The organism is Rhizobium album (assembly GCF_003122325.1).
In the GTDB taxonomy this organism is placed as follows: domain Bacteria; phylum Pseudomonadota; class Alphaproteobacteria; order Rhizobiales; family Rhizobiaceae; genus Metarhizobium; species Metarhizobium album.
Window position 1 is genome coordinate 1 of record NZ_QFBC01000020.1, and the last position, 52,652, is coordinate 52,652.

General features: G+C 59.2%; 69 protein-coding genes, 1 tRNA gene and 1 pseudogene (1 of these 71 running past the window's edge). 55 read left to right on the top strand and 16 right to left on the bottom strand.

Going from position 1 to position 52,652, the window contains the following annotated elements; translation table 11 throughout:
* On the top strand, positions 1-799 hold a 799-nt coding region (locus tag DEM27_RS28530; RefSeq protein WP_165823661.1), incomplete at its 5' end, for an IS5 family transposase.
* Here DEM27_RS28530 and DEM27_RS28535 read toward each other — a convergent pair.
* Positions 772-1,142 (bottom strand): annotated as a pseudogene (locus DEM27_RS28535) (transposase); the annotation flags it as partial. The gene DEM27_RS28530 and the pseudogene DEM27_RS28535 sit on opposite strands and share 28 nt — an antisense overlap.
* Before the next feature lie 805 nt (positions 1,143-1,947).
* Here DEM27_RS28535 and DEM27_RS28545 point away from each other — a divergent pair.
* From DEM27_RS28545 to DEM27_RS28555, 3 genes are all read left to right on the top strand, one after another.
* Positions 1,948-2,157 (top strand): hypothetical protein, encoded by a 210-nt coding sequence (locus DEM27_RS28545; RefSeq protein WP_109461657.1) that lies wholly within the window; start codon positions 1,948-1,950, stop codon positions 2,155-2,157.
* Positions 2,154-2,540: a hypothetical protein gene (locus DEM27_RS28550; protein WP_109461658.1), complete on the top strand. Its 387-nt coding sequence runs from the start codon at positions 2,154-2,156 to the stop codon at positions 2,538-2,540. The genes DEM27_RS28545 and DEM27_RS28550 overlap by 4 nt, the downstream gene beginning before the upstream one ends.
* Before the next feature lie 852 nt (positions 2,541-3,392).
* Positions 3,393-4,670, top strand: a complete 1,278-nt coding sequence (locus DEM27_RS28555; protein ID WP_109461659.1) for a tyrosine-type recombinase/integrase — start codon at positions 3,393-3,395, stop codon at positions 4,668-4,670.
* Here DEM27_RS28555 and DEM27_RS28560 read toward each other — a convergent pair.
* Positions 4,645-5,199 (bottom strand): hypothetical protein, encoded by a 555-nt coding sequence (locus tag DEM27_RS28560; RefSeq protein ID WP_109461660.1) that lies wholly within the window; start codon positions 5,197-5,199, stop codon positions 4,645-4,647. The genes DEM27_RS28555 and DEM27_RS28560 overlap by 26 nt on opposite strands.
* A 212-nt stretch (positions 5,200-5,411) precedes the next feature.
* Here DEM27_RS28560 and DEM27_RS28565 point away from each other — a divergent pair, with 212 nt between their 5' ends.
* From DEM27_RS28565 to DEM27_RS28695, 28 genes are all read left to right on the top strand, one after another.
* Positions 5,412-5,603, top strand: a complete 192-nt coding sequence (locus DEM27_RS28565; RefSeq protein ID WP_109461661.1) for a helix-turn-helix transcriptional regulator — start codon at positions 5,412-5,414, stop codon at positions 5,601-5,603.
* A complete protein-coding gene (locus DEM27_RS28570) occupies positions 5,600-6,160 on the top strand; it encodes a hypothetical protein (protein WP_205908977.1) in 561 nt (186 codons plus the stop codon). Before DEM27_RS28565 ends, DEM27_RS28570 begins: the two co-directional genes overlap by 4 nt.
* Positions 6,150-6,482 carry a DUF6074 family protein gene (locus tag DEM27_RS28575; protein ID WP_109461662.1) on the top strand — a complete coding sequence of 111 codons (333 nt, stop codon included), beginning with the start codon at positions 6,150-6,152 and terminating at the stop codon, positions 6,480-6,482. The genes DEM27_RS28570 and DEM27_RS28575 overlap by 11 nt, the downstream gene beginning before the upstream one ends.
* Positions 6,483-6,518: 36 nt before the next feature.
* On the top strand, positions 6,519-7,433 hold the full coding sequence (locus DEM27_RS28580; protein WP_109461663.1) for a ParB N-terminal domain-containing protein: 915 nt from the start codon (positions 6,519-6,521) through the stop codon (positions 7,431-7,433).
* A gap of 25 nt (positions 7,434-7,458) precedes the next feature.
* On the top strand, positions 7,459-7,785 hold the full coding sequence (locus DEM27_RS28585; RefSeq protein ID WP_109461664.1) for a hypothetical protein: 327 nt from the start codon (positions 7,459-7,461) through the stop codon (positions 7,783-7,785).
* 118 nt (positions 7,786-7,903) lie between these two features.
* Complete coding sequence (locus tag DEM27_RS28590; RefSeq protein ID WP_109461665.1) at positions 7,904-9,133, top strand: hypothetical protein; 1,230 nt, start codon at positions 7,904-7,906, stop codon at positions 9,131-9,133.
* Between the two features lie 94 nt (positions 9,134-9,227).
* On the top strand, positions 9,228-9,434 hold the full coding sequence (locus DEM27_RS28595; RefSeq protein ID WP_109461666.1) for a helix-turn-helix transcriptional regulator: 207 nt from the start codon (positions 9,228-9,230) through the stop codon (positions 9,432-9,434).
* Between the two features lie 12 nt (positions 9,435-9,446).
* Positions 9,447-9,659, top strand: coding sequence for a hypothetical protein (locus tag DEM27_RS33705; RefSeq protein ID WP_128755584.1), 213 nt, complete (start codon positions 9,447-9,449; stop codon positions 9,657-9,659).
* Entirely contained in the window at positions 9,656-10,366 is a 711-nt protein-coding gene (locus DEM27_RS28600; protein WP_109461667.1) for a hypothetical protein, read from the top strand. Before DEM27_RS33705 ends, DEM27_RS28600 begins: the two co-directional genes overlap by 4 nt.
* Positions 10,363-10,662: a winged helix domain-containing protein gene (locus DEM27_RS28605; protein WP_109461668.1), complete on the top strand. Its 300-nt coding sequence runs from the start codon at positions 10,363-10,365 to the stop codon at positions 10,660-10,662. Before DEM27_RS28600 ends, DEM27_RS28605 begins: the two co-directional genes overlap by 4 nt.
* Positions 10,659-12,074, top strand: coding sequence for a replicative DNA helicase (locus DEM27_RS28610; protein WP_109461669.1), 1,416 nt, complete (start codon positions 10,659-10,661; stop codon positions 12,072-12,074). The genes DEM27_RS28605 and DEM27_RS28610 overlap by 4 nt, the downstream gene beginning before the upstream one ends.
* 1 nt (position 12,075) lies before the next feature.
* Entirely contained in the window at positions 12,076-12,963 is an 888-nt protein-coding gene (locus tag DEM27_RS28615; protein WP_109461670.1) for a hypothetical protein, read from the top strand.
* Positions 12,960-13,139, top strand: a complete 180-nt coding sequence (locus DEM27_RS28620) for a hypothetical protein (RefSeq protein WP_109461790.1) — start codon at positions 12,960-12,962, stop codon at positions 13,137-13,139. Before DEM27_RS28615 ends, DEM27_RS28620 begins: the two co-directional genes overlap by 4 nt.
* Positions 13,136-13,450, top strand: coding sequence for a hypothetical protein (locus tag DEM27_RS28625; protein WP_109461671.1), 315 nt, complete (start codon positions 13,136-13,138; stop codon positions 13,448-13,450). Before DEM27_RS28620 ends, DEM27_RS28625 begins: the two co-directional genes overlap by 4 nt.
* The gene (locus tag DEM27_RS28630; RefSeq protein WP_128755585.1) at positions 13,447-13,728 is read left to right on the top strand and encodes a hypothetical protein; all 282 of its coding nucleotides are present in this window, start codon (positions 13,447-13,449) and stop codon (positions 13,726-13,728) included. Before DEM27_RS28625 ends, DEM27_RS28630 begins: the two co-directional genes overlap by 4 nt.
* Positions 13,725-14,723 carry a transposase gene (locus DEM27_RS34795; RefSeq protein ID WP_245446196.1) on the top strand — a complete coding sequence of 333 codons (999 nt, stop codon included), beginning with the start codon at positions 13,725-13,727 and terminating at the stop codon, positions 14,721-14,723. Before DEM27_RS28630 ends, DEM27_RS34795 begins: the two co-directional genes overlap by 4 nt.
* Position 14,724: 1 nt before the next feature.
* Entirely contained in the window at positions 14,725-15,138 is a 414-nt protein-coding gene (locus DEM27_RS28640) for a hypothetical protein (RefSeq protein WP_109461673.1), read from the top strand.
* Positions 15,138-15,428: a hypothetical protein gene (locus DEM27_RS28645; RefSeq protein ID WP_109461674.1), complete on the top strand. Its 291-nt coding sequence runs from the start codon at positions 15,138-15,140 to the stop codon at positions 15,426-15,428. The genes DEM27_RS28640 and DEM27_RS28645 overlap by 1 nt, the downstream gene beginning before the upstream one ends.
* A 192-nt stretch (positions 15,429-15,620) precedes the next feature.
* Positions 15,621-15,866, top strand: coding sequence for a hypothetical protein (locus DEM27_RS28650; protein ID WP_109461675.1), 246 nt, complete (start codon positions 15,621-15,623; stop codon positions 15,864-15,866).
* A 10-nt stretch (positions 15,867-15,876) separates the two neighbouring features.
* The gene (locus DEM27_RS28655; protein ID WP_109461676.1) at positions 15,877-17,184 is read left to right on the top strand and encodes a hypothetical protein; all 1,308 of its coding nucleotides are present in this window, start codon (positions 15,877-15,879) and stop codon (positions 17,182-17,184) included.
* A gap of 1 nt (position 17,185) precedes the next feature.
* Positions 17,186-19,060: a hypothetical protein gene (locus DEM27_RS28660; RefSeq protein WP_109461677.1), complete on the top strand. Its 1,875-nt coding sequence runs from the start codon at positions 17,186-17,188 to the stop codon at positions 19,058-19,060.
* Between the two features lie 10 nt (positions 19,061-19,070).
* Positions 19,071-19,346 (top strand): hypothetical protein, encoded by a 276-nt coding sequence (locus tag DEM27_RS33710; RefSeq protein WP_128755586.1) that lies wholly within the window; start codon positions 19,071-19,073, stop codon positions 19,344-19,346.
* A gap of 95 nt (positions 19,347-19,441) precedes the next feature.
* Positions 19,442-21,709 (top strand): peptidoglycan DD-metalloendopeptidase family protein, encoded by a 2,268-nt coding sequence (locus DEM27_RS28670; protein WP_165823663.1) that lies wholly within the window; start codon positions 19,442-19,444, stop codon positions 21,707-21,709.
* Complete coding sequence (locus tag DEM27_RS28675; RefSeq protein ID WP_245446198.1) at positions 21,706-22,056, top strand: hypothetical protein; 351 nt, start codon at positions 21,706-21,708, stop codon at positions 22,054-22,056. Before DEM27_RS28670 ends, DEM27_RS28675 begins: the two co-directional genes overlap by 4 nt.
* 4 nt (positions 22,057-22,060) lie before the next feature.
* Positions 22,061-22,381 (top strand): DUF5681 domain-containing protein, encoded by a 321-nt coding sequence (locus DEM27_RS28680; RefSeq protein ID WP_109461680.1) that lies wholly within the window; start codon positions 22,061-22,063, stop codon positions 22,379-22,381.
* A 32-nt stretch (positions 22,382-22,413) separates the two neighbouring features.
* A complete protein-coding gene (locus tag DEM27_RS28685) occupies positions 22,414-22,872 on the top strand; it encodes a DNA-packaging protein (RefSeq protein ID WP_109461681.1) in 459 nt (152 codons plus the stop codon).
* A 180-nt stretch (positions 22,873-23,052) separates the two neighbouring features.
* Positions 23,053-23,325 carry a hypothetical protein gene (locus DEM27_RS33715; RefSeq protein ID WP_128755587.1) on the top strand — a complete coding sequence of 91 codons (273 nt, stop codon included), beginning with the start codon at positions 23,053-23,055 and terminating at the stop codon, positions 23,323-23,325.
* A 159-nt stretch (positions 23,326-23,484) separates the two neighbouring features.
* On the top strand, positions 23,485-23,727 hold the full coding sequence (locus DEM27_RS28695; protein ID WP_128755588.1) for a hypothetical protein: 243 nt from the start codon (positions 23,485-23,487) through the stop codon (positions 23,725-23,727).
* A gap of 46 nt (positions 23,728-23,773) precedes the next feature.
* Here DEM27_RS28695 and DEM27_RS28700 read toward each other — a convergent pair whose 3' ends face one another.
* The 4 genes from DEM27_RS28700 to DEM27_RS28710 form a co-directional block, all read right to left on the bottom strand.
* Complete coding sequence (locus tag DEM27_RS28700) at positions 23,774-24,013, bottom strand: hypothetical protein (protein ID WP_109461684.1); 240 nt, start codon at positions 24,011-24,013, stop codon at positions 23,774-23,776.
* A 58-nt stretch (positions 24,014-24,071) separates the two neighbouring features.
* Complete coding sequence (locus tag DEM27_RS33720) at positions 24,072-24,422, bottom strand: hypothetical protein (protein ID WP_128755589.1); 351 nt, start codon at positions 24,420-24,422, stop codon at positions 24,072-24,074.
* Positions 24,385-24,681: a hypothetical protein gene (locus DEM27_RS28705; protein ID WP_420028863.1), complete on the bottom strand. Its 297-nt coding sequence runs from the start codon at positions 24,679-24,681 to the stop codon at positions 24,385-24,387. Before DEM27_RS28705 ends, DEM27_RS33720 begins: the two co-directional genes overlap by 38 nt.
* A gap of 1,059 nt (positions 24,682-25,740) precedes the next feature.
* Complete coding sequence (locus tag DEM27_RS28710) at positions 25,741-25,923, bottom strand: hypothetical protein (protein ID WP_109461685.1); 183 nt, start codon at positions 25,921-25,923, stop codon at positions 25,741-25,743.
* 60 nt (positions 25,924-25,983) lie between these two features.
* On the opposite strand from DEM27_RS28710, the gene ligD reads away from it, so the two are divergent.
* The 3 genes from ligD (at position 25,984) to DEM27_RS28725 (ending at position 28,439) form a co-directional block, all read left to right on the top strand.
* Positions 25,984-27,024 carry a non-homologous end-joining DNA ligase gene (gene ligD, locus DEM27_RS28715; protein WP_109461686.1) on the top strand — a complete coding sequence of 347 codons (1,041 nt, stop codon included), beginning with the start codon at positions 25,984-25,986 and terminating at the stop codon, positions 27,022-27,024.
* A 26-nt stretch (positions 27,025-27,050) separates the two neighbouring features.
* Positions 27,051-27,281, top strand: coding sequence for an adaptor complexes medium subunit family protein (locus tag DEM27_RS28720; RefSeq protein WP_109461687.1), 231 nt, complete (start codon positions 27,051-27,053; stop codon positions 27,279-27,281).
* Between the two features lie 117 nt (positions 27,282-27,398).
* Positions 27,399-28,439, top strand: coding sequence for a COG3904 family protein (locus DEM27_RS28725; protein WP_109461688.1), 1,041 nt, complete (start codon positions 27,399-27,401; stop codon positions 28,437-28,439).
* A gap of 37 nt (positions 28,440-28,476) precedes the next feature.
* Here the strand turns inward: DEM27_RS28725 and DEM27_RS28730 are convergent, their stop codons facing one another.
* Both DEM27_RS28730 and DEM27_RS28735 read right to left on the bottom strand, forming a co-directional pair.
* A complete protein-coding gene (locus DEM27_RS28730; protein WP_109461689.1) occupies positions 28,477-29,151 on the bottom strand; it encodes a hypothetical protein in 675 nt (224 codons plus the stop codon).
* Positions 29,152-29,171: 20 nt separating this feature from the next.
* Positions 29,172-29,417 (bottom strand): helix-turn-helix domain-containing protein, encoded by a 246-nt coding sequence (locus DEM27_RS28735; protein ID WP_109461690.1) that lies wholly within the window; start codon positions 29,415-29,417, stop codon positions 29,172-29,174.
* A 103-nt stretch (positions 29,418-29,520) separates the two neighbouring features.
* Here DEM27_RS28735 and DEM27_RS28740 point away from each other — a divergent pair, with 103 nt between their 5' ends.
* The 9 genes from DEM27_RS28740 to DEM27_RS28780 are packed head-to-tail and all read left to right on the top strand — an operon-like array spanning position 29,521 to position 33,215.
* On the top strand, positions 29,521-29,880 hold the full coding sequence (locus DEM27_RS28740) for a hypothetical protein (RefSeq protein WP_109461691.1): 360 nt from the start codon (positions 29,521-29,523) through the stop codon (positions 29,878-29,880).
* A gap of 54 nt (positions 29,881-29,934) precedes the next feature.
* Complete coding sequence (locus DEM27_RS28745; RefSeq protein ID WP_109461692.1) at positions 29,935-30,336, top strand: hypothetical protein; 402 nt, start codon at positions 29,935-29,937, stop codon at positions 30,334-30,336.
* A gap of 41 nt (positions 30,337-30,377) precedes the next feature.
* Positions 30,378-30,944 carry a hypothetical protein gene (locus DEM27_RS28750; RefSeq protein ID WP_109461693.1) on the top strand — a complete coding sequence of 189 codons (567 nt, stop codon included), beginning with the start codon at positions 30,378-30,380 and terminating at the stop codon, positions 30,942-30,944.
* Positions 30,941-31,714 (top strand): hypothetical protein, encoded by a 774-nt coding sequence (locus tag DEM27_RS28755; protein ID WP_109461694.1) that lies wholly within the window; start codon positions 30,941-30,943, stop codon positions 31,712-31,714. Before DEM27_RS28750 ends, DEM27_RS28755 begins: the two co-directional genes overlap by 4 nt.
* A complete protein-coding gene (locus DEM27_RS28760; RefSeq protein WP_109461695.1) occupies positions 31,711-32,034 on the top strand; it encodes a hypothetical protein in 324 nt (107 codons plus the stop codon). The genes DEM27_RS28755 and DEM27_RS28760 overlap by 4 nt, the downstream gene beginning before the upstream one ends.
* A complete protein-coding gene (locus DEM27_RS28765; RefSeq protein ID WP_109461696.1) occupies positions 32,031-32,267 on the top strand; it encodes a hypothetical protein in 237 nt (78 codons plus the stop codon). The genes DEM27_RS28760 and DEM27_RS28765 overlap by 4 nt, the downstream gene beginning before the upstream one ends.
* Entirely contained in the window at positions 32,264-32,587 is a 324-nt protein-coding gene (locus DEM27_RS28770; RefSeq protein ID WP_128755590.1) for a hypothetical protein, read from the top strand. Before DEM27_RS28765 ends, DEM27_RS28770 begins: the two co-directional genes overlap by 4 nt.
* A gap of 5 nt (positions 32,588-32,592) precedes the next feature.
* Positions 32,593-32,832 carry a hypothetical protein gene (locus DEM27_RS28775; RefSeq protein ID WP_109461698.1) on the top strand — a complete coding sequence of 80 codons (240 nt, stop codon included), beginning with the start codon at positions 32,593-32,595 and terminating at the stop codon, positions 32,830-32,832.
* Complete coding sequence (locus DEM27_RS28780) at positions 32,829-33,215, top strand: hypothetical protein (protein ID WP_109461699.1); 387 nt, start codon at positions 32,829-32,831, stop codon at positions 33,213-33,215. The genes DEM27_RS28775 and DEM27_RS28780 overlap by 4 nt, the downstream gene beginning before the upstream one ends.
* Positions 33,216-33,816: 601 nt before the next feature.
* On the opposite strand, the gene DEM27_RS28790 is transcribed toward DEM27_RS28780, so the two are convergent.
* Positions 33,817-34,038, bottom strand: coding sequence for a hypothetical protein (locus DEM27_RS28790; RefSeq protein WP_128755591.1), 222 nt, complete (start codon positions 34,036-34,038; stop codon positions 33,817-33,819).
* Between the two features lie 875 nt (positions 34,039-34,913).
* Here DEM27_RS28790 and DEM27_RS28795 point away from each other — a divergent pair.
* Positions 34,914-35,153, top strand: coding sequence for a DUF6894 family protein (locus tag DEM27_RS28795; protein ID WP_109461702.1), 240 nt, complete (start codon positions 34,914-34,916; stop codon positions 35,151-35,153).
* 8 nt (positions 35,154-35,161) lie between these two features.
* Here the strand turns inward: DEM27_RS28795 and DEM27_RS28800 are convergent, their stop codons facing one another.
* The gene (locus tag DEM27_RS28800) at positions 35,162-35,881 is read right to left on the bottom strand and encodes a Crp/Fnr family transcriptional regulator (protein WP_109461703.1); all 720 of its coding nucleotides are present in this window, start codon (positions 35,879-35,881) and stop codon (positions 35,162-35,164) included.
* 209 nt (positions 35,882-36,090) lie between these two features.
* Between DEM27_RS28800 and DEM27_RS28805 the strand changes: the two genes are divergently transcribed.
* Positions 36,091-36,312, top strand: a complete 222-nt coding sequence (locus DEM27_RS28805) for a hypothetical protein (RefSeq protein WP_109461704.1) — start codon at positions 36,091-36,093, stop codon at positions 36,310-36,312.
* A 242-nt stretch (positions 36,313-36,554) separates the two neighbouring features.
* Here the strand turns inward: DEM27_RS28805 and DEM27_RS28810 are convergent.
* Positions 36,555-36,630: transfer RNA gene (locus DEM27_RS28810), tRNA-Thr, on the bottom strand.
* Between the two features lie 167 nt (positions 36,631-36,797).
* Here DEM27_RS28810 and DEM27_RS28815 point away from each other — a divergent pair.
* Both DEM27_RS28815 and DEM27_RS28820 read left to right on the top strand, forming a co-directional pair.
* Positions 36,798-37,571, top strand: coding sequence for an NAD kinase (locus DEM27_RS28815; protein WP_109461794.1), 774 nt, complete (start codon positions 36,798-36,800; stop codon positions 37,569-37,571).
* Complete coding sequence (locus tag DEM27_RS28820; RefSeq protein ID WP_245446200.1) at positions 37,568-38,077, top strand: hypothetical protein; 510 nt, start codon at positions 37,568-37,570, stop codon at positions 38,075-38,077. The genes DEM27_RS28815 and DEM27_RS28820 overlap by 4 nt, the downstream gene beginning before the upstream one ends.
* 91 nt (positions 38,078-38,168) lie before the next feature.
* On the opposite strand, the gene DEM27_RS28825 is transcribed toward DEM27_RS28820, so the two are convergent.
* The 4 genes from DEM27_RS28825 to DEM27_RS28840 form a co-directional block, all read right to left on the bottom strand.
* Positions 38,169-38,681, bottom strand: coding sequence for an Ig-like domain-containing protein (locus tag DEM27_RS28825; RefSeq protein WP_109461705.1), 513 nt, complete (start codon positions 38,679-38,681; stop codon positions 38,169-38,171).
* A 146-nt stretch (positions 38,682-38,827) separates the two neighbouring features.
* A protein-coding gene (gene prfB, locus DEM27_RS28830) for a peptide chain release factor 2 (RefSeq protein WP_109461706.1) occupies positions 38,828-39,959 on the bottom strand; the annotation gives its coding sequence in 2 pieces (ribosomal slippage) (positions 38,828-39,889 and positions 39,891-39,959; 1,131 coding nt in all).
* 105 nt (positions 39,960-40,064) lie between these two features.
* Complete coding sequence (locus DEM27_RS28835) at positions 40,065-42,524, bottom strand: penicillin-binding protein 1A (RefSeq protein WP_109461707.1); 2,460 nt, start codon at positions 42,522-42,524, stop codon at positions 40,065-40,067.
* A 263-nt stretch (positions 42,525-42,787) separates the two neighbouring features.
* Entirely contained in the window at positions 42,788-44,032 is a 1,245-nt protein-coding gene (locus tag DEM27_RS28840) for an N-acetylmuramoyl-L-alanine amidase (protein WP_109461796.1), read from the bottom strand.
* 652 nt (positions 44,033-44,684) lie between these two features.
* Here DEM27_RS28840 and DEM27_RS28845 point away from each other — a divergent pair.
* The 7 genes from DEM27_RS28845 to DEM27_RS28875 all read left to right on the top strand — a co-directional run bounded on the left by DEM27_RS28845 (position 44,685) and on the right by DEM27_RS28875 (position 52,606).
* On the top strand, positions 44,685-47,630 hold the full coding sequence (locus tag DEM27_RS28845; RefSeq protein WP_109461708.1) for an Rne/Rng family ribonuclease: 2,946 nt from the start codon (positions 44,685-44,687) through the stop codon (positions 47,628-47,630).
* A gap of 158 nt (positions 47,631-47,788) precedes the next feature.
* Positions 47,789-48,037: a hypothetical protein gene (locus DEM27_RS28850; RefSeq protein WP_109461709.1), complete on the top strand. Its 249-nt coding sequence runs from the start codon at positions 47,789-47,791 to the stop codon at positions 48,035-48,037.
* Positions 48,038-48,348: 311 nt separating this feature from the next.
* Positions 48,349-49,116, top strand: coding sequence for a DsbA family protein (locus DEM27_RS28855; RefSeq protein ID WP_109461710.1), 768 nt, complete (start codon positions 48,349-48,351; stop codon positions 49,114-49,116).
* 213 nt (positions 49,117-49,329) lie between these two features.
* Complete coding sequence (accB, locus tag DEM27_RS28860) at positions 49,330-49,800, top strand: acetyl-CoA carboxylase biotin carboxyl carrier protein (RefSeq protein WP_109461711.1); 471 nt, start codon at positions 49,330-49,332, stop codon at positions 49,798-49,800.
* A gap of 11 nt (positions 49,801-49,811) precedes the next feature.
* A complete protein-coding gene (gene accC / locus DEM27_RS28865) occupies positions 49,812-51,155 on the top strand; it encodes an acetyl-CoA carboxylase biotin carboxylase subunit (protein WP_109461712.1) in 1,344 nt (447 codons plus the stop codon).
* A gap of 5 nt (positions 51,156-51,160) precedes the next feature.
* Positions 51,161-51,775 (top strand): leucyl/phenylalanyl-tRNA--protein transferase, encoded by a 615-nt coding sequence (gene aat, locus DEM27_RS28870; RefSeq protein ID WP_109461713.1) that lies wholly within the window; start codon positions 51,161-51,163, stop codon positions 51,773-51,775.
* Between the two features lie 75 nt (positions 51,776-51,850).
* Positions 51,851-52,606, top strand: a complete 756-nt coding sequence (locus DEM27_RS28875; RefSeq protein WP_109461714.1) for a DUF930 domain-containing protein — start codon at positions 51,851-51,853, stop codon at positions 52,604-52,606.
* An 18-nt stretch (positions 52,607-52,624) separates the two neighbouring features.
* Here the strand turns inward: DEM27_RS28875 and DEM27_RS28880 are convergent, their stop codons facing one another.
* A protein-coding gene (locus DEM27_RS28880) for a DUF2155 domain-containing protein (RefSeq protein ID WP_109461715.1) crosses the window boundary here: on the bottom strand, positions 52,625-52,652 show its final stretch. 413 nt of this gene lie beyond the right edge of the window; the window shows 28 of its 441 coding nt (coding positions 414-441); the start codon falls outside the window, past its right edge; it ends in the stop codon at positions 52,625-52,627.

Sequence of the window (52,652 nt, forward strand, 5' to 3'; positions counted from 1 at the left end):
GGTCGATCAAGCGCTGGTGGTTATTTCATGCGCGGCCAGGGGCGAGCCGGCATGGCCGCCGCTCGCCCTTTTGAAGGCGATGCTGTTGTCGATCTGGTATGACTTGTCGGACGTGAAGCTGGCTGAGGCTCTGGACGATCGGGCTTCGTTTCGTCGGTTCTGCGGCTTTTCCCGTTCGGAACCGACACCAGAGCGCACCACCTTCGTTCGGTTTCGCCGCAGCCTTGTCGCCTACGGTCTGGACAAGACATTGTTCGAAGCGATCACCAGCCAGCTCAAGGCAAGGGCAATTCGGGTGAAGACCGGCACGCTTGTCGATGCGACGATCATTGCTTCGGCCAGTGAGGACGATGGCGAGGGTCATTGGGTCAAGCACAAGGGCCGTCCGGCGGTCCATGGTTTCAAGGCGCATGTCGGCGCCGACGCCGATACGGCTCTTGTCGAAGAGATCGCCGTTACGCCAGCCAACATCAACGACGGAAAGGCCGGTCCTGACGCATTGCCGGACAATCCCGGCGATGTTTACGCCGATAGTGCCTATCGCGGTGATCATTTTGGCAAGGCGGTCATCGCGAAGGGTGGCACGCCGCGCGTTATCGCCACAGGCATGTGGGGACGCGACGAAGCCGAAATCCGAGCACGTCTCAATGCCTGGAACCAGCCGATCCAGCGTATCCGCGGTCGGATCGAGAAGATCTTCGGGACCTGGAAACGAAGCTACGGTCTGCGCCGGATGCGATGGTGGGGACTTGCAAAGGCAGGCGTGCAAATTCGCCTGAAGCCGAGAAGCTTCGCCTGACGTGCGACCGACAGTTTGTGTGCACGGTCGATCATTTCTTTCCGCCCAGCAATCCCGCCTTGCCGAGCGCTCCGGCTAAAAAATCGTTCTCCAGTGTCAGTTCGCCGATCTTGGCGTGCAGCGTTTTGACATCGACGGTCGGACCCGCCGGCTCCGTCTTCGCTTCATCGCCGAAAACGCCTGTCGCCCCCTCAAGGAGCTGGTCTTTCCACTGTTTGATCTGGTTGGCATGCACGTCAAACTGCTGGGATAATTCCACCAACGTCTGCTCGCCTCGGATGGCGGCCAGCGCCACCTTTGCCTTGAAAGCCGGGCTATGGTTCCGGCGCGGTCGTTTCGTCATGGTATCTCCTGTTCCGGCATCTAAGCCGAAGGCAGGCAGAATTTCCACTTATCTTAGCTGTCCAGATTTCCCGAGCCAGCTCTCTTTTACGGCCAGGAGCCTTCGGCGGTCGACAACGTATTCGGCTTCATCATATCGGTCGGAGAATAAGGCCAGGGCGCATATGATGGCCTTAGGCGGAGCGTAGGCTTCTAGGAGCACGCTGCCGCCTCGGTACCGATCCTTGCGGCTTTCCGCAAAGGCCGTTGCTACATCGAGCCTGGATGACCACGACATGCCATAGGTTCGTCGGCACCGATTCGGCCAACTGCAGCCACGGTAGAGCTTGAGGCCCGGCCCGGTATAGACTGGCAGCAGCACGCGGAGGCCATCAATTAATGACAAGTCGTCGGAGTTGCTGCGGAGGCTCTCGCCGTCGTTTTCCCATATCCCCAAGAAGGCGTTTCGCATCTCATCGGAAGCGGACAAGCCAGCAATGGCACGAAAAGCTCTTGCGAACAGCATACGGGCTTCGATGGCCTCAAACGCGTCTGAGAGAGCCAGCAAATCGCCAGCGACTACGGCGGCTTTGAAAGCGGCGATAGCTAATCTTTCCGACTTTGCTTCCTCCCTTATGGTAGCGAGGAATTGCCGCTTCCGCGATGGAGACAGAGGCCAACACGGCCCATACCTGCGCGCTGCAGCTTCTTGCCGAACAGGCGAGCGCTCGCATCACCGACGCGCTGGCCCTAGTCGACGACCTGCAGGACATGCAGGAGCTCAGGCATTGCGCAAGTGGTGCAGGCGCTACGGGATTGCGCAGGCGATGACGGACGAGCTTTCCGAAGCAATCGACCACAGCCATACGGCTCTCAGTCTCCTGCTGACAGCCGAAGCGGCTTGCGAGGTCTTCAAGCTGGCTGCGGCCATTGGCGGCACGATCCGCCAGGCCCGCAAACTCATCGAATCCAATCACGAGGCCCTGGAACTCATGCAGATCCGCAGTGAGCGCCACAGCAGAGGAACATCGAAATGACCGGACGCCTCATCTTCATGGGCGAAATTAATAAGCCCGTTGCCAACTCCATCCACCACGCCGACGCGCTGTCCTTCATGCGCAGGCTCCAGCCGATCGGCAGCGGCATCGACTATTGGGCCGTTGCCGACAGTGGCAAGTACCGCCTCGACTATCAGATGGGCCAGCGGCTCGGGAACGAATATCTGGAATTCGTCGGCAACTATCCGACCTTCGGCAACGCCAACCTTCTCGGATGGATCGTCGAGGGCATAGCGCGCACGGCAGACCATAACGGCAAGATCGACGCATCCGCGCTCGGCTTCCTCCGCGTCGTCAACGATTACGCGATGGCCGCCGCCGCCATCCTTGCCATGCCGAGTGCTCACGACGCAGCCGGATAGCGCGTGCCCGCCAACCGAAGGTGTCTTCACCACGAAGACCCGCCCGCACCATCCAAGGGCAGCCAGAGGCGCCAGATGAAGGCCGGAGACCGTTAATGCGATCCGCCTTCGCTCCGGTTAAGAAAATCATTCAAATTGTCTGAGCGCCTTCGTCGGGCGGAAGTTTCCCGCACGCCATCGTTCACTCTTTGAGTCAGAACGAAGGCTTATTGTTCACAAAATCACGAAACTGCAGCCTTACATCCGACGAAAGTAGCAAAGGTAGCAAACAAGTAGCATTAGAAACCGGAGCTAAAGTTTTGAATTTTAACGATAGTAGCAAAGTAGCAGAAGTAGCAGGGCCGTTTAGGCAGGGAGCCACAAAATTGATGATGGCCGGACGCCTCGATACGCCCGGCACGCGGAGTGAAAATTGGGCAGCTTCTCTCCCGCCCGGCATGAGCCGCGCCATTCTCAAGCATGCGCTGATTTGCTCCGCCCGGCAAGCTGCCAGATGTCACACGAACTGACTCGGGGTGTGATGTGCGGCGAGAAATTGCGAAAACTGCTGTGCCTAGCAGATCACAATAGGTGGATTCACGGGTGGATAAAGACAATTAGCCAAAACTAATACGTCAATAAAAACAATTCGGTGAGAAAGAAAGATGGTGCCCCCGGCAGGATTCGAACCCGCGACCCCCTGATTACAAATCAGGTGCTCTACGATAACGTAGGCGAACACTGCATTCCTGTGTATTCCTCTCTAAACCCCTGATTTCTCGATGACAAGTCAAAAATGTTATGCGATGTTATGCCCTGTGAATAACATTGGCTAACACGCCATTCCGTTACCCGATTGTTACCCGAGGAAGCATGGCCCAGGTACTGACCCTGAAATTCATCGAAAACGTCAAACCGGGAGACAGCCGGCAAGAAATCCCCGATGCTGGAATGCCGGGCCTCTATCTCGTCGTGCAGCCGTCCGGCGCTATGAGTTGGTCCGTCCGCTACCGGTTCGACGGCAGGCCACGAAAGTTCACCATCGGCTCTCACCCCGCCTTCAAGCTCGCGGATGCCCGCAAGGCTGCCAGCGCGGTTTTGCGCAGCGTGTCCGAAGGCCGAGACCCGATCGATGAAAAGAAGGCCGCGGCGAGTGCCCGCACGCGTGACATGGATCGGATCGAAAACCTGTTCGACGATTTCCATAAGCGCTATGTGCTGGAGAAGAACCGGCCGTCGACCGCAACCGAGAAAAAGCGGACCATCGACGTGGATATTGTGCCTAAGTGGAAGGGCCGCATGATTGGCTCCATCACCAGGCGGGATGTCCTGACCTTGATAGACGAGGCGGCGGAGCGGGCACCGATTCAAGCGAACCGCGTCCACGCTCTCCTGAGCAAATTCTTCAACTGGTGCATCGAGCGCGACATCATCACGGCATCGCCGATGGTAAAGCTCAAGCCGCCGTCTCAAGAACACCACCGCGACCGGATCTTGACCAAAGACGAGGTGCGGCTTGTCTGGCTCGCCTCGGAAAAGATCGGCTGGCCGTTCGGCACGATGGTGAAGTTGCTATTGCTCACCGGGCAGCGTCGAACGGAAGTCGCTGGCGCCGAACGCAGTGAGTTTGATCTCAAAGAGAATGAGGCCTCCTGGACAATCCCGAAAGACAGATCGAAGAACGGCAAGGCGCACTTCGTTCCCCTGCCCCAAAGCGCCGCCGAAATCGTCCGATCAGTGCCGCAGCTCGAAAAGAAGTCGGCCTTCCTGCTCACAACGACCGGCGAGAGTGCCATCAGCGGATTTTCGAGAGCCAAGGCCAATCTCGACGCAGAGATGATCAAGATTGCCCGCAAAGAAATCGAAGAGGCCGGCGGCGATCCGGATGAATTCAAGCTCACGCCATGGCGCCTGCACGATTTACGCCGAACTGCAGCCAGTGGGATGGCATCGCTCGGCATTGCGGTCCATGTCGTGGAAGCGGTGTTGAACCACCGAAGCGGCTCCATCAAAGGCGTGGCCGCGGTTTACAACAAATACGAATATGCGGATGAAAAGCGACGGGCCTTGTCCGCTTGGGGGCACCTCGTTGCCGAGATTGTCGGCATTGAGAAGCCCGACAATGTCATTCCGATGAAGTCTGCGGTTTAAGCTTTTCCAGCGCTTGCTTAAGAGCGGAATCCTTATGCGGCCAATCAGGCGGAAGTAGCTTGGCGTGCCTGATGGCATCTTGCATCGCCTTCCCGGCCGCGAAGAAGTCCTTGCTCTTCATGTCCTCGTGGAACTGCACGAATTCGTCAATGCGCGGCCAGATGATATCTATGTAGTGGTTGAGGCAGGTTTCCCGCTTCGGTGACGAATAGAAGAAGGGCCAATGCTCAACCGCGAACGCCAGGCGCCGGGATTCCTCAAAAGTAGGAAACATCTCTGGGAACTCGGCGATCCGCAGAGCGCGGACTCCCTCTGAGACATCCCAGAAGAAAGACCAGTTTACCGCGGACTTGCCATGCGGAAGTTGTTCGGCATTGGCCGCCGCCATGATGGCTCGCTCCACTGCTGTGGTCAGAGGCTGTCCCCTGTGGCGCGCCATTAATTCAAGTGCGAACCGCGTCCTCGCATCAAGCCGAACTGCCAGCGTCTCACTCTTGGTTTGCTTCTTGTCTTTTGCCATCGCGACCATCGCTTTCAGCCCCTCCTATCACAGCCGCCTTTTTCGACAAGCCGAATGAAAGGGAAATCGCTGTGGATAACGGATTTCGTAAAATTAGGTATTCCCCGGATTCACAATATGTATTAACTTTCCGATACAGAAAATAACATTGAGCATACGTACATTCCAGAAACATTTCGGAACCGGTCGGCGCCGCTGCAGTGGCTGCCAAGGAGAGTTGAATGAGTGAACCCGTTGTTTGGTTGAACACCAACAGCATCTGCCAGCGATACGACATTACGAAAATGACCGTCTGGCGCTGGGAGCGTGACGAGAAGCTCAAGTTCCCGCAGCCAATGGTCGTCAATGGCCGCAAGCTCTACCGGCAGGAAGACATCGAAGCCTGGGAACGCTCGCGGATGGGTGGTCGATGACCAGCAAACGCAAACGCAAAGGCAGAGCCAAGTTCATCATGATCGATGGCTACGTAAAGCGCAGCGCCGCATGGAAAGCGTTGTCGCCAATCGAGCGCAGCGCCTACCTTGAGGTCAAGTGGCGGTACGACGGCATGAACAATGGTCGCATCGGCCTCGGCTGCCGCGAACTCGCCGATGAAATTAACATGGGCCGCACCACAGCTTCAAAAGCCCTGGATGAGCTTCAAGCGAAAGGCTTCATCGTCAAAGCCAAGCCGAGTGCCTTTCACATCAAGAACCGAGCCGTCACTGAGTGGCGCCTTACCGAATATCGATGTGATGTAACCGGCGACCTGCCCTCAAAAGATTTCACAAGGTGGGCCGACGAGAAAAAACAACAGTCCGCTCCAGCGGACACACAGTCCGTTCCAGCGGACACCTACCCCCTCCGAACTGAGGAAAATCGCTCTGGCAGTCCGTTCCAGCGGACTGTGAAGCTGGTTTTGGCGGATCAACAGTCCGCTCCAGTGGACACATATAGATATACCATGGAAGGTGACGTTGATGCAGCATGACGACCTGCCGCTCTTCGCTTACGTGCCACCTGTCAAAATCATTCCGTTTCCCGCACTAAAGCGGGTCGGCCAAGCGAAAAAGATAGCTGAGCAGCTTGCCAAGGCTCGGACGCAGCGTGAAGCGGATCACATCCTTTCCCGATCTGTGCAAGCCTATAGCCGCCAGATGAGCAGCGCCCGTGTTGCCGAGCCAGATATCGCTCGCGAGACGCTCGACTTTCTAACGCTGATCCATGCGCAGTGCCTAAAGCTTAGAGCGAGATGGCGCCCTAGTCTTCCGCGCCAATCCGATGGCACCGACAACCCGCGAGGGGCAGCCTAAAAGCAAGCAATAGCCGTTTTCAGACTGGAGTTCGCCATGACGAGCACGACAAATCACAAAAGCCGCCGCACCGCCTTCATTGACGTTGACGACATCGAAGCCGTTGATCGCTTGCGTTCGGTCCTTCCCGCTGACGTTGACCGCTTGGCCGCCTCAATGGCTGAAATCGGCTTGAGAACGCCCATCTCGGTTCGATACTACGAGGAGCGACCGGAAGCACTGCCTTATAGTGAGGTTTCAAATGCTCTGTTGCTGGTGACCGGCGCGCACCGCGTGGCTGCGGCTAGAAAACTCGGTTGGGAGAAAATCGAGGCCTTTGTTTTCTTCGAAGGTGATGCCGATGACATTCGCCTCTGGGAGATCGATGAAAACCTCTGCCGGAATGACCTTAGCGCCACCGACCGCGCCCGGCATACAGCTGCCCGCAAGGAAATCTTTGAGCGCAGGAACGGGCCGTCCAAGGCCATCGGCGCACGGGCTGCGAATGCAGCGATGGGCAATGCCCATGACGCAAACGACAACTTGGCGCTTGCGTTCACGGCGGAAACTGCAGCGGCGACGGGCCAGAGCCAGCGCACAGTGCAGCGTGACGCTGAACGCGGGCAGAAGGTCATTCCCGAGGTTCTGAACCTTGTTGCCGGTTCCAAGCTCGACAATGGCGCCTATCTCGACAAGCTCAAGCGGTTGCCGCCGAACGAACAGATGACCGCGGCGAAGCGCGACCTGGCTGTGATCCGCCAGCGCGGCATGGAAGCGGACCAACAGGCGCGACAAAACAAAATCGATGCCGACGTGAAAGCCAGAGCGGCAAAGGAAATCGCCGAAATCATCGTCGAGTATGTGCCGGCAGAATGGTGGGATGCCGTCAAATCGAACCTGTACGCCACCAGCACGAAAAGCGTTGCGGACGCGCTCACAAATCTGACCGGGGCATCGAACCGCGCCGCCTGACCTTCCAGCAACAGGAGAAGCCTACATGTACATGACCGATATCGAGAACGACATCGCCAATCGTGACAGCCGCGGGATGGAAGACGCCTTCCGCGCTCTCGTTGGATGGCCGAAGGAAGACGACATCCATGGCGCCACCGCTGAAAGCCTCAGCAACGCGCTGGAGGCGATTTGTGCGGCCCTTGTCGGCGACGACAGCATTATGCCCGGCGATACCGTCGACATCATCGCGGCGACAATCGGGGAACCGATCGGCGGCACCTACGCGGACGGCGCCGACGCCGTTTCCAACAACCTCGACATCTTCAAAGCTCGTTTCGACGGTGCCGACGACCTCGATGACGCTGCATAACCGATAGCGCGGCCCGACCGCGCATCTCAGACCCGCAGGGATAGGACGGCCATCCGACAAGCCGGCGCGCACCACCGGTTTCCCTGCGGCCCCTGCGGTGCTGGTGCAAGGTGCGCTCATGCAGAAAGCCCACAATCAAGTATATGACCCTGTCCGCGACGAAGAATGGTGGACGCTTGCAATGGCAGTCGCATGGATCGCCGACCGAAACGCTAAAAGCGTCGTCCGCCACTCCCCCCGTTCGCCCGATCAAAAGGCGGCTCTTCTTTGGGTAATGTTCATCGAGGAAATGGGCGGGGACAGAGTTTATTGGACGGCGGCCGTTGACCTGCTCAAAGCCATTCAGAGTCGGCTGGTCGAAACAGATACCCACATGGTGGATGCGGCACATCTCGCCCTCCGAGAGAGGCCTGGTCCCATCCCTGACGAGCACTTGGGTTATCTTATCCTTCAGGGCGATGACAATATAGATGGGATAATTCTCTCGACGCTCGATGGCACTAAATTCCAACACACCAGAGTTCGCGCGCGGCATATTTTGAGAGAATGGCCGGCGCCCATTCTGGAGCCCGGAGACGAGATTTATCAGATCATCGAACAACGCGGCGGCACGTATAGCCTCTTTGATGCGGCGGTGCTGGTCGGCTCTTTGGGGCAGTCATTTACCAGCCGGCAAATTGCCAATTTGCTTATTGACGAAAAAGGGATGGAAGAGTTATCGCAGATCCTCGCATATGACGGGATTATAGCAACCGGTCGTAAGGGCGGCCTGCGAGGCGATATCCCATCCTCGCCCTGGGAAGCAGCGAAATACGGCTCCCACCACACAGAGGCAGATACACATCGTATCGAGTTTCTGGATTTCACCTCAAAGTCTGGCTTGGGCGGAACGCTCACGCTTCACAGCAATTTGCGCTCAAAAGAGCCCGATTGGGTTGACATCCGTGTGCCAGCAGAAGCGCTGCGAGCGCATGTTGCTAGTATGCTCTCTAAGTCCGACACTACTCCTCCAGCGTTAGCGCCGATCGAAGGCGCCGCCTCTAGGGCACCAACAAGCGATCCGGGGAAAGCACCGGCGAGGCGAGGTCGGGCACCAAAATTCGCTTGGGCTGCTTTTGAAGCGGAAGTTCATCAAAAACTGCGCCGAGACGGCATTCCTGACGCGACGGCGGGGAGACCTCAGAAGAAGCTAGTAGATGAAATGACCCAATGGTGCTGGGACACCTGGGGCGAGTCCAACTCGCCCGAAGAAACGTCCATCAAAGACAAAATTCGCAACTGCATTGCCGAATTTGCCAGTGGGTCGGAAAAGTCGGAAAAGTCGGAAAATCCAAGCGAAGGTCACTAATTCAATTTCCGACTTAACCGTCTGACAAATCGAAATAATTCCGGCACGTTCCGTTCACTCTCTGGGTTTTCCGGGGAGGTAATAGGAGCGAAGTATGAACACCTTGTTCAGTCGGAAACTGAAGCCTGCGGAGGTATCCAACCTCACCGGCATTCCTGAGTCGACTCTCGCAAAGATGCGCATGACGCCGGACGCCGGCCCTCCGTTCCTGAAGCTCGGCAAGACGGTTCTCTACGACACTACCGACGTAGAGGCTTGGCTCGCGAGCAAACGCCGCCGCTCGACTTCCGAAGCAGCATAATAGGAACGGAAAATGACTGAAAAGCGAAACCCGGCGGGCCATGGGCTCCGCCAGGTTCTGAATATCAAAGCTCTTGCCGGAGTTGATGCTCAGAACCCTAACGAAACCATCCTCGAAAATCAATCTGAAACGCTGGCGGCTCGTCACCTGGTGCGCCGCTTCGGCATCGGCTTCCATCATGCCCGAGTCATCTGCGAGCTTTCTGGCCTAGGAGGTGCGGCATGAAGCCTCTTTGCCAGATCCCCTCGCCCTACGGTTTGCTGATCGATGTCTTCCACGACCCCGAACGCAGCACGGATCCTGATCTTTGCTATTTCCACAATCTCGAAGACTGCATGACGCTGGCAGGCGTTCACGGCGATATCAATCGCAAGCGTTGCGCCGAGGAGTTCCGCCGCCAGTCGGCAGCCGGCTCCATCACCTTCGAATTGTTCCTCAAGCATGGGGGCCGCAAGGCCTCTTACGCTGACCTCACGAAGCCGGCCACGTCGATCTACAAGACCATGCCGCGGACGGCGGGCATGGAAGTACCGATCGAAAATTGGGTGACGCTCGTCATGGACGCGCCGGACTGGTACCACCGCAGCGCGGCCCTGCTTGGCCCCGTCTCTTCGTGCATCGAGGAGGCAAAGACCTGGGACACCCCCGAGCCGCTGCAAGGACCGGTCGTCGTCATCGGGGTGATGCATTTGCTCACCGCGGCGCTGGAGCATCTGCACGAAAAGGAAATCGACTGCCTGGAGGCGGCGGCTTTCTATTCCCTTTCCCTTCACGACGAATGGTCTTCCGCCGGTCTCAACTGGCTGGAGCCGATCCGCTCGACATGGCTTGCCGACTGGCTGACGGCCCGTCCGCAGTTCGTCGAGTTCGCCCGCCTCTGCCGCATCGTTAACCCCGACCTTCCCGCTTGGATCGCAGGAGACCGCACATGACCAATCGCCTTATCATCACCGCTCGCATTCTTCCGGACGGCCAGCCGTTTAAGGTTATCGGCCGTGACGCCTGGGCGCTGCGCAATCTCGTCAAGGCCGGCGAAACCGGCTGCACGCCAATTGATCATCCCGGCCCGCGCTGGTCGGCCTATGTGTGGAAGCTCCGGACGAAGTACGGCCTCGTTATCGAGACCATCGAAGAAAAGCACGAAGGCCAGTTCTCCGGCAGCCATGCCCGCTACGTCATCCACTCCGAGGTTGCCATCCTCGCCGAAAGCGACCGGATGGCAGCATGAGCGGCTTCGTACCAGAACTTGAACAGGAAGTGTTGGGGGCCATCCTAATGGGTGGCAACCCGCACATCGTTCCGGGTGCGCTGCGCCCGGAATCCTTCGTTGAGCCGCTTCATCAGGAAATCTTCGCAAACATCGAAAAAGCTTACGAGAACTACAGCACGGCAAATCTCTCTGTCGTGTTGAGCATGACCGACACGAGCCGCCGCGAGGCAATCGAAAAGGCTCTCGGCATTCCTCTTTCCGAGTATCTGGCGCGCTTGGCGTCGGATGCTCCGGTTCGGGGTCTCGGTGGCATCCGCAAATCCATCGAGGCGATGAACCTGCAGGCCGCCCGACTCCAAATCGGTGCCGAGGCTTCCCGCATCGCCGCGGCCGCCGACGATCCGGCCACCAACCCGCAAGACCTGATCCGTACCTTCAACGCCACGGCCGACAGCGTCACGGCTGGCATTCGTGCCAATCGGAAGACCAAGACGCAATTCTCCTTCGATGAGGCCAGCAATGCTGCACTGGAAGCCGCACAGGCAGCCCGCAACAGCGGCGCCGGCCTTGTCGGCATCTCGACAGGCCTTGCCGATCTGGACCGAGCTACGGGCGGCTTCCGGCCTTCGGAATTGACCATCCTGGGCGGGCGGCCGGCAATGGGGAAATCCGCTGTCGGGCTTGGCTTCGCACTCCGCGCCGCGCTTGCTGATGAGGATGCGCTCTATATCAGCCTGGAGATGGCGGCACCGTCGCTGGCAATGCGAGCGTTGACGGATCTCGCCTATGACGAAGGCCATCGGATTGCATACAGCGACATCCTCAACAATCGCACCACCGACCGCGATTTCGAAACGGTCTGGGATGTCAAGACGCGGCATTCGAAGCTGCCGCTCTACATCGAGGATGCCGCCGGCCTCACGCTCGGCGATATCCGCAGGAAGCTCGAAAACGTCAATGACCGCATCGGCCGCGAGGGCCGTTCGGTCAAAATCCTCCTGGTCGACTATCTGCAGCTGATCGCGGCGACCGGCCGCTACGCCGGCAACCGCACGCTGGAAATCAGCGAAATCTCTGCGGGCCTCCGGGGTATCTCCCGCGAGTTCGGCATTCCCGTTGTCGCCCTGTCTCAGCTTTCGCGCCAGGTCGAGAGCCGGGAGGACAAGCGCCCCCTGCTGTCGGATCTGCGCGAATCCGGATCGATCGAACAGGACGCCGACGTCGTGCTCTTCGCATACCGCGAGGAATATTACGCCGGTCGGACGGAGGCCAAAAACCCCGACGACGAAATCAAGCGGCAAGAGAAGCTGGATGCCTGCCGCAACAAGCTTGAACTCAACATCGCAAAGCAGCGTAACGGCGCCACCCGGACAGTTCATCTGTTCGTCGATATCGCATGCAGCGCGATCCGCAATGCAGCGAGGTCATGACATGTCGCGTATTCGAACCATCAAGCCCGAATTCTTTAAGCACGAAGGGCTGTTCGACGCAGAGCAGGAAACAGGCCTGCCGATCCGTTTGGCGTTCGCCGGCCTGTGGACGCAATGCGACCGTGAAGGCCGGTTTGCCTGGCGCCCGCGGCAGCTGAAAGTCGACATCTTCCCCTATGACGAAGTGGACTTTTCACGCGTGCTCGACGCGTTGGCCACGCGTGGATTCATCGTAAAGTACGCGTGCCAGGGACGGGAATTCGGGTACATCCCGTCATGGCACCGACATCAGGTCGTAAACAACCGCGAAAAAGCCAGCGAATTGCCCGATCCGACTGAAATCGTTGAGGTATCTGACGCGTCAGCCACGCGTGGGGCACGCGTCGAGCACGCGTCCCATAAGGAAGGGAAAGGAAAGGAAGGAGAATATACCCCCGAAGCGAGTTCGGGGCCTTCACCCAAGAAGCCCAAGACCCTGACCTATTCCCAAGCCTTTGAAGATTTCTGGAAGGCATATCCTCGACATCCGAACATGAGCAAATCCGACGCCTTCAAGGAATGGGGGAAACTCGCCGACGACGACCACGCCAAATGCATGGCCGCCATTCCCGGCTATATCGCCCACCTCAAGGAAAACACCTGGCTGCAGGCAAAACATGCAGACGGTTTCTTGAAGCACCGGAAGTTCGACGGCTTCTGTGATGCGGGGAACGGAAACGTTGACCCCGAGGAGCAATGGCAGAAGCGGCTTTCCTATGCCCGTCAGAACGGCAGGTGGTCTTCGAAGGATTGGGGGCCGGCGCCGCACCTTCCCGGCTGTGCAGTGCCTGCCAGCCTTCTGGAGCCTAGCGACGGCAGCGGCTGGGCGGAATGGGTGCGGGCAGCATGACAATTGAAACCTCACCGCTCGACGCCGTGCGGATCGCCGCAGACTGGATCGCACAGCAGCCGTCCGGCGTCCGCATCCCCGACATCCGCGACCGCTTCGGCCTTTCCGCGCTAGAAGCCTGCCAGGCGATCAAGCTGGCGCGCAACGTTGAACCGAAGGAGGCGACATCACCATGACCGACATGGCCGACATGATCGACTTCGAAAAGATGTCTGACGCCCAGTACGCGGACTGGCTGGAGCGGCAGGCGAAAGAGTTGGGGCAGACGTTCGTCGACCAAATCGCCCTCCTTGCCGGCGCCATCCCGGCCGGAGAGGCCCGCGCCGCCGGGATTGCATCGTTCACCAAGGAATTTACCGCCGATCTGCTTGGACAAGGGTTCCCGCCACAAATCGTACACCCCTTGGCCGCCTTGATCGCCACTGCGGCGAAAGACCGCTTCGCCGAAATGTCCATCTCTTTGCACTCGGGAGCGCAAGACGCATGAGCCAGCAACAGCAAACCCTCAAGACATCATGGGATGAAGACGTGATGCTGCCCGCTTTCCTGTCCTGCCTGCATTGGGCTCTTGGCGAATCCTCGATTGTCGATCGGTACCGCATCGAAACCGGCGATGCCTTCACCCCGGCCGCCAACGGGCTGGAACGGATGATCGACTGCGCCACCGGCAACGACCTCGCCTTCCTCCAGCGCTTTTCCGATTGGCTCGAAATCAACATTTTCGGCCGGCCGGAAGACGTCTACAGCGATGGAGACGCAGCATGAACGTCCATGCGCCTAATTTGGACATTGAGAAATTCCGCAAGGTAGCGGCACTGATGACGGCCGGCGCCACCGAGGGCGAGCGCTCGGCAGCCAAAGCCAGGGCGGGAAGCATGGCGGCGAAGGCTGACATGACGCTCACACAGGCAATGTCCAAACTGGACACGCCTAAAACGACGGCAGCAAACCCGTTCACAGACATTTTCAACGATCCGTTCTTCAAGGAGCAACGCACCGAGCGTCGGCGTAAGAATGCCATCAAGCGGGAACGACTGTTGAAGGAATATGGATCGATTGCCGCCGTGTTCGATCCGACGCCTTGGGAAGTCGCTCTTCGGAAGGCAATCGAGCCTTTTTCGATCATTATGTCCTATGCATGCATCTCAAAGGTCCAGCGCCATTACACCGCATTCATGGACGGCGAGCAGTGCGGCGATTTCTTGAAGGGCACGCCCCGCGCTTGTGCCGCGATTGCAGCGGCTTATCCGATGCCCCGGACCATCGGCGAAGCCATGGCAGAGGTGAAGGTCTGGAATAAGCTTCGCTGGGACCGCGGCGTCTTCCACGATGACATCTACGGCTACAACGAAGAGCCGGAAGTCCACGTCAGGACGAAGATGGTTGAGGATTTTCTTGCCACGGCGCCTGTCCAAAATTGGCAGGACTTGGAAGACCGCTTCGCCTGGAAGAAATACGAGTTTGAAAGCGAGTATTTAGACCCCGTTGTCCGGAACGACCCTTTCATGGATCGCATCGAGGATGACTTTCGGATTCTTCGCGATAGGGCGACTACTCCGACGCAATCGGAGGAGCGCTTGCAGCCTGCTCAAAATGGACAGCGTCGCACGAATGCCGACAAGGCGACAATGGTCCGCGAAATCCTCACCGCAGAACCGAGCCTTTCCGATCGCGAGATTTCCCGCCGGGCTGGCGTCAGTCCGCAGACGGTTTCCAACTGGCGTGCTCGCCTGAAAAATGATCACCAGAAAGGAGCATGAAATGACAACTGTTCTGGAACAGCTTGAGACCGCGGTCGAAATCCAAGTCAACTCTGGGCGCTACGCCAAGCCGGAAGACTGGCCGGTCGAACTCGGGCCGTACATCCCTCCCGATCAGGCCAAGGCCAATTTGATGAAGGCTGGGCAGCGCGCTATCGACGTCGGGCGCCAGGCTGCGGAAGAAGCGGTTTTGCAGCCGGCATTGCTCCGTAATCGCAACGGTCGCGAAGCGGTATATCGGGCAATCGGGAACGCAGTCGATACCGAGCTTCAGATCGGAAGTTATGCCGAAGACGAATTACTCCCTGCCTTGCTCGATGTGCGAGACACCTTTGCTCATATTTCAGAGCATGCTTTTGAAGAACGCCTTGAGCAGCTTTTCATCGCTGGCGCCGGGCAGATGGGCCGCTGCTGATGGAAGACAAGCCTACCCTTCCCGCCCCCGTTCTCATGCATCGCGCCGAGGTGATCAACATCAAGGTTGCGGTGCATCGTTCTGGCCGCAGCGAAAGGACTATCCGCGACTGGTGCCGCATCTATGGCATCGGCCGCCAGAGCGCTCAAAATGCCCCGCTGGAGATTTCGGCGCCCGCCCTCGAAATGGTACTGCATGGCGAATACGATATCCTCGAATTGCTGAGACGGGGCCAGCGCGACCACGCAAGCGTTCGCCGGTATTTCGATCACTTGGGCTTGCCAAAGTAATGCCGTCCTCTCGACCACCCCTCAAATTTGAGGGGTATGCTTGAAAATCCAAGTTTTGCCACTTCATCTTTTAGTTGCGCAAATTTCTACTTCTAATAGGTAAATCTGCAACACACTGCCGGACGCTTCCAATCCCCAAGCCCTTCTCGATGTGAAACAATCGCTCCCAGGATTTCAACAGGAGCGTTTCACATGCTTGACACCGAAGCAAAGAAGGCAAGCCAGCGCGAAGGCCGGTATCCGGTCATGCTGGTGGGTGCCACGGTCATGGAGAGCTTTCGTGACCAGCTATTCGATGCCAGCAACCGCGCCGGCATGACGCCCAACGAATTTGTTCTCCAGGCCGCCGCCGAAAAGCTCGCCGCTTCCGGACGCAAGTTCTCGGGCATCTTTCACCGCGGCGACATAGTCGAATATCTTCCCCGTAAGAGCGCCTAAGGAGAAAACCATGGCCGGAATTTTAAGCTCCATCCTCGGCGCCCTCGGCAACAACACGGTGGGCCAGAGCGCTTTGCCGGTTAACGGGCCTATGACTGATATGTCCCAAGGCGGCGGCCTGCTGTCCGGCGTTGACGGCTCCGGCTCTGCCATGGGCGGCGGCGCGATGGGCGCCGGCAACACTTCTGGCGGTCTCTTTGGCACAGGCTTTCTCGATCTCAACGACCCCGACACCATGATGGGCTTGCAGTTGATCGCCAACGGCAGCAAGCCGCCGGGCGAAATGTTCTCGGGAATCCCGCAAATCGCCGCCTACGGTCAGCGTATGCAGCAGGACCGGCAGGAGCGTGCCGCAGCAGAGCGCGACAGGCGGGACAAGCTGGCGCAAGGCAGCCGAACCGATGAATGGATTCGCCAGCACCGTCCGGACCTTGCCCAATTCATTGGAGTCGTTCCGACCACGGAACTTATCAAAGAAGCGTGGAAGCCGAAGCAGAAGAAACTTCAAGTGGTCGACGGCAAACCTTTCTGGGTCGACGAGGTTGCAGGAACGTTTGAAGCGGCGGAAGGCTTTGAGCCGCAGCGCAAGCCGCTCTCGACAATCGGCCAGTTGCAGGAAGACTACAGAACGGGCGCCATTGACGACATCGGCTTCCGCGTCGGCATGCAAGGCCAGTTGCCCAAGGGCATGAGTTTGCAGTGGGATGAGAACGGCGCACCCTCCATCGTTGGCAATGTCAGCGAGACGCCCGCTTTCAGCGTGCCTTCTGGTTTTCAGTTGGCCGATCCCTCCAATCCTGATGCGGGAGTTAAACCTATCCCCGGTGGCCCGGCAGAGGCCATCCCCGCCGAATTGGCGGCACGCATCGGGATGACTGATACCTTCTTGAAGGCGTATCCTGATCTTCGAGACGAAATTGCTGCCGGCAACGTCACAGGCTGGATTGACCGCGCATCGGTCAATGATTCGAGCAGCCAGCAGGCCCAAACATATCGGAAGATCCAGAGCGGCGTGGACGCGCTCACCCGCATGCTGACCGGCGCTGGCATGAACCTGGCCGAGGCTTCGGCATATGCAGAGAGGTACCTGCCGAGCTATAGCGACGACGCCAATTCGGCCGCCCAAAAGCTCGACCAGCTCGCGCAGGAACTTGAAGCCGCCCGCGCTGCCGTTGTCCGAGGCCGTGGCAATCTTCCCTCACCGTCCGTCACATCCACAGCGCTCAACAAAGCACGCAAGGCAATTGCCGGCGGCGCCGACCGCGAGAAGGTCATCCAGCGCCTTGTTGAAAACGGCATCGATCCGGAAGGGCTCTAAGATGGCTGACATCAGCTTTGACGATTTGATCCCGGCGAAGGGAAACGGCGCGCAGGCGGGTGCGGTTGTGCAGCAAAGCAGCGGGGATATTGATTTTGACGATTTGATCCCAGCAGGCGCGGCCAAGCAACAGGACCAGAATTTGAGCGTCTATGACCCTTCTACGCTCGCCGCGCTGTACGGTGGGTCTGTCATGACGGCACTGACGGGCGGCAACATCGGCGGCGAGACAGCACGCCGCTGGATCGGACAAGGCGTTCCCGCACTGGCAGAAGGAATATGGGACAGCACAAAGGCGGCCGTTACCGCCCCAGGCCGAGCCTACAGCGGCGAACTGCAGGTAATGGACCCGGCCGGCAATGTCAGCCAGGAAGCCATTGGCGAGGCCGCCAATCTGGCAGGCTTTGTCTCTCCTGCATCGGTGGGCGGGCAAGTTGCTTCCACAGGCCAGCGCGCCGCCACCTCAATTGCCAGGCAGGCGCCCGAAGGTCTTGGCATCGCACAAGCTGGTCAGCGTCTAGGCGTGGATCTGCCCCGCGCCGTCGTCAGCGACAATGCCGCAATTCAGCAGGCCGGCAAAGTCGTGGCAAATGTGCCGATCGGTGGGGTACCTCTTCGGGATGCCTCAAAGACAGCCATCGACCAGCTTAGCGATGCAGCAATGCGGGCTCAACAGCAGTATGGCCTCGCCGATAGTGCCGCGGCCGGTGCCGGCGTGCGGAGCGGTCTCACAGACTTTTCGAAGAACACGTTAGCGAAACTGGTGGATGACCGCTACAACGCAGTCGACGACCTCGTTACCTCCAATGTGGTGACACCGCTGCGCAGAACGCGGCAAGTCGCGGGTGAAATTCTTGGCGATCGATTGAATTCGCAGATCGACGGCAGGAGCCGCGCCATTGCCATGGTGCAGAAGGCGTTGAGCCAACCGGACGGCCTCAACTACCAGGGCATCAAGGGACTGCGGACAAGCGTTGGCGAATTGCTCAAAAGCCCCGCAAAGCTGGCACAGAGCGGCGTTTCCGAGAACGAACTGAAAGCCATCTACGGCGCCCTTTCTGATGATCTGCGGACAGCGGTTTCTCGCGGCGGCGGCGCCGAGGCCTACCGCGTGTTTGAGGATGCGAACACGTTTGCCGCAAAGGTGGCAAAGGAGCGGGAGGCGTTTGACCGCATCCTTGGCAAAAACGCCTCAGATGAAAACATCTTCAGCCGCATTGAGGCCATGGCGGGCTCCACCGGCCGCGCTGACATCAACAATCTGATGCGCCTCAAATCCTCGCTTTCGAAAGAGACCTGGGGAGACGTTGCGGCATCTGTCCTGTCATCCATCGGTCGCGACCCGGAAGGCCGGTTCTCTCCCGACCGGTTCGTCACTGGCTGGGGCAGGCTCTCTAACTCGGGGAAGACCTTGCTCTTCAAGGGAAAGGACCAGGGCGACCTCGCGCAGTCTCTCGATGACATCGCCAAGGTTTCTAGCCGGTTCAAGGAATTGAACCAGTACGCGAACCCCTCTGGCACCGGCGCCAATCTGTTCACAGCCGGTATCGGCGGCGGCCTGGTCTTCGACCCGGTCAGCACCATATCGGCCGTCGCCGGCTCCCGCGTCCTTTCGGAAATTCTCTCCCGTCCGATCAGCGCCAAGAAGTTGGCAAATTGGGCAAAGAGCTACGAAGCCGCGGCCAAACGGCCAAGCGCAGGGACAATGAAGTTCCTCGAAGACCGCGCAAAAATCCTATCGGTGGAAATAGCTGAAAGCCTTGGTGACCCAGGCCTTGCAGAACAAATTCTGCCGAGCATAGCGCGGATGGGTAATTTGCCAGCAGCACAGGGGAACGAAATGGCGGGGCTGAATATGACCAATAGCGCGGTGTAGGCGGCGAGCCATGATGACCAATGCAACAACCGCATCGCTACTTCCGTCCATCGCTCAGTTGATCGATGCGGTTGTTCAAGTGCTCGATCTGCTTCTCAAGCCTGTAGCAGAACCCAAAGACGACGCCGATGGCCCAAGCCACCGCGATGCCATTTCGGTCAACGAGCAAGAGAAAGCCTGCAACGAGCGCGGCAATGAGCAGGGAATAGAAGGGAACGCGGGGCGGCACCTTCATTCAGTTGCCCTCATGCAGCAAGCAACAACAGCAGATCCGAGTTTCATCTAACACCAAAGGTAACGGCAATGGCAGGTTCAAGGTCAGTCATCGACACCATGCTAGGTGAGGCAACGAGCGGTACTATTGCCGAACGATACGACGACATGCGCGCGATTGCGAGCACGATTGTCAACCGCGCCGTTGCTTTGAACGTGTCACCGGATTCAGTCGTCTCCGCACCGGGCCAGTTCAGCGCCTATGGAAAGTCGCTACCGAAGGGAACGGCTGCTTACCGAGCCCTTGCGGAAAAAGCCTTCGCTGATGTCGTCGCAAACGGTCCAATTCACAATGGCACCTTTTACGCCACGCACAAGCGCGTCGGCGCCCTTCCGAAGGGATTGACGAAGGTTGCCACCACCAAGGCGCATACGTTTTTCGACGACCCTCAGAACCGCGCCATCGAAACATCGCTCGGCACCACGAAAGTCAACGTTGCGCAGAAGCAGCTTGCGCAGGCTTGGGCGGCGCAGAACATCGCCGCAGCGCAGATGCAGACCCAGACGACGAACAAGAGGACGCCGACTCGGGGAACGACCGTTTCGGATCTCGGCGCCACGGTGCCCTCCGGCCTCACCTCGCCTCTTGGCGTCATGGGTGATCGGATCACCAGCAACTTTGGCCCCCGCACCGCGCCGAAGACAGCGACCGGCTACGGATCGGAGGACCATAAGGGAACCGATCTCTCTCTCGGCCCCACCGCCGGTTACGCGGCAGAAGCCATTGCCGGCGGCCAGGTGAAGCACGCCGGCCCTCTCGGCAAGCTCGGGAACGCCGTCACGATTTCTCATCCAGACGGCACGACATCGACCTATGGGCACCTTGCCAGCATCAGCGTTGCGATGGGCGACAATATCGCTCGCGGAACACCGATCGGCACTGTTGGGGAAGCCGGCAATGCGAAAGGCCCTCATCTCCATCTCAGCATGAGGGACAAGTTCGGCAACGTCGTCGATCCGGCCTCAATGATCGATTTCAACCGCACGACGCGTGTCCCCACCCCGACCGCCCGGCCGACCACGACGCCGCAGGCAACTCCCGAGACGGCGGTAAGCGCGTTTTCGACTGTCCGAGACGCCATCTCCCCGGCTCTCGCGGCAATTAGCGCCCAGATGAATCCGGCCACCTCAACCGCAACGCAGTCCTTTGCCACACAGCGGGCCGTACAGCGCGATGCGCAGGCTGCGGCAGCATCGGCGCAACAGCAGCAGGCAAATCGCGACAGAGCGCAACAGATGGCCGAATACGGCGCCGGGCAGCAAGCGATGCGCAACGCAATGGCTGCACAGCAACAAAGCCAGGTGAGCGCCAAGACGTCGAGGATAGGGGCAGATGCCCGCGCTGCATTAGCAGCCGGCCTGAATGATCAGCGTGCGGGACTCACGTCGCAAACCCCGATAGGCATTGCGGGGCGCACCATCGGCGCCATGGCGGGAAACCTCTCCAAGCCGACCAGCACGTCGAGCACTATCGGCGAGCTTGCAGGAAGCCCATTGTCAGGCAGATTTGCGAACAACAGGTCCACGACGCGAGACGCGGCAGCGGCAGCGTTGAATGCGCAGCGCGACAGTTTCGCGGAGGCTCGGGCAACATCGCTGGACGGGGCGCTCGCTGACCGCCGTACAGCCATCAATGCTTTGGGTGATATCGGCGTATCGGATGACGCGAAGTTCGCCGGATCGCAACACCCGCTTGGAACGACGACACAAGCGCAAGCGATGCGCCAGACGCAGACGCCCGGGTCGTTGACCAGTTTTGCCAGCACCCTCGGCGACTACGCAAAGAACACCTCTTTCGGGCAACTGGCCCAGGGGCTGGCACTTGCCGCCGATGTCACGACGCCCGATGTTGCCGCACAGCTGGCGGCCGGAGTAACCCCGCAAGATGCTTTCGGGACCACCTTGGCGCCAATATCCTTCTCGGATGATTTTACTTCACCTGTGGCAACATCGTATGCCCCGACCAACGTCAGCCGCTCCATTCTCGGCGACGTAACCGCCGGCATCGAAAATCCAAATACTGACTTTTCAGGCGGCAACACCGGCCTGTTGAAGTCGGCCCTGGATGCTCCTGACGGTCTCCCTGGCCGCTACGGTCAGCCGGCAGGCATCGCCATAGGTGGCTTGCTCGGTTCTGTCCTGGGTGGGCCGCTCGGTGGCCTTTTAGGCGCAATGGTAGGCGGCAGGATTGGAAATCGTACCGGCCCGGCAGGCGGCACGGGCGGTGCGTTCGGAAGCTTGTTCGGCGGCTCCAATTCCGGCGATGGCAACAGCGGTCCCGGCCCTAGCGGCGGCGACAGTCCCGGCAGCCGCGGACCCAACGCCGGAAATCGCGGCGGCGGGTCTCGGAAGAACGAACAGGGGTCCAGACGATGACGGAAACGACACAGGAGCATGGAGTATCGGAAATGCGTGGTGGAAAGCGAGAAGGCGCTGGCCGGCCGGAAGGCTCGCCGAACAAGGCAACAGCAGCACGGCAGCAGGAGATTGCCGACAGCGGCATGACACCGCTCGACTACCTGCTTTCCGTCATGCGCGATCCAGACGAAGGCCAGGACACACGCCTGGAGGCGGCAAAGGCGGCAGCGCCCTATGTTCATCCGAAGCTGGCATCAATCCAGCACGCCGGCACCGTCGGTTTTATGACGCACGAAGACTGGCTGGACGAGCTCGACAAGCTCGACGGCGCCCGCACCGACTACCACAACCGGATTCGTGGATAAGCGCATGACAGATCACCTCTTCCGCCCCGGCAAGTCCGGCAATCCGACAGGTAGGCCCAAAGGCGCACGCAACAAGCTCGGTGAGGAATTCGTTGCTGATCTCTACGCCGACTGGCTGGAGCACGGCCGAGACGCGATTACCCGCGTCCGCGAGACCAAGCCCGAACAGTATCTCAAGGTCATCGCATCGCTGATACCGAAGGACATCAACGTCACCGTCGACAGTCTCGAAGGCTGGACCGATGCGCAGCTGATCACCAGAATTCGCCAACTGGATGCGGTGATCCGTGAGGCCTACCCCGACATCGACGAGACCACGCATTGACGGAAGAGCGCGGACGAAGTGAGGAACAGGCTATGACAGCGCCTAAAGGAAATCAGTTCTGGAAAGCCAGAAGCTCGCACGGCCGACAGCCGATCTTTGCTGATCCGGAGAAGCTATGGGATGCCTGCTGCGAATATTTCCAGTGGGTCGAAGACAACCCGCTCTATGAGGATAAGGCCTTCGCCTATCAGGGTGTCGTCACTCACGAACCGGTTGCCAAGATGCGAGCCATGACAATTTCCGGTCTTTGCACTTTCCTCGACATTGGCCGGCGCACATGGGACGATTACCAAAAGCGAGAAGGTTTTTCGCCAGTCGTAACCCGCGTGGAAGACGTGATCTATCAGCAGAAGTTCGCGGGCGCTGCGGCGGACCTTCTGAATGCCAATATCATCGCCAGAGACCTCGGATTGCGTGACCGGCAGGAACATTCGGGCATAGGGGGTGTGCCGCTAGTGCCCGTAATCAATCTTAGCCTGAGCAAGGCTTAACTTGCGCAATTCATTCCGCCGAGCGCGCTTCCCACGCCCTCTGGGCCAAGCTTCTTAAGGTGCTTCTCACAAGCCGCTTGCATTCCACCCTCATGGGGTCCAAGGTGAATTCTTCAGCAGCCATGTAACGGGCGCTGCTGGGGAGGGCTCAGCCCTGGCCCCAATTGAAAAGGAGGACCTATGTCTTCCGAAAATTTCAAGACCTATCTTAACAGCGACCATCTCGACTTGATCGAGGGAATTCTTAACCGGGCCGGATTTGAAGAAATCTCGCCTGAATATAGCAGCTATGCTGCTTTTCTTGTTGGCAGGTTCGAGCGGGGAACAACGAGCCGGGCCGAGCTTGCTTATTCTCTCCAGCGGCATCATGGAGCAATCCAGACTGAGCTTAGCCGTCGACTTCCAACGCGATTTCACCGCTATGCGGTCCAAGGCCTGCCCGACGCAGCTTGAGCAAAAAGCAATGTTGATTTGAGGCGGGTCTGCACCCGCCTGCATCAACGATACTCGATGCGTTGGCGAGCCACATGCCATGGTCGGCAAAGACAAGTTTCACAATTGGGGACATGGAACCAATCGGTGTAAATTATGTTTGTCTCGCAAGAGGTTAACATGAACAAAACCGAAAAATTGCGCCGCGAGAGCGCCCTGCTATTTACCGCCTATAGCAGCGGCAAAATTACAAGGCACGTGCTCGCGGCGTGGGCTTTTGCGCTGGACGGATACTCGCCCGCAGCAATGGATCTGGTTACCGAGGCGCAGCAATGGTTTTCGCGCGGTTCTTTCAGGAAGCCTGAGCAAGTTGTCTTGCAAGACCTCGAACTGCTCCTGCGCCTCTCAGAGGTTGACCGCTGAAGCAGATAGCGGTTGCGGATGCAACATCCCCTCGTTCAAAACGGCCTCAACGACGAGACAGGGGAAAGTCGCAAGAATCGTAAAGCACCCGGATCTGTTTATCATCGAACCGCGCCTCATCGACCTCCATCACAGAACCTCGCAGCTGCGAGCTGGGCATTTCCTCTATCGCAAAGCGCACGGCTTCTGCAGCAGTCTCGAACCTCTTGTAGCGAACGCCTTGGCTTCTCAATGATTTCTTGCCTGGGAAAAGCCCCGCTTCGATCGTGTAGTCGAACTTGGTCATATCCTGGTCTCCCTATGAGGCCCGGGGAATGGCTGGCGAATCTATGCTGCGAAATTCGTCAACGGAGGGTGAGGCTTTGTGTTCGATTATTTTCTCGGGCCTCCCGTTCCACCAGCCGGAGTTCACGCTGGCGCGATTTCATATGCCGGCGAAGGGTTTCCAGCTTCTTTGCATTGGAGCCTCTCTCGGCCTCGGGCGCGCGAAAAAGCTCTTCCATCGCATCGCGCGTAATCTTTTCTATCATATTGGAATTCCAGTAATAATGGCGTGTGGTGCAAATCACTTCGGTGTGAGGGCGCACAACTGGGGCGCCGGCATTCACTTCTTCTTGTCGAACCCCGTCGTATTTGCGGCGATTTACGGCAGTTTTGTCATTCAAAGTTATCATTTGAAGGCGGAACCGCTTCATCGATCATCGGATTTCTATCAAGCTCCAAAGCGTGTTGAATTTCTGAGTACGAAACCTGAAGAAATTGGCGGGTCGCTATGGGAATTGATATTGCCGGGATTTCAATGTGCGTCGCTGTTCTCCGATAAACTGGATAGCTCAATCCTTCGATCAATTCTTCGTCGATGACCAGACGGTATGTCCCTGGTTGTTGTGGCTCCGTGAGTGCCTGAAGCCTGAAAGGCCGCATAAACGTAATCTCGCTTTCTGTCGTTCTCATTTGAAGCATCTTCTCTTGATGTGTTCGCAAGTCCGCAGCCCCGAACTGGAGGCGCGCCACGATGTTTTGAAAGATTAAGACAGCAGGCAGGGAATGCTGCCCTGCCAAGATGGCATCACAAAAACCAGCCGGTCATCAGAATGTAAATGATCATTAAAAGACTGGCCGCCACGAACACATGGGATACCGTCTCTTTGAAGAATCTATATTGGCGGGAAACTAAATGGGAAGACATCACGTCCTCCTCTCAGATTGGGGCGAGAGTCCTGCTCTCATTCAGCCGCGCCCTTAAGATCTGCTGCTGAGAGAAACACAATGCGCTCATCGCTGCGCAATTGCAAATGATCAATTCGGCCGGCGATTTCCGGACTGATCTCGATCCGGCCCCCATTCGCTGCTGTTCTATAACAGCGGTCGGGCATCATAGGAGGGATAGAGGGGGCGGCATATATGTCCGGCGCTCCAAACCGGAAAAGCCGGTATGAAAATCGTCGTCGCGCATCTGATAATACAGATGATTTACAGATCGATCGACAGCCCGCGAGCCTGACAAATCAGGCCTGTTTTATCGGTCGCCAAACCTTATAAAACCTTACATCGCTCCGTGATTTTTGAGGTTGTGGACATGGCGGCCAGGACTAAGGTCGAAATGTGCCGCCGGGACATATTTGGCCGTCGCGCGACCTACCACGCTGAACCAGCCCGACGGAATTCGTCGCCTTGGTTTTCATCTCCTCCAGACGGCAAGCGTGTTGGTAAATGTTGGTATTCGGCAGGCGCAATGCGGGCATGGAAGCCGGCCGCCGAAGTTGTTGAATGTCGTGGTTTCCGGCGCATGGGCGGGCAAATTTGCACCCCCAGCCTTGTGTTGGTTCGTGTCCAAACCGTCGTTGTCGAGATGAAGGATGTCAGTTGAACTGATACCCTGGCCCTCTTGTTCGGGGACCAGATCGACGCGGCCGACACCTGAGGCGACAGCCTCTGAATAGCTGTAACAGCAACGCAGGGAAGATGGAGAAATGACGGTGTCGTTTCTGGGAACGAGACCCTGCACCCCCCTTAAGGTAGGTGCAGATCAGCGTCGCCGGTGGACGGGAAGGCGAGAGCGTAAAGAACAGACGCAGGCAAATTGAAAACGGTTTTCATTTCAGCGCCAAATCGTTCGGACACCCTCATGAAATTTCCTGCCGTTTGAACGGTCATGCCGAACTCCAGTTCGCTCCAACCGGCGGCGGTCGCCATGCGGTCGCCATCTCGATCAGTCCTCACCCGCTATTAAGGTTTTGCTGATGCAATGCCTTCATGGCAAAGTCTCCGAGGACACCCCGCTCTAAACCGCTTCTACGAGAAACAGACGCGCCGCTCCGGGGGCGCGCTCGTCGACCACGCGACCCACGGCAGCCACAGCTTCCTCTCGATCCTATGCCGGCGCGCATAGAGCCTTGCCTGGCACTCCTTGTCGATCGGCCGCCGGCCGGTCCGGATTGGGCATTCGAAATCAAATGGGACGGTTACCGCCTGGCGGTGCATGTCGAGCTTGAAGGCGTGCGAATAATCACCCGCGGCGGGCACGACTGGACGCACCGCTTCCCGACGATTGCCGAGGCGGCGAAGGCGTTCGGCACCACCATCATTCTCGACGGCGAAGCGGTCGTTCTTGACGAACAGGGCCGGCCAGATTTTGGCGCGCTGCAGAAAGCCTTGGGTGGCCGCGGCGGAAAGCGCAGCGCAAGTGAAGCAATCTTCTATGCCTTCGACATCCTGTATTTCGATGGGCACGACCTGACACGCATGGATCTTGACGAGCGGCGGCAGATCCTTGAGGGGCTGATCGATGCCGATGGCACAATCCGCCTTTCGGAGGAGATTGACGGCAACGGCGAAGACCTTCTTGCCGGCGCCTGCGAGCTCGGCCTTGAAGGTATTATCGCCAAGCGCCGCGGGGCACCGTATACGCCCGGCCGCAATGGAGATTGGCGCAAGATCAAATGCGTCCAGAGTGAAAGCTTCATGGTCGTGGGCTACGAGCCGTCCAAGACCGCCCGCGGCGGTATCGGCAGCCTCCTGCTTGCGGCGCGCCGTGGTCACGATTGGGTCTATGTCGGCAACGTCGGGACCGGCTTCAAAGAGCGGGATGCGCTCTATCTCCGCAAGACCCTCGACAAGCTCAAAACCAAACGCCCGCCAGTCGTGGCAGAGGGCAAGGGCATTGTCTTCGCCCAGCCGACGCTCATCGCTGAGATTGAGTTTCGGGGCTGGACTGGCGACCAGAAGCTAAGGCATGCTTCCTATAAAGGCCTGCGGGAGGTGCAGGACAATGCGGCGGTGTTCGAACTCGAATAGCGTTCATATCGCAGGGAGGGCATGCGATGGAGATTTTTGCGTACACGCTTACTGTCAAGGGCAAGCAGCCAATCAAGGGCATCGGCCCGATGGAAGACCTTCAATCACTTATCGCGCAGATGGAATTGCCAAGTACAGCGCCGCCAGACTGGATCACTGCCAATCCGACAATTACCGGCCTGGATGGATCGAAAATCTACATCCACGACGAAGGCGGGAAAGACGAATGGCGGCTTAGGTGGGTGCCGTTCGCCTGAAATGATCTATCGAAAGACAACAAGCGACAGGATCAATAAAACCGTGCCCGCCATTCCTATAGCCTTGGCGATTGCCTAGGCGCAAGCTAGATTCCTGTTGTCTCAGGAGGGGCGAAATTGAAAACGGCGCTGTTCGGGGTTCTGGCATTCTTTTCGGCAATCGGCGCCGGCCATGCCGACGACTTCACACCGTTTCGCTTGATGGCAAATGAGCCTAAAGCAATCATGCTGGATGGGCCGATCGATGAACGGAGTGCCCTGGCTTTCAAGAGGGTGATGAGAGCCGCGCCAGAGGCAACCGTACTTCTCCTCAACAGCCCCGGCGGATCGGTGCATATGGCGCTGTTAATCGCCGACGATGTCCACGCCCGGGGAATGGCAACAATCGTACCGCAGGCCGGATCATGTGACAGCGCCTGCGCGTTCGTGTTCCTCGCCGGCAACATCCGCTATGTGATCGGCCGCCTTGGGGTGCATCAGATTTATGGCATCGACAGCGTGAGCGATGCCCAAACAAGCCTTTCGGACATTATCGAAACTCTGAACAGCTACGGGGTACGATCCGGCGTCATCACCACGATGCTGCGCACCCCGCCGGAAGCCATGCACTACTTCACCAAGGAAGAGTTGATGAAGTGGAATATCGCAACGCATTGGATCGATGAGACCGAAGCCGCGAGCCCGCCGGACACGTCCGACAGTGCGGCCGCCGATCCTGACCCCGAGCAACTTGAGGCATTTCGCTCCCTTGCCGAAGTCGGGCCGGTCCCATTTTCGCGGGAGGAAGCATTACGCTCAAAGCGGGCAACTGAATTGATGGTAGCTGCTGCCGGCGGCGCCGCGGATCTCAAAAGCCTGGGCACGAATGCTTATGCAGATTTTGTCCGCTTCAACGGGAATTTGCTGCCTCGTGGCGCGGTCATCTTTGCACGATCCAACAGGGTTTCGTCGTGGTCGAGCCGGAACGCCCAAATCATTGATGGCACCGTCGTTGACGTCTGCACCGCCGGGGTTTGTATGGTGTCCGCTATGGTGGAAACACGCGGTAAAGAACCGGGCAGCGGCAAAGAACTCAGGATGGTCGAGCGCGTGACAATGCGGTTTTCCAGTGAAGAAGATAGCAAAGTCGTCGAAGAGACCGTGGACGCCATGCCATAGACCGGTGCCTTGTCTGTTAGCAGCCGGCTCGGGGTGTTCATTCCACCATTTGGTCAGCTTCCTTTTCGTACGCCGCTATGGCTCCAATCACCCAGTCCATATAGGCCCTTACCTGCCCAGAGTAATTGGTGATGGTCGGCCAGTAATCAATCGGTCGGTTCTTTAAGTCCATCGCCCCGTACTCTGCCAGCCGATCATTCAGCGATTTGCTTATCGCGTTCGACGTGATTTTTTCTGGAGCCTCTATTTCAGTCTCGACCCATTCAAAAGATCTATCTGATACAGCATGATGAAGTGCTTCAAGCTGGGCGATAAATACGAGCTTATCAACACCGACGTCTTCATGGTCGCCTGCTCTTATCCTGCTCCCGTTGTAGATTAGGTCAGCCCTTTGACGTTCCTTTGATGCCAGCGCCAAGGCCCGTTTCGCCAAAGCGCGTTCACGTCGCAACGAAAGCTTCATCAAGTCGCGGTGACGTCTTCCGGCGTCCGTGTTCTCCTTTGCCAAGAAGATAACCGTGGGAATAGCTGCGGCAACCGCCGCCCACCCGCCCAGCGCGGAAACCCATTCGCGAAGCCTAGTCTCAAGCTCGGAACTTTTCCCGTTCCAATCTACGACCGTGGCGGCCACTCCCAACCCCAAGAAGACCGCCAGCAGCGAACCTGCCAGCAGCCCCCAGAGAAACCAAAACCCCCGACCGTTCGGTTTCACGACCTCTCTCCCGATAACAACTAGCTGCTCTTTTGTAATCGAACGCCCGGCCCTCCGTCGATCAATTCGCCATCGCCGAGAAAAATGACGCCAGCCGAGCTTAAGGCGGAAGCTAGAGCGTTAATGGTTGTGGCGTGCCCGACAAGCTCCCCCTCCATCGCTTCAAGCCTTTTGATAGTCGGCACCGAGACGCCGCTACGCTCTGCCAAGTCAGACTGTGACCAGCGAAGGAGTGCCCGAGCGGATCGGACATGAGACGCATCCATAAAATTATCCCTTTGGTGTCAAATAATCCTTTTGGGATTGCATTGTGATCTATTATGGATTAAATAATCACTAAAGGATCAAATCAGCAACAGGAAATTGCAAATGCCGAACTCTATCGTTCCGGCCAACGCCGAAGGCATGCCTAAATTTGACCGGGCAGCAATCATGCGCACTGCCTGGGAGATTGCCCGTAAGCGCTTCCCGAACATGAAGACCGCTGCTGACCGCCGCTTTGCCCTTTCCCTCGCCCTCAAGTCCGCGTGGATGACGGCCAAGTACGAAGCACAGCAGGCGGCGAAGACTGTCCACCAGCGCGCCGCCGCCCGCGTCGAGGAAATGAAGCTGGAGTTGATGCGCCTCGACGCTACGCCTTTCAAGATCCGCCTCGACGGCGATAAGCGGGCCGCTCTCGCCAGCCGCATCGACGCCATGACGAAGGAACTGGCCGCTATCCCGGCCTGAGCCAAAATCCCCCATTGGGGGAAGCGTACATCATCAAAACATGGAGAAACGACCATGCCGAAATCTATTCCGGCAATCGGCGAAGCTATGCCGACAATCGATCGCCGCACGCTCTTGCAGGGGCTTATCGTCGCCGCCGTCACGCCAGCCGAAGCCGGCGCTGCACTTCATGACCCGCTCCTTGATGTGATCCAGGCATATCGTGCCGGCCTGATCGAATTCGACCGGCTCGCCGACAATTCCCCAGACGACAGCCGCTGGAAAGAGCTTGGTGCCGCCACCTATGAGCCATGGCAAGCCATTCTCGACAACTGGGACCAGCCAGCGAGAACCCGCGAAGGCGCTGTGGAGGCTTTGCGCGCCTCGCTCGCCGCGGAGGATGGCGTGTACGGCTGCAAAGCTGCGGAACGAATGGTCCGGGCCGCGCTCGGCTATCTGGAGAACCTGCCGGCGTAACGGCTGGTCATCTGAAAAATCCAAAATGTGAGGAAACCATAATGCCGAACAAAGCTGTTCAGGCCGCTGGCGAAGCCATGCCTAAAACCTCAATGCCGCAGATGACCGAAGCCTTCGCCCGCGAACGCATTGGCATTCTCGGCCATGAAATCTCACAATTGCTGGACTTGGTGCCCGGCGCCTCCATGGTCGGCATATCTCCGGCCGGAAAACGAGACAGCAAAGAGAAAGTGCTTGTCGGCTTTGCTGCGAACGAAGAGTTCTTTCAAGAACCCGTCATTGAACACCCATGGACCGCTGTCCATCGGCTCACGCGTGAACTCTCCGTAGCTCTCACAAAGTGCAATGATGGTTCTTGGGTAGCGCATGTCTTACCGGCCGGCGGTGGCAACAATGAACTGCAGATGCGCAAGCTTCCCCGGCTCCGCGGCACCGGCATGCCGGAAATCGCGCTGGATCGTGTCGAGCGCCTGACTTGGGAGCTTTCGACGGCTTTGACCGAATACGCGGACGGCACCTTCCAGGCGATGGTTCTGCCGTCATCGGTCGGCGGCCATACTGTGATGCTCGCCAAGATTTCAGCTTGGAATGGGAGGGCTTCGCGATGACCGCCAGCACCATGGAAACCGGACGTCGTCGCTTCCTTCTCGGCCTCGCCGCGGCCGCGACGGCAGCCGCCGTCCCGTCGACTGCAGCAGCCACGGTCGAAGAGAATCCAAAGCTTATCGCCTTGGCTGCCGCCCTGCCCGCGATTGCCGACACGTATCATGCTGCCGAATCTGCCTATATGGAGCGGTGGCGCTACTGGAGAAAGGCAACTCCGCTCGCACCGGACGCCGTCGCAAAGCGAGGCACAGGCTGCCCCAGAACGACGGTGCAGCCTGGCAGAACGGAAATGTATGTCCAAGGCGGCTATCTCTACCGGCAGGGGGAAGAGTTTCCCTACCGCATCTTTAAGACTGCCATTGAGATACGGTGCGAAATCCAGAGCGTGCGCTGGAAAAAGCAGCGCGCCAAGAAGGCCGGCGCCATTGCTGACTTCCTCGCAGCCGAAGAAGAACTTGTCCAACTCGAAACCGATGCCGCCGACGCGCTCGCATACGAGAAGACGTTCAAGGAAGTCGAAGCGGCTGCCGAAGAGGAAATGGAGCGCCTTCACCGACCGAAGGAAGCCGCCCTCTACGCCCTGCATGGTCAAGTAGCCGCTATCATGGCCGAAGAAGACCGGACCATGGAAGGCCTCATCGTCAAAGCCGAGGCATTGGCGCAGTGGGATCGGGTGGGACGCCCGGACAACCTCATCGCTGCAGTCGAGGGCGATTGGCACGGCTCAATTGCTGCATCGATCCTCCGCCATGCGAAAGGCGGTGTCATATGAACGCCCGAGCGAAAATCCTTCAGTTCCGCCGCGCCGAACTGGAAGCCCGCATTGAGGAAATGATTGCCCTTCTCGATACCCTTGACGGCGATCCGGATCTAGAAGACGGCGCCGACGATGAGCCAAACCTCGGCAGTCATCCCAAATACCGCAACGGCCGGCTGGAATACGATCTGGAAGGTGACACGGCCGACGAAGAGCCTTCGCTCGGCTGGAGTGAACACCTCAACCAAGCCGCGGCCTCGCGCCTGTCCGGCTTCATCTTTGGCCCTGATCTTGAACAGGACGTCGGCCGGCTGCCGGGAGGATGTGGGCTATGAGCAAAACCAAAATCGAAGACGCCTTAGGTGAAGCTATGAGCTTTGCCACGGCGATCCGCCTGGCCGCTTCTGCGATGGAGGCAGAGGCTAACACCGCCCATACCTGCGCTCTCCAGCTTCTCGCCGAACAGGTGAGCGCCCGCATATCCGACGCGCTCGCTCTGATCGACGATTTGCAGGATGTGCAGGAGGAGCCGAAATGCGCAGGCGGTCGAGGAGCGCGCAGGCGATGACAGCGAACCCCATCCTGCGGGCCATAGCCTCGCACAGGGAAGCAATACAGGCGGACGAAGCGTCCTATGACGATGACGGCTGCGCCCTGTCGAAGGAACTGGCAGACCGCACCGGAGCGGCTGAATCCGCCGCGTTCCAAGCGCTCGCCATAGAGCCGTGCCGGTCGCACGCTGATGTTCAGGCCAAGGTCCATTACCTACTGACCGGCAGCGTGGGCGTGCCTACCCCGCTTATCGAGTGCTTCGGCTTCGATGAGTATGGCGGGGACGCGGTGATCTATCGGTTTGTCGCCTCCCTCCTACTCCCTGATCGGGAGTAGCCGCCATGGTCGACGAATTGTCCGAAGCTATCGACCTTAGCCACAGCGCTCTCAGTCTCCTGCTGACTGCCGAGGCGGCTTGCGAGGTGTTCAACACTGGCACTGGCGCCGAACACGCGGTGAAGCTCGCTGCAGCCATCGGCGGCACGATCCGCCAGGCACGCGAACTCATCGAAGCCAATCACGAAACCATAGAACTCATGCAGATCCGTAATGAGCGCCACAGCAAAGGAACATCGAAATGACTGGCCGTCTTATCTTCGTGGGCGAAATCAAGGAGCCCGTCGCCAACTCTGTCCACCACGCCGACGCGCTGTCCTTCATGCGCCGGCTCCAGCCGATCGGCAGCGGTATCGACTACTGGGCCGTCGCCGATAGCGGCAAGTACCAACTCGACTATCAGATGGGCCAGCGCCTGGGGCATGAATATCTTGAGTTTGTCGGCAACCATCCGACCCTGGGCAATTCCAACCTTCTCGGCTGGATCGTGAACGACATGTCGCGCACTCTGGACCACAAAGGCAAGATTGATGCATCCGCGCTCGGCTTCCTCCGCATCGTCAACGATTATGCGATGGCCGCTGCTGCCATCCTCGCGATGCCGAGCACCCACGATGCAGCCGAATAGCGCTTACCCCGGCATCTTCACGTTCTCGGCCGGCGTCTTAGCCGGCGGTGTATATCCCGCAATGCAGATCTTGCCGGGCGTCGGCGCCACTATGATGGGCTGGACTGATCTGCTGATAATCGTCACACCGACAACTCACTTGCCGTCGCTGTTGTTATCGGCCTTCTGTGGTATGTCGAAGGCGGGAGACCGAAATGATCAGGGGCGGGTGCCCTCAAATCTGAGGACACCTTCGATGCAAAAGCACCCGCCTGCTAAGGAATGCTAAGGTTGATGCTGCAATTTCGTCGGGCTGTCCAATACCACGGGCCTGTCGAGCTTCGTGGATGATGCCGATATCGACGGCGGAAACCGCTTCCACTCCGGAAGTGGTTTTTCGCTGTTTGGCCGTTGCCGGCTTAAGGTTCCCGTTTAGAACCTCAACCTCGTCGACAACTCCCGCCAATGGCGGATGTTGGTCGGCCGAAGGTCTTCTGGAAATCGTCTTGCGAGTAGCTGTGACGCCGAAAGGGCAAATTTGCCTATTCGGGATGAGACGACAAACTCCGTCGCCTCTCAAATGCTCAAGGTGGCTGAGCGCTCAACCAAGCCCGCAGAATACTCACAAAATATCGCGCGTAATGCGCAATCGGTCGCCGTTTATCAAATCGATATCCTTGTCGAGCTTCATCTGAAACAACGCGTCCACGATATCAGCCACGGTGAAGCCGGCGGCGGACAACGGGATGCTGATGTCTAGCAGGCTAATCGAAGTTTCGCGGTTCGCCTTTAGCAGCCGAAGTTCGTTCAAGACAGCGATACGTGTGTCTTCAACGCGGCTCATAGTGGATTGATGGCCGCATTCTGTGCGGTGCTAGAACAAGCGCTATTTACTTCTTTCGTCCGCTGCTCTTTTTCCCGTCTCCGCCTTTGCTGCTGGACTGATATTGATAAGCCCTGAATGGCATACTGCGGCAGTTGCGACTGGGTTGCCATAATGGCCGAGACGTAAGTTCTCCGCAAAACTTCCATCATGACGAAACCGGTTGAATAGAGCCACGAAACCGTGCCAACAAAACTGCGGACGCCTCCCGATCCTCAGCCTGTAAAGGCTCCATGTGGGCTGTGACGTACCCCGCCCTTTTCAGCATCTCTCCGAGCATCCGGGTATCGCATGGCTTGTAATGTAGGTGATGAACGTTGGAAGACATTCCGTCCTCCTTTCGTTGGGGCGAAAGCGCTTAGCGCTCTCAATCGAAGGCGCCCTAAAGATGTGCCATCGAGAAGACTACGATGCGCCTATTGTCAAAGGAAAGCAAACAGTCAATTGAGGTCATTCAATGACGCAGCCGTTATCAGATTCACTTGCATTGGCCGTTCAATAAGGCGACGCCAGATCCAATGTTTCCGGTTAGAACATGTTTGAATCTTAACCCCGACGTCCCAACGGGAGTCGGGGAAGACGTCGTCTAATCACCACTCTCAGCCCGTTACGCAAAACGCTGACAGCAGGAGAGAGACGCGTCTGCGTTGCGGGCGATAGACTAAAGCGCGAACCGCCAGCCACGGGAAGCATGCTGGGCGGACCGTGCAGGGGATGCTAGCGGTTCGCAGCACACAAACCCCAGCGCGCGATCAAAGTTGCATAAAAATCTACATCGCTTCGCTATCCTCGAAACAATCATCCCGTTGCGTCGTTTGGGGGAAGGAGAACGCGCTATGGCAAGATATTACTTCGATATTGTAAACGGCGACGGCGATTATCGAGACGAAGAAGGAGTTGATCTCCCTGATAACAGCGCTGCCAAAGACGAACTCGCGAGAACGCTCGGAAGCGTCGTACGAGAGGCGTTGATTAAAGAACGAAAGGGACGCATCGTCATTGCCGTGCGTAACGACAGCGGTTTATCGAAGATTAGAGGTACGCTCGATTTCGCGATAGAGACTGATCGATCCTAACCGTCCGGCTATCGCGATTCAGATTGGAAATGCAGGTACAGCGGGTCGAACTCTGCCAACGTTTCTAGGGCTTGCAAGTCAGGAATTTGAACTCGGCCGTCTTTCCAGATCAGTAGCCCGTCGCTTCGAAGGATTTGCAGTGTCTTGTTAACATGCACGGTCGAGACGCCCATGACATCCGCCAGAATAGCTTGCGTTATGGGAAAACGAAAAGTCTGCCCCTCGATCAAATCAACCGCTCGGTACCGATAAAACATTTCGCAGATCAGATGAGCCATATGGCCTTTGATCTCCCGGCGACCCATCGCAGTAATCCATTCGCGATGGATGGAGCCATCGATCAGCGTTAACAACCAAAACATTCTCGTCAGGTGCGGGTTTTCTTCTGTGACCGCCTGCAGCCGTCTATGTGGCGCAGCTAATGTGTGGCAGTCGGTTAACGCGATGACGCCATGATCCATTTGCTTTAGGATAAATGCATGAAGATCGACAAAGTCGCCTCCAATATGCAGAACCGTTATCTGACGCTTGCCGTCTTCTAGAAGGCGATACCTTGCAGCCAAGCCCTCTAAGAGGAGCGTACTGTTAACCGGCCTAGAGCCTTGGACGACAATATCTTCGCCGGCGCGGAACCGGTTCTCGTGCTGAAACAGGTCTCGAACTGCGTCCTCATCCGGCGCGGTGAGCGCGTCTCTCGTACGCAGATTAGATATGAGCGACTCAATCATTGCTGCCCCCTTGTGTCCACGCCGACTATGCGCTGTAACCGGCGGCAAAGCCAACTCAATGATTGGGCACGGCTATTCGAGATGATAATCGGCAGGCGGGCAAACGAACTTTGAAAAACAATCAAAAAATATCAAACTAGCCCGAGCCGAGGTTGTTAACTTTTGTTAAGGTCCGAACTAGAAACTGTTCACTTTTTGAGAACGGCTAGATGCTCACCGAAATTCAGATCGAAGACGTCGGAACCTACCGGCCGCTAAACATGTGGCAGCTTGAACGCGTCATGCGGATACGCGGGCCGAACCGTCATCTCGCCATTCTGGCGGTCGGCCTGGGCATGTCACTCAAGCAGTTCAAGAAACTCCCTCTTGACAAGCAGGACGAGGTTCAGCGCGCCTATAGCCGATTGGTGGCGACGGTGAATATGCCGTGAAGGGCAGCTTCAAGATGTGAACAAATGTGAGCAAACTTGCTCATATCTATCTCGGTGGCACGACGGGCGTCCCTCAGATGCGGGCGCAACGCGCACCTTGTCTTGATTCGGAGCGTCACCGTGGTGAAAAAACTGGGTAACAGCCGCCGGATAAGGACCGGAATTTTGTTGTTCTGTTACCCCATTCGTTACCCCGAAGAGCAACGGCGTCAAATGGTTGGCCGCTAAGTGCTTGAATAGAATGGTGCCCCCGGCAGGATTCGAACCCGCGACCCCCTGATTACAAATCAGGTGCTCTACCAACTGAGCTACAAGGGCATTGCTGACGTCCAGTTAGCAGATTCTCGCTTCGTGTAAAGCCAAAACTGGAAAGATGGCGTAACTGTTTGTTTTTCGCACCGTATCCGCGTCGGCTTCCTTCGCGAAACGTCTTGTCGCAAAAGCGGTTTATCGATACCAAGGAGCGCTCGTCAAAGGACCGGTTCATGGCTCGATCGCCCTATCTGCTTTCTTTCCTGGCCTCGACGGCCGATGGCGCCCAGGCGGCCTGCGACGAATTGATTCGCATCTATGGCGATGTTGATCCCGCTGAGGCGGATGTCATCGTCGCACTCGGCGGCGACGGCTTCATGCTGCAGACGTTGCACGGCACGATGAATTCCGGCAAGCTGGTTTACGGCATGAACCGCGGTTCCGTCGGGTTTCTCATGAACGACTACAGCACGGCCAATCTGCACGAGAGAATTTCAAAAGCAGTGGCGAACGAGATCAATCCGCTGCGCATGACTGCGACCCATCTGGACGGCTCGCAATCGGTGGCACTGGCGATCAACGAGGTGGCGCTGTTTCGGCAGTCGCACCAGGCGGCGAAACTCAAGGTCGACATAGACGGCAAGACCAAGCTGGCGGAATTGATCTGCGATGGCGTCATGGTGGCGACGCCGGCAGGGTCGACCGCCTACAACCTGTCCGCCCACGGCCCGATCCTGCCGCTCGACGCGCCGCTTCTCGCGCTGACCCCCGTCAGCCCCTTCCGCCCGCGCAGCTGGCGCGGCGCGCTTTTGCCGAACAAGGTCACGGTCGATATCCACGTGCTGGAGCACGACAAGCGGCCGGTGAATGCCGTCGCCGACTATACCGAGGCGAAGACCGTCATCCATGTGCGGATCGCCCGGACCGACGATACGACGGCGCGCATCCTGTCCGATCCCGATCGCTCCTGGTCGGACCGTATTCTTGCAGAACAGTTTCCGACATGACGAAGGGATTTTTGGTGAGAACAACGGCAAGAGAACCGAAACGGTGGCGCGCGCTCATCTGTGCCGCGCTGCTTCTGGGTGCCGGCACGGTCGCTGCGGAAGACATCGACACCTTGCCCGCCACCGTGACCTTTGTCGTCAGCACCGGATACTGGGAGGATGCCGGGGAAACCGGGGCGGCTGGAGACGCGTCGGCCAAGCGCCAAGGTTATTACAAGCTCGTCTCCGTGCGCCAGCCGGATCGCACCGCCAAGGTCTACCTGCAGCAGCTGACGCTTGGCGCATCCGGCCCGCAGGTGGTCTCGAGCGTCGAGATCGAACAACTCACCGTGCTGAAACCCTACGTTACCGACATCCGGCCGGAAAGCTCGGCGGGGCCGACAAGCCAGCCCGGTCTCTTCGCCACCGTCTACCTGAAAACCGACCCGCAGGCACGGGAAGCCGAAGGCTGGACGGTGCTGATCGATGATCTCGGCGAGATGACCGTCGAGCGCGCAACGAACTGACGGGGTAAGCGGACGGCGACAGGTATGCCCGCGGTCTCCTCGCACAGGCCCGCAAATCCGCCTGCCGGCGAAAACAGATGTCGGAAGCCGCTTACATCGGCGCGGTGTCGGAAGCCTTCACGTCGATGTCGAACTGCATGAGCTGGACATTGCCGCGCGGATCCTCGACGCGCACCACCGTCCTGTCGGTCCCGGAATAACCGGCATTGGAGCGATAGATCACCGCCTCCACGCGCACCCGCAAGGCCGGGCATTCGCTGAGCGCGCCGGGTTTTGACAGCCCCTTCTTCACCTCGACGCTGCCGTTCGACGGCTGGGTGACGACGGAGACTTTTAGCGGCGAGGGTTTGCAACCCGCTTCGGCGGCGCCCAGAAGTGCCAGCCGCCTGTCCATGCCGCTGAGGGCGCGCAGGCTTTTCTTCGACACCGCTTCCGCCATCACGGCTGAGGGCGATACCGCCAGAAGGGTCGCTGCCATCACGATGCGGCCGAACATCACTGTCTCCATGCGATGGTTTGCTGGTGTCACTGCGCCGAAAACAGCGCGGATGCCATCATCGAAGCGATCGTAACCGTCGAACCGGCGATGGCGATCACCGTCCATATCTTCCTGCGCCGGGTGCGCGCGCCTGACCAGTCGTAGCCCATGTTGCAAGAATACCATGCGGTCCGGGTGGCGCAACCCCGTAAACGACAACAACCGCCGAAGCAGGTCCGGCGGCCGTTCTCATGTTTTTTCGACCGGTTTTCTCAGTCGAGATCGCCGACAACGGCGTCGGCCTTGCCGCTGATACGATGGGCGAGCGCTGCTTCCATGAAGGGGCTGACGTCGCCATCCAGAACATCGCCGGGCGCGGTGCTCTCGACGCCGGTGCGCAGGTCCTTGACCAGCTGATACGGCTGCAGCACGTAGGAGCGGATCTGATGACCCCAGCCGATATCGGTCTTCGAGGCCGCTTCGGCATTGGCCGCGTCTTCACGCTTCTTCAGTTCCGCCTCGTAGAGACGGGCACGCAGCATGTCCCAGGCCTTGGCCCGGTTCTTGTGCTGCGAACGCTCCTGCTGGCACTGCACGACGATACCAGTCGGGATGTGCGTGATGCGCACGGCCGAATCGGTGGTATTGACGTGCTGGCCGCCGGCGCCCGACGAACGGTAGGTATCGATGCGGCAATCGCTCTCGTTGACGTCGATGTTGATCGAGTCGTCGACGACCGGATAGACCCAGATCGACGAGAACGAGGTGTGGCGCCGCGCGTTGCTGTCATAGGGCGAGATGCGCACCAGGCGGTGCACGCCCGATTCCGTCTTGAGCCAGCCATAGGCATTGTGACCCTTGACGAGGATCGTCGCCGACTTGATGCCCGCTTCTTCGCCATCGTGCACTTCCAGCACTTCCACCTTGAAGCGCTGCTTTTCCGCCCAGCGACTGTACATGCGCAGGAGCATGTTGGCCCAGTCCTGGCTTTCCGTGCCGCCGGCACCGGAATGCACTTCGAGATAGGTGTCGTTGCCGTCGGCCTCGCCGGACAACATGGCCTCGACCTGCAGCCGGCCGGATTCGGCCTTCAGCGCCTTCAGGACGTCCTCGGCTTCGGTGACGATCGACTGATCGCCCTCTTCCTCGCCCATGGCGATCAGCTCAATATTGTCCTGGAGCTGCTGCTCCAGACGCTTGACGCCGCCGATGCTCTCATCCAGCTGCTGGCGCTCGCGCATCAGTTTCTGCGCCTCGGTGGCGTCGTTCCAGAGGGTCGGGTCCTCTGCCTTGTTGTTCAACCAGTCCAGTCGCCTTATCGCCTGGTCCCAGTCAAAGATGCCTCCTCAGCAGGCTTATGGCCTGCTTGATTTCGTCGACAACGTTTTCGATTTCCGCACGCATGATGCTGACTTCGCTACCTCTGTGAAAAAAGTTTGCCCGTGAATAGTGTCGAAGGCCCGGGATGTAAAGACCCGGTGCCTGCGCTTTGTCCCGTCCGTCGCGAGTTTAGAACAGGCCGCCGCTGCCCGACGTCACGGCCTGGTTGGCCTGCGGCGAGGTGCGCAGGATCTCTTCCGGATCCATCGTGCCCTCCATGCCGATCACCGAGAAGCTGTCGGCCGGGCCGGTGCCGGGCTTGAAGGCTTCCATGATGGTGTCCGGATCGCCTTCGAAGGCCTGCATGCCGGTCTTGCGGTTGACGGCGATCAGCGTCATGCCTTCCGGCAGGATGAACTTCGTCACCGGCGTGTCCTTCACCGCCATCTGCATGAACTCGTTGAAGATCGGCGCGGAAAGCGAACCGCCGGTCGCACCGCGGCCGAGCGGCGCCGGACTGTCGAGGCCGATATAAAGACCGGCGACGAGATCGGCGGTGTAACCGACGAACCAGGCGTCCTTCTCGTCGTTGGTCGTGCCGGTCTTGCCGGCGACCGGACGGTCGAGCTTGATCTTGCCGGCCGCCGTGCCGCGGGTCACGACACCTTCCATCATCGAGGTGATCTGATAGGCGGTCATCGGATCGAGAACCTGCTCGCGGTTGTCCACCACGGTCGGTTCCTCCTGATTTTCCCAGGAGCCGGCATTGCAACCTTCGCAGACCCGCTCCTCGTGACGGAATATCGTCTTGCCGTAGCGATCCTGGATGCGGTCGATCAGCGACGGCTTGATCTGCTTGCCGCCGTTCGCCAGCACCGAATAGGCCGAAACCATGCGCAGTACGGTGGTTTCGCCGGAACCGAGCGACATCGACAGAAGCGGCGCCATCTTGTCGTAGATGCCGAAGCGTTCGGCATATTCGGCGACGAGGTTCATGCCCATGTCGTTGGCGAGACGCACCGTCATCAGGTTGCGCGACTTCTCGATGCCGAGGCGCAACGTCGACGGGCCGGCCGAACCGCCGCCGTAATTTTCCGGGCGCCAGACGGTCCCGCCCGAGACGATCTCGATCGGCGCGTCCATGATCACCGAGGCCGGCGTGTAGCCGTTGTCGAGAGCGGCGGCATAAACGAAGGGCTTGAAGGATGAACCGGGCTGCCGCTTGGCCTGCGTCGCGCGGTTGAATTCCGACTGCGCATAAGAAAACCCGCCGACCATGGCGAGAACGCGGCCCGTATGCGGGTCCATGGCGACGAGTGCGCCCTGCACCTTCGGCGGCTGGCGCAGGCGGAAGGTTTCCGTCGTCGCCGCATCGCCGATCGGCTCGACATAAACGACGTCACCCGGGGAGAAAACACCCTCGGGACTCTTTGCCGTCTTGCGATCGCCCTTCGACGAACGATAGGCCCACTGCATGTTTTCGGCTTCGATCCGCGCCACCCGGCGCTCGGCCTTCACCTTGCCGTTCGCCTCTGTGCCGGGCTGCAGGCCGATCTCGGCGCTTTTCCTGTCGACGGAAATGACGACGGCGAGACGCCATTCCGGCACGTCGCTGAGGCCGGGAACCTTCGCCAGCTCCTCGCCCCAATCCTTGGTCATGTCGATGGTGGCGACGGGACCGTGAAATCCGCGGCGTTCGTCGTAGCCGATCAGGCCGTCCTGCAGCGCCTTGCGCGCATAGGCCTGGATGACCGGATCAAGCGACGTGCGAACGGACAGGCCACCTTCATAAAGAGCATTGTCGCCGTAGCGCTCGATGATCTGACGGCGTACCTCCTCGGCAAAGAACTCGGAAGCGGCCAGATAGGAACCGCCGCGGCGCAGGGTTACTCCCAGCGGCTGGTTCTTGGCGTCGGCCCCGTCGCTCTGGCTGACGTAACCGTTCTCCACCATGCGGTCGATGACCCAATTGCGGCGCTCGAGAGCCGCTTCGGCATGGCGGAACGGATGATAGTTGGACGGCCCTTTCGGCAGCGAGGCAAGATAGGCAGCCTCGGCGATCGTCAATTCCGTTACCGACTTGTCGAAATAGGTCAGCGCGGCGCCGGCAATGCCGTAGGAATTCATGCCGAAGAAGATTTCGTTGAGATAAAGCTCGAGAATCTTGTCCTTGCTGTAGGCCTGTTCGATACGGAAGGAAAGGATCGCCTCCTTGATCTTGCGGTCGAAGGTCTGGTCGGCCGTCAGCAGGAAGTTCTTGGCCACCTGCTGCGTGATCGTCGATGCGCCGACCGGACGGCGGCCGGAACCCATGTTCTGGATGTTGACAACGATGGCGCGGGCCAAGCCGGAGAGATCGACGCCTGGATGATTGTAGAAATTCTTGTCTTCCGCCGAAAGGAAGGCCGCCTTCACGCGGTCGGGTATCGCCTGGATCGGCAGGAACAGGCGGCGCTCGCGGGCATATTCCGCCATCAGCGCACCGTTGCCGGCGTGGACGCGTGTGGTGACGGGCGGCGCGTAGCTGTTCAGCACGGCATAGTCGGGCAGGTCCTTTGAAACGCCAGTGAGGTAGACGGCCACGACAGCCGCCACGCCGAAGAACATGACGCAGGCAATGCCGAACAAATATCCAATCAGTCTGATCATAGTCTGAGCTACCGGTCTCCAGGACTGGAAAACGCCATGAACGCTCCATCCTCCGCCAATCTTCGCGCGTGCCAAAGCACAATCGCATATTCGGTCGCGTTTTGCACGAGACATCCCCGTTTGCAAGACAAGTCTCTCAAAGAGAGATGCGAGTCGAGCGGGGTTTACAATGGGTTAGGTCTAAAGGCGTGAATGTGCGCAAAATAGGGCTCAAATCGGCATTTCTGTCCACCGTGACCGTATCGCAACGCTTCGGCCCCGCTTCATCCGCCGCCGGAAACGGTTCTTTCGCGATAGCGCCGTACCGCGGCCGTCAGCAGGTCGGCGACTTTTTCCCGCCATTTTTCATCCACCAGCAGCTTTTCGTCTTCGAGATTGGAGAGAAAACCGAGTTCCAGCAGAATCGAGGGCATATCCGGCGCCTGCAGCACCCGGAAGCCGGCATAACGGTGCGGATTGTTGATGAGCGACACCTGACCCTCGAAAGAAGAGACCACGGCGCGCGCCATGGCGATGGAAAAGGCCTGTGTCTCGCGACGGGTCAGGTCGAGAAGAATGTCGGCAACGGCGGCCGGTTCGCTGCTCAGTGCCACGCCGGCGATTTCATCGGACAGGTTTTCGCGCTTGGCGAGATCGGCTGCCAGGCTGTCCGAAGCGGTATCGGAGATGGTGTAGACGGTGGCGCCGCGGATATTGCGCTGGCGCAGCGTGTCGGCATGCAGCGAAATCAGCAGGTTGGCGTGGCGCCCGCGTGCGATCTGCACCCGTTCGGACAGCGAAAGGAATTTGTCCTTGTCGCGTGTCAGGAACGCCTCGATGCCCGGCTCGCGATTGAGGCGTTCGACGAAAGTCCGGGCAAATGACAGCGTGACGGTTTTCTCCTCGATCTTCGAATCGCTGCCGACGGCCCCCGCGTCGATCCCGCCGTGGCCGGCATCGACGGCGATGACGAAGCGGCTGTCCGGCGCTCCATCCTCGGACAAGGCGGCGCTCGCCGTTTCAGCCGTTGCGAGCGTGTCCTGCCAATCCTGCGCCTGCAGCAATTTGCCGAACCCGTCTTCCGTCACGGTCTCGGCATCGAGCACCAGCCGGTAACCCTTGCCTCCTTCGTCGGCCTGCACCTCCGCCATGGCAAGCCGCACCGGCCGGCTGGCCGTGAGAACGATGCGCGCACTGTGTTCGTCCATGGCGCCGTAGCGGATATCGGTGAACAGGCCGCGCGGCGCCAGGTCGTCGGCGGCAAAGCCGAACGCCGTGCGCGGCAGGTCGACGATCACCCGCACCGGATCGGCGACATAATGGACGGAGACCTTCAGCTCGCGATCGAAATCGATGACGATGCGCGTGCGGGCATTGTCGCCGGCGATGCGTGCGCCATATGCAAGCAGTGGTTCGGATGGCTCGGCCGCAGCGGCGGCGGGAAAAGAAGCGAGGACGAAAAAGAGCAATGACAGAAAAAATGACGATTGTTGCGTGCCAAATCTGCCGATACGCCCCGAGCCCGCCATGCCCTGCCCTTCGCTGCTGAAAATCGTCCGCATTGTTGCCGATGCTATCCGTTACGTCCGGCGCCAACCGGCCTAGCCATGAAAAGTGTCGGAAATTGGCCTTACCCTCCTGTGCCATTCCGGCACGGATTTATCCACCGCCGCTCGCGAGCGAATCCATCAATATGATGGCAAACTTGGGTTTTCCCTTGCTATTGTGACAGATAAAACATAAAACGCAGGTGAAGGTTTAAGGTGTTAACGGGATAGAATCGCCGAAGGAGCAGCCAGCCGTAAGTGGACCTGGCGCTGGAAACGGTGGCTTCATCCGCCGTCAACGCACCTCGACCTGAAACTGGATCTAGGCCGGCGGTGGCCGGAAGCAATTACTCGGTGGCGTGCCACCGTTGCTCTTCGAGCAAATTCATCGGACCCGATTACGGGTTCAAGTTATCGTCGTTCTCGTTTGGTCATTGATGTCGTTGCAGCAGTTTTCGTCAGAAATGAACAGGCCCGGGGGAAGCAAATCCTCCGAGAGTGTCTGGCTGCTGCCCTCGGAACCGACCGTTACGCGAATCATCATTTCCGGCGCACTGGCCGCTTTGCATATTCAATTCGCCTCCAGGCGCGATTGGTCTGCTCGCTCGCACCTGCGCCGAGGAGCACTATCTACATGGCAGACAAAATGCTTATCGATGCGTCTCACGAAGAGGAGACGCGCGTCGTTGTCGTACGCGGCAACCGCATAGAAGAATTCGATTTCGAATCGCAGCACAAGAAGCAGATCCGCGGCAATATCTATCTGGCGAAAGTCACCCGCGTCGAACCTTCGCTGCAGGCGGCCTTCGTCGATTACGGCGGCAATCGCCACGGCTTCCTGGCCTTTGCGGAAATCCATCCCGATTATTACCAGATTCCCCTCGCCGACCGGCAGGCGCTGCTGCGCGCCGAGGCAGAGGAGCATCGCAAGGACGACGACATCGAGCATGTCGAGACGGCGCTGGATCTCGCCAGGGAAGACCAGCCGGATATCGGCATCGTCGCCGCCGAAGAGCCGGATTCCTCCGAGCAGCCCGCTTCCTCCGAAGAAGTAGCCGCCGAGGCGGCCCCGGCGGAAGCCGAAGCGGCGGTTGCCGTCGAAGAGGAGGTCAAGCCGAAGGCCAAGCCGCGCCGCAGCCGCGCCAAGCGCAAGACGGAAGAGCCGGCAGCGGACGTTGCCGCTGAGGCCGCACCCGAGGCGGTCGAAAGCGTCGAAGCCCCTGCCGAAGGCGAGGACGACGACGGCAAGCCCGGCGAAATGGCTGCGATGGTCGAGTCCGACTCGATTTCGGAAGATGCCCGCGGCCGCCGTCACAATGACGACGACGATGATGACGACGACGATGGCGACGGCGAGAAGGAAGTCATCGAGTCGGTCGGCGCCGAAGATGCGATGGAAGAGGTTCCCGATCGCATCGTCCGCAAGCCGCGCAAGCAGTACCGCATCCAGGAAGTCATCAAGCGTCGACAGATCCTGCTGGTGCAGGTCGCCAAGGAAGAGCGCGGCAACAAGGGTGCGGCGCTGACCACCTACCTGTCGCTTGCCGGCCGCTATTCGGTGCTGATGCCGAACACGGCGCGCGGCGGCGGGATTTCCCGCAAGATCACCCAGCCGCAGGACCGCAAGCGCCTGAAGGAAGTGGCCCGGTCGCTGGAAGTGCCGCTGGGCATGGGCGTCATCCTGCGCACCGCCGGCGCCAACCGCACCAAGGTCGAGATCAAGCGCGACTTCGAATATCTGATGCGCCTGTGGGAAAACGTCCGGACGCTGACGCTGAACTCGATCGCGCCGTGCCTCGTCTACGAGGAAGGCTCGCTGATCAAGCGTTCGATCCGCGACCTCTACAACAAGGATATCGGCGAGATCATCGTTGCCGGCGAGGAAGGCTATCGTGAAGCGAAAGACTTCATGAAGATGCTGATGCCGAGCCACGCCAAGGTGGTCCAGCCCTACCGCGACCTGCACCCGATCTTCTCGCGCTCCGGCATCGAGGCGCAGCTCGACCGTATGCTGCAGCCGCAGGTGACGCTGAAGTCCGGCGGCTACATCATCATCAACCAGACGGAAGCGCTGGTTGCCATCGACGTCAACTCCGGCCGTTCGACGCGCGAACACTCGATCGAGGATACGGCGCTGCAGACCAACCTGGAGGCGGCCGAGGAAGTCGCCCGCCAGTTGCGCCTGCGCGACCTGGCCGGCCTGATCGTCATCGACTTCATCGACATGGAGGAGAAGCGCAACAACCGCTCCGTCGAGAAGAAGCTCAAGGATTGCCTGAAGAACGACCGCGCCCGCATCCAGGTCGGCCGCATCTCGCATTTCGGTCTTCTGGAAATGTCGCGCCAGCGTATCCGTGCTTCGGTGCTGGAATCGACGACGCAGGTCTGCCCGCATTGCGCCGGCACCGGCCACGTCCGTTCGCAGTCCTCCGTCGCCCTGCACGTGCTGCGCGGCATCGAGGAGTACCTGCTGAAGAACACGACGCACGACATCACCGTGCGCACCACGCCGGAAACGGCGCTGTACCTGCTCAACCACAAGCGCGGCACCATCGTCGATTACGAAAACCGCTTCGGCGTTTCGATCATCATCGAATCCGACGGCGCCGTCGGTGCGCAGCACTTCAATATCGAACGCGGCGAGCCGGTTGAAAACCCCGTCAGGATCGAGAGCCTGCTGCAGTTCGCGCCCGAACCGGATGACGACGACGATGATATCGTCATCGAGCAGGACGAAGACGAAGACGAAGACATCGTCGAGAAGGCGGAAGCCGCCGAGCAGCCGCAGGCATCGAATGGCGACGACCAGAACGGTCGCAAGCGCAAGCGCCGCCGCCGCCGCCGCGGCAACAAGGGCAATGCGGCCGGTGGCGACGAACAGGCCGTCCGTTCGGAATCCTTTGCCGCAGGCGAGGCCGATGACGAGGATGGCGACGAAGACGAAGAAGAAGGCGATACCGGCGCCGAACAGGATGCGGCAGCCGACGCCTCCGACGACAACGGCAAGCGCAAGCGCCGCCGTCGCGGCAAGCGTGGCGGACGCCGCAGCCGCAGCGAAGACGGCGTGGAAGGTGCAGGCGCCAACGCCGATGATGGCGAAGGAGACGAATCCGACCTTGACGAAGCCGCCCGGCAGGAACCTGTCGTAACCGCCGAACTGGTCGAAAACGTCGCGGAAGAGGTGGTGGAAGCCCAGGCCGCGATGGCAGCGGTCGAGACCGCTCCCGTCGTGGCGGAAGAGCCGAAAGGCGCCAAGCCGCGCCGCAGCCGCAAGAAGGCCGCGCCGTCCCCTGTCGAGGAGCCGGTCATCGAAGCGGTATCGGTCGATGTCGAGGAAGTGGAAACGCTTGCCGGCAATGCCGCCGACCTCGCAGACGAGACGGAACAGGCCGGGGAACCCGTTGCACCGCAGCCCGCCGAAACCGGAGAGGCAGACAAGCCGGGGCGTGCCAACAGGGAGTCCAACGTTTCCTCTTCGGCACCGGTGGTCACCTCCAACAAGACAACCGACGGCAACGGCGACGATGATCCGTCGAAGCCGAAAAAAGCCGGATGGTGGCAGCGCCGCGGCTTCTTCTGAGAAACGCGACCCATACGCATGAAAAGTCGGCCCCGTGGCCGACTTTTTTTGTTTCCGGACAGGCTGTGCCGCCGGAAACAGCGCCAACTTCAAAAACTTGCGATATAAATGTCGTTGGGTGAGATCGGCTCATCCAAGACGACATGAGGAGAACACGCATGCGCAAGTTTATCATCGCCATGGCTGTTGCGGCCACGGCGGTCACCGGAGCCGCTGTCCCGTCCTATGCCGCAGGTCTTTCCCTGAGCTTGGATGCCGGTCAGCGATACGATCGGCAGATCGGCGTGCAGGAGGTCCAATACTACAACGGGTACCATCGCAAGAAGCGTTGCTGGTGGAAGAAGGTTCGCCGTTATGATTCCTACGGCAACCGTTATTGGGAACGTGTCCGCGTCTGCCGCCACTAATTCCCGCCCCTGCTGAATCCCAGGGAAGCCCGTCATGTTCAGATCGGGCTTCCTTCCTTGCCAATACGCATGCCGCTCGCTGCCGGATCGCCTGATCCGGACCCGTTCGGCATGCGATTTCGGTGTCCGCTCCCCTCGGCGCCTGAGATTTGCCGCATTGCTCCGATCATCACAATGCAGCGACCGGTGGGCTTGAAGCCTATTTTTATGTTTTCCGGAAAAGGCAGGCATCGTAAGCTGCACAAGCATTGATGCCGGCCGAGCACCGGTATATCCGACAAAGCCGCAGCCGATATTTTTTGAGGAACTCCATGGCCTTTCATATCAAGACCCTTGCCGCAACCGCCCTGATGGCCATGCCCTTCGCGCTGGCATCCGTCGTTCCCGCCTATGCCCTGGACGACAAGCAGAAGGAAGAGATCGGCGCCTTCATCAAGGAATACCTCGTCGCCAATCCCGAGATCATGCTCGATGTCCAGGACGCGCTGAAGAAGAAGCAGGAAGATGCCCAGGCAAAGATGGCCGAGCAGGCCGTCACCGAAAACAAGGCGGCGATCTTCACCTCCGCCGACGACATCTCGCTCGGCAATCCGAATGGCGACGTCACCATCGTCGAGTTCTTCGATTACAATTGCGGCTACTGCAAGCACGCCCTCGCCGACATGGACACGATCCTCGCCAAGGACACCAATGTGCGCTTCGTGCTGAAGGAATTCCCGATCCTCGGACCGGATTCGCTTGCCGCGCACAGGGTTTCGGCGGCCTTCCGCCAGATCGCTCCGGAAAAATACGGCGAATTCCATCGCGCCCTGCTCGGCGGCGAAGGCCGCGCCAATGAAGACAAGGCGATCGACGTCGCCACGTCGCTCGGCGTCAGCGAAGATGCGCTGCGCAAGGCGATGGCCGACAAGCCGAACGATGACTCCGTCAAGCAGGCCTACAAGCTGGCGACGGCGCTGGGTGTCAGCGGCACGCCGTCCTATGTTGTCGGCAGCGAGGCCGTTTATGGCGCCATCGGCGCGGACGCGCTGGAAGCGAAGATCGGCAATGTCAGAAGCTGCGGCAAGGCCACATGCTAAGGCTTTGCATCCTGCAGGGCGGCATGAATTGCGCCTGATCGGTGGAGACACGTGGACCCGGGCGTCAAAGGGCTTTCCCTTGGACGCCCGGCAGTCTATAGCTGCGCCTTGAATTTTAAGCGTAGCGGCCTCTTCAGTGGTGCGCTGGCGACATTGGACAGCGCTTGGCGCTTTGAAACATAACGCAAGAACAAGAATACAGGGCATAGATCCATGGCTGAAAAGAAAACGGGTATCGACAAGTCGTTGATCCGCGAACTCGCGAACATCCTCAACGAAACCGACCTCACGGAAATCGAAGTCGAACAGGAAGATATGCGCATCCGGGTGTCGCGTGAGCGCGCTCCGCAATACATTCAGGCGCCGGTACCGGTGGCCCAGCCAGCTTTTGCGGCAACGATTCCGGCGACCGCCTCTGTTGCCGCAACGCCGACGACCACCCGTGACCCGGCAAACGTCGTGACCGCGCCGATGGTCGGCACCTGCTACATGGCGCCTGCCCCGGGTGCCCGCCCCTTCATAGAAGTCGGCGCGACGGTCAAGGAAGGCCAGACGCTGCTGATCATCGAAGCGATGAAGACCATGAACCAGATCCCCTCGCCGCGTTCCGGCGTCGTCAAGGAAATCCTCGTGGATGATGGCCGACCCGTTGAATACGGCGAAGCGATGATCGTCCTCGAATAAGGCTGGACCGCATGATTTCGAAGATCCTCATAGCCAATCGCGGGGAAATCGCCCTTCGCGTGCTGCGCGCCTGCAAGGAGCTCGGCATCGCCACGGTGGCGGTTCATTCCACCGCAGATGCCGATGCGATGCATGTGCGTCTCGCCGACGAGAGCGTGTGCATCGGCCCGCCGCCTTCCCGCGAAAGCTATCTGAACATTCACCAGATCGTCGCCGCCTGCGAGATCACCGGCGCGGACGCCGTTCATCCGGGCTATGGCTTTCTTTCGGAAAATGCCAAGTTTGCCGATATCCTCGAGGCGCACGGCATCACCTTCATCGGCCCGACGGCGGACCATATCCGCATCATGGGCGACAAGATCACTGCCAAGAAGACGGCCGAGTCGCTCGGCATCCCGGTCGTTCCGGGCTCCGACGGCGAAGTGAAGCCGGAAAATGCCATCGAGGTTGCCCGCAAGATCGGCTTCCCCGTGCTGATCAAGGCAACCGCCGGCGGCGGCGGACGCGGCATGAAGGTCGCCAAGACCGAGGCCGATCTCGAAGAGGCCGTCTCGACCGCGCGTGCGGAAGCGCTGGCCGCTTTCGGCAACGACGCCGTCTACATGGAAAAGTACCTCGGCAAGCCGCGCCACATCGAAGTGCAGGTGGTCGGTGACGGCGAAGGCAACGCCATCCATCTCGGCGAACGCGATTGCTCGCTGCAGCGCCGCCACCAGAAGGTCTGGGAAGAGGCCAACTCTCCCGCCCTCAACGTCGAGCAGCGCATGGCGATCGGCAAGGTCTGCGCCGACGCGATGAAGAAGCTGAAATATCGCGGCGCCGGCACCATCGAGTTCCTCTATGAAAACGGCGAGTTCTATTTCATCGAAATGAACACCCGCCTGCAGGTGGAGCATCCGATCACCGAAGCCATCACCGGCATCGACCTGGTGCATGAGCAGATCCGTGTCGCTTCAGGCGGCGGTCTGTCGGTCACCCAGGACGACATCACCTTCCACGGCCATGCCATCGAATGCCGCATCAATGCCGAGGATCCGCGCACCTTCGTGCCCTCGCCCGGCACGATCACGCATTTTCATGCGCCCGGCGGTCTGGGTGTACGCGTCGATTCCGGCGCCTATCAGGGCTACCGTATCCCGCCATACTATGACAGCCTGATCGGCAAGCTCATCGTCCACGGCCGCACCCGCGTCGAATGCATGATGCGCCTGCGCCGCGTGCTCGACGAGTTCGTCATCGATGGCATCAAGACCACCCTGCCCCTGTTCCAGGACCTGATTTCCAACCAGGATATCGCCAATGGCGATTACGATATCCACTGGCTGGAAAACTACCTGGCAAACACCTCCGCCTGAGGCGCATGGCGACGAAGCGCGGCAGATATTCGACGATCACGCCGGAGATCCTGCTGCGCGCCTATTCCATCGGGCTCTTCCCGATGGCCGAATCGGCGGACGACCCGGAGATCTTCTGGGTCGAGCCGGAGGTGCGGGGCGTCATCCCGCTCGACGCCTTCCATGTTTCCCGCAGCCTTGCCAAGGAACTGCGGCGCACGGCCTACGACATCCGTTTCGACACGGCTTTCGACCGGGTCATCGAAGCCTGCGCCGAATCGACGGGTGACAGGCCGACGACCTGGATCAACAGCACCATCCGCTCCCTGTACACGACACTGCACCGCTACGGCCATGCCCACTCCGTCGAGGCCTGGGATGGGGAAACGCTGGTTGGCGGGCTTTACGGCGTCTCTCTGGGCGCCGCCTTCTTCGGGGAGAGCATGTTCTCCCGGCGCACCAACGCGTCGAAAATGTGCCTCGTCCGGCTGGTCGAGCGCCTGAGGCAGAAGGGTTTCCTGCTGCTCGACACCCAGTTCACCACCGATCATCTGAAGACATTCGGCGCCATCGATGTCCCGAAAGAGGACTATGGCCGGATGCTTGAGAAGGCGATGGATTCCCCGCACCTGGAATTCTGAGCGCCGCAGCCGCGCAGCTTACTGTCGCCACGATTGCTGCCGATGCTCGGCTATTGTTGACGGACGGACCTTTTCATGGCTTCTTCAGGACTGAAGCAACGGCGCAGTGGCTTTGCTTATGTCATCCTGGCGTCGCTGGCGTTTCACCTCTGTCTCTACGCCGTCTTCGCGCCGCTCGCCGATAACGCGCCTCTTCCCGTTATTCCCGCCGACCCGGCCATAACCGTCGAGATCCTGACGGAAGCGGCAGAGAAGCCACACACGAAGCCACGAACCGATAGCGCGGAGGAGCATATACCTTCGCGGGATTCGGTAGAAAATGACGCTGATGCGAACCGCGATCAGCCCGAACCCGAAACGAAGCATTCCACACTGCAGGATAAGGAGGCAGCGCCTGCCGTCCCCGCAGCTGTTACCGAAGAACAGACTATGGTTGTCGCCCGGAGCTTCTATTCAGCACAGATTCTGGACGATCCCCGCAGTCGCGGTGCGCGCGCGGCGCTGAAATCGCTGGAGACATCCGAAAAGATCATCCAGACCTGCAATCTCGAGGCCATGGCACAGATCGAACACTGGAACCGCACCTACCATCCGGACATGGTCATCGCTTACACGTTCGAGAGTCCGCGTATTGCCGGCGCCTCGATCGAAGCCAGGGGCGCCACGTTTCGCAGCCGCCACAGCTGGTACAATCTGCGTTACAGTTGCACGATGACCGCCGCGCTCGACAGCGTATCGCGCTTTTCATTTTCTGTCGGCGAGGCGATTGCGCCGGAAGAATGGGCGCAGAACAACCTCACCGACGAGGGTGACGGAGAGGGAGCGGATTGAACGAAACAGCGGTGGCGATCAGTTCTGCGCGTTGTCCGGCGGCGGA

Excerpts from the sequence above, each read along its gene's own strand:
- DEM27_RS33705 (WP_128755584.1), top strand. The coding sequence starts at position 9,447 with ATGACTGAAAAGCGAAACCCGGCGGGCCATGGGCTCCGCCAGGTTCTG.
- DEM27_RS28745 (WP_109461692.1), top strand. The coding sequence starts at position 29,935 with ATGCCGAAATCTATTCCGGCAATCGGCGAAGCTATGCCGACAATCGAT.
- DEM27_RS28740 (WP_109461691.1), top strand. The coding sequence starts at position 29,521 with ATGCCGAACTCTATCGTTCCGGCCAACGCCGAAGGCATGCCTAAATTT.
- ligD (WP_109461686.1), top strand. The coding sequence starts at position 25,984 with ATGGCAAAGTCTCCGAGGACACCCCGCTCTAAACCGCTTCTACGAGAA.
- DEM27_RS28770 (WP_128755590.1), top strand. The coding sequence starts at position 32,264 with ATGACAGCGAACCCCATCCTGCGGGCCATAGCCTCGCACAGGGAAGCA.
- DEM27_RS28790 (WP_128755591.1), bottom strand. The coding sequence starts at position 34,038 with ATGAGCCGCGTTGAAGACACACGTATCGCTGTCTTGAACGAACTTCGG.
- DEM27_RS28610 (WP_109461669.1), top strand. The coding sequence starts at position 10,659 with ATGAGCGGCTTCGTACCAGAACTTGAACAGGAAGTGTTGGGGGCCATC.
- DEM27_RS28820 (WP_245446200.1), top strand. The coding sequence starts at position 37,568 with ATGACGAAGGGATTTTTGGTGAGAACAACGGCAAGAGAACCGAAACGG.
- DEM27_RS28670 (WP_165823663.1), top strand. The coding sequence starts at position 19,442 with ATGCGCGCGATTGCGAGCACGATTGTCAACCGCGCCGTTGCTTTGAAC.
- DEM27_RS28855 (WP_109461710.1), top strand. The coding sequence starts at position 48,349 with ATGGCCTTTCATATCAAGACCCTTGCCGCAACCGCCCTGATGGCCATG.
- DEM27_RS28550 (WP_109461658.1), top strand. The coding sequence starts at position 2,154 with ATGACCGGACGCCTCATCTTCATGGGCGAAATTAATAAGCCCGTTGCC.
- DEM27_RS28755 (WP_109461694.1), top strand. The coding sequence starts at position 30,941 with ATGACCGCCAGCACCATGGAAACCGGACGTCGTCGCTTCCTTCTCGGC.
- DEM27_RS28645 (WP_109461674.1), top strand. The coding sequence starts at position 15,138 with ATGGAAGACAAGCCTACCCTTCCCGCCCCCGTTCTCATGCATCGCGCC.
- DEM27_RS28825 (WP_109461705.1), bottom strand. The coding sequence starts at position 38,681 with ATGGACGGTGATCGCCATCGCCGGTTCGACGGTTACGATCGCTTCGAT.
- DEM27_RS28805 (WP_109461704.1), top strand. The coding sequence starts at position 36,091 with ATGCTCACCGAAATTCAGATCGAAGACGTCGGAACCTACCGGCCGCTA.
- DEM27_RS28590 (WP_109461665.1), top strand. The coding sequence starts at position 7,904 with ATGCAGAAAGCCCACAATCAAGTATATGACCCTGTCCGCGACGAAGAA.
- DEM27_RS28570 (WP_205908977.1), top strand. The coding sequence starts at position 5,600 with ATGACCAGCAAACGCAAACGCAAAGGCAGAGCCAAGTTCATCATGATC.
- DEM27_RS28795 (WP_109461702.1), top strand. The coding sequence starts at position 34,914 with ATGGCAAGATATTACTTCGATATTGTAAACGGCGACGGCGATTATCGA.
- DEM27_RS28850 (WP_109461709.1), top strand. The coding sequence starts at position 47,789 with ATGCGCAAGTTTATCATCGCCATGGCTGTTGCGGCCACGGCGGTCACC.
- DEM27_RS28705 (WP_420028863.1), bottom strand. The coding sequence starts at position 24,681 with ATGAGAACGACAGAAAGCGAGATTACGTTTATGCGGCCTTTCAGGCTT.
- DEM27_RS28685 (WP_109461681.1), top strand. The coding sequence starts at position 22,414 with ATGACAGCGCCTAAAGGAAATCAGTTCTGGAAAGCCAGAAGCTCGCAC.
- DEM27_RS28875 (WP_109461714.1), top strand. The coding sequence starts at position 51,851 with ATGGCTTCTTCAGGACTGAAGCAACGGCGCAGTGGCTTTGCTTATGTC.
- DEM27_RS28680 (WP_109461680.1), top strand. The coding sequence starts at position 22,061 with ATGACAGATCACCTCTTCCGCCCCGGCAAGTCCGGCAATCCGACAGGT.
- DEM27_RS28735 (WP_109461690.1), bottom strand. The coding sequence starts at position 29,417 with ATGGATGCGTCTCATGTCCGATCCGCTCGGGCACTCCTTCGCTGGTCA.
- DEM27_RS28585 (WP_109461664.1), top strand. The coding sequence starts at position 7,459 with ATGTACATGACCGATATCGAGAACGACATCGCCAATCGTGACAGCCGC.
- aat (WP_109461713.1), top strand. The coding sequence starts at position 51,161 with ATGGCGACGAAGCGCGGCAGATATTCGACGATCACGCCGGAGATCCTG.
- DEM27_RS28775 (WP_109461698.1), top strand. The coding sequence starts at position 32,593 with ATGGTCGACGAATTGTCCGAAGCTATCGACCTTAGCCACAGCGCTCTC.
- DEM27_RS28800 (WP_109461703.1), bottom strand. The coding sequence starts at position 35,881 with ATGATTGAGTCGCTCATATCTAATCTGCGTACGAGAGACGCGCTCACC.
- DEM27_RS28780 (WP_109461699.1), top strand. The coding sequence starts at position 32,829 with ATGACTGGCCGTCTTATCTTCGTGGGCGAAATCAAGGAGCCCGTCGCC.
- DEM27_RS28615 (WP_109461670.1), top strand. The coding sequence starts at position 12,076 with ATGTCGCGTATTCGAACCATCAAGCCCGAATTCTTTAAGCACGAAGGG.
- DEM27_RS33710 (WP_128755586.1), top strand. The coding sequence starts at position 19,071 with ATGATGACCAATGCAACAACCGCATCGCTACTTCCGTCCATCGCTCAG.
- DEM27_RS28620 (WP_109461790.1), top strand. The coding sequence starts at position 12,960 with ATGACAATTGAAACCTCACCGCTCGACGCCGTGCGGATCGCCGCAGAC.
- DEM27_RS28845 (WP_109461708.1), top strand. The coding sequence starts at position 44,685 with ATGGCAGACAAAATGCTTATCGATGCGTCTCACGAAGAGGAGACGCGC.
- DEM27_RS28650 (WP_109461675.1), top strand. The coding sequence starts at position 15,621 with ATGCTTGACACCGAAGCAAAGAAGGCAAGCCAGCGCGAAGGCCGGTAT.
- DEM27_RS28575 (WP_109461662.1), top strand. The coding sequence starts at position 6,150 with ATGCAGCATGACGACCTGCCGCTCTTCGCTTACGTGCCACCTGTCAAA.
- accB (WP_109461711.1), top strand. The coding sequence starts at position 49,330 with ATGGCTGAAAAGAAAACGGGTATCGACAAGTCGTTGATCCGCGAACTC.
- DEM27_RS28545 (WP_109461657.1), top strand. The coding sequence starts at position 1,948 with ATGACGGACGAGCTTTCCGAAGCAATCGACCACAGCCATACGGCTCTC.
- DEM27_RS28655 (WP_109461676.1), top strand. The coding sequence starts at position 15,877 with ATGGCCGGAATTTTAAGCTCCATCCTCGGCGCCCTCGGCAACAACACG.
- DEM27_RS28710 (WP_109461685.1), bottom strand. The coding sequence starts at position 25,923 with ATGGCGACCGCCGCCGGTTGGAGCGAACTGGAGTTCGGCATGACCGTT.
- DEM27_RS28580 (WP_109461663.1), top strand. The coding sequence starts at position 6,519 with ATGACGAGCACGACAAATCACAAAAGCCGCCGCACCGCCTTCATTGAC.
- DEM27_RS28600 (WP_109461667.1), top strand. The coding sequence starts at position 9,656 with ATGAAGCCTCTTTGCCAGATCCCCTCGCCCTACGGTTTGCTGATCGAT.
- DEM27_RS28840 (WP_109461796.1), bottom strand. The coding sequence starts at position 44,032 with ATGGCGGGCTCGGGGCGTATCGGCAGATTTGGCACGCAACAATCGTCA.
- DEM27_RS34795 (WP_245446196.1), top strand. The coding sequence starts at position 13,725 with ATGAACGTCCATGCGCCTAATTTGGACATTGAGAAATTCCGCAAGGTA.
- DEM27_RS28640 (WP_109461673.1), top strand. The coding sequence starts at position 14,725 with ATGACAACTGTTCTGGAACAGCTTGAGACCGCGGTCGAAATCCAAGTC.
- DEM27_RS33715 (WP_128755587.1), top strand. The coding sequence starts at position 23,053 with ATGTCTTCCGAAAATTTCAAGACCTATCTTAACAGCGACCATCTCGAC.
- DEM27_RS28695 (WP_128755588.1), top strand. The coding sequence starts at position 23,485 with ATGAACAAAACCGAAAAATTGCGCCGCGAGAGCGCCCTGCTATTTACC.
- DEM27_RS28700 (WP_109461684.1), bottom strand. The coding sequence starts at position 24,013 with ATGACCAAGTTCGACTACACGATCGAAGCGGGGCTTTTCCCAGGCAAG.
- DEM27_RS28565 (WP_109461661.1), top strand. The coding sequence starts at position 5,412 with ATGAGTGAACCCGTTGTTTGGTTGAACACCAACAGCATCTGCCAGCGA.
- DEM27_RS28835 (WP_109461707.1), bottom strand. The coding sequence starts at position 42,524 with ATGATCAGACTGATTGGATATTTGTTCGGCATTGCCTGCGTCATGTTC.
- DEM27_RS33720 (WP_128755589.1), bottom strand. The coding sequence starts at position 24,422 with ATGAAGCGGTTCCGCCTTCAAATGATAACTTTGAATGACAAAACTGCC.
- DEM27_RS28605 (WP_109461668.1), top strand. The coding sequence starts at position 10,363 with ATGACCAATCGCCTTATCATCACCGCTCGCATTCTTCCGGACGGCCAG.
- DEM27_RS28815 (WP_109461794.1), top strand. The coding sequence starts at position 36,798 with ATGGCTCGATCGCCCTATCTGCTTTCTTTCCTGGCCTCGACGGCCGAT.
- DEM27_RS28765 (WP_109461696.1), top strand. The coding sequence starts at position 32,031 with ATGAGCAAAACCAAAATCGAAGACGCCTTAGGTGAAGCTATGAGCTTT.
- DEM27_RS28625 (WP_109461671.1), top strand. The coding sequence starts at position 13,136 with ATGACCGACATGGCCGACATGATCGACTTCGAAAAGATGTCTGACGCC.
- DEM27_RS28630 (WP_128755585.1), top strand. The coding sequence starts at position 13,447 with ATGAGCCAGCAACAGCAAACCCTCAAGACATCATGGGATGAAGACGTG.
- accC (WP_109461712.1), top strand. The coding sequence starts at position 49,812 with ATGATTTCGAAGATCCTCATAGCCAATCGCGGGGAAATCGCCCTTCGC.
- DEM27_RS28760 (WP_109461695.1), top strand. The coding sequence starts at position 31,711 with ATGAACGCCCGAGCGAAAATCCTTCAGTTCCGCCGCGCCGAACTGGAA.
- DEM27_RS28560 (WP_109461660.1), bottom strand. The coding sequence starts at position 5,199 with ATGGTCGCGATGGCAAAAGACAAGAAGCAAACCAAGAGTGAGACGCTG.
- DEM27_RS28720 (WP_109461687.1), top strand. The coding sequence starts at position 27,051 with ATGGAGATTTTTGCGTACACGCTTACTGTCAAGGGCAAGCAGCCAATC.
- DEM27_RS28675 (WP_245446198.1), top strand. The coding sequence starts at position 21,706 with ATGACGGAAACGACACAGGAGCATGGAGTATCGGAAATGCGTGGTGGA.
- DEM27_RS28750 (WP_109461693.1), top strand. The coding sequence starts at position 30,378 with ATGCCGAACAAAGCTGTTCAGGCCGCTGGCGAAGCCATGCCTAAAACC.
- DEM27_RS28660 (WP_109461677.1), top strand. The coding sequence starts at position 17,186 with ATGGCTGACATCAGCTTTGACGATTTGATCCCGGCGAAGGGAAACGGC.
- DEM27_RS28555 (WP_109461659.1), top strand. The coding sequence starts at position 3,393 with ATGGCCCAGGTACTGACCCTGAAATTCATCGAAAACGTCAAACCGGGA.
- DEM27_RS28595 (WP_109461666.1), top strand. The coding sequence starts at position 9,228 with ATGAACACCTTGTTCAGTCGGAAACTGAAGCCTGCGGAGGTATCCAAC.